The organism is Roseovarius nitratireducens, from assembly GCF_002925845.1.
Taxonomy (GTDB): domain Bacteria; phylum Pseudomonadota; class Alphaproteobacteria; order Rhodobacterales; family Rhodobacteraceae; genus Roseovarius; species Roseovarius nitratireducens.
Window position 1 is genome coordinate 1 of record NZ_PDNI01000015.1, and the last position, 55590, is coordinate 55590.

Sequence of the window (55590 nt, forward strand, 5' to 3'; positions counted from 1 at the left end):
GACGGGCATCGCGCGGCAGGGCCGCCGCGTGACCGGCGTGGACTGGCAAGGCGAGGATGGAAGCAGCGGCCATATCGCCTGCGACATGATAGTCAATTGCGCGGGCATGTGGGGCCGAGAGGTGGGGCGCATGGCCGGAACCAACGTGCCGCTGCATGCTTGCGAGCATTTCTATATCGTATCCGAGCCGATCGCGGGTCTGTCGCAGCTTCCGGTCCTGCGGGTGCCGGATGAATGCGCCTATTACAAGGAGGATGCGGGCAAGATGATGCTCGGGGCGTTTGAGCCCAATGCCAAGCCGTGGGGGATGGCGGGCATTCCCGAGAGTTTCGAGTTCGATCAGTTGCCGGAGGATTTCGACCATTTCGAGCCGATCCTCGAGGCGGCCGTCAACCGGATGCCGGTGCTGGCCGAGGCGGGGATTCACACGTTCTTTAACGGTCCCGAAAGCTTTACCCCCGATGATGCCTATCACCTTGGCCTCTGCCCCGAGATGGACAACGTCTGGGTGGCCGCCGGGTTCAACTCCATCGGCATCCAATCGGCGGGCGGTGCAGGGCATGCGCTGTCGCAATGGATGGAGGATGGCGAGAAGCCATTTGACCTGGGCGACGTGGATATCGCGCGGATGCAGCCGTTTCAGGGCAACCGGCATTATCTGTTCGAGCGCTCCAAGGAGACGCTCGGCCTGCTCTATGCCGATCACTACCCCTACCGGCAGAAGGCCACCGCGCGCGGCGTGCGGCGCACACCGTTTCACACGCAATTGCTGGCGCAGGGCGCGGTGATGGGCGAGGCGGCGGGATGGGAGCGCGCCAACTGGTTCGCCCGCGAGGGGCAGGAGCGTGCCTATGCCTATTCCTGGGGCCGCCAGAACTGGTTCGACAATGCCGCCGCCGAGCATCGGGCCATCCGGCAGGCCGTGGGCCTCTACGACATGTCGAGCTTTGGCAAGCTGCGGGTGGAAGGGCCGGAGGCGGAGGCGTTTCTCAACCATGTCTGCGGGGCGGATATGTCGGTGCCGGTGGGGCGTATCGTCTATACGCAATTCCTCAACCCGCGGGGCGGGATCGAGGCCGATGTGACCGTCACGCGGCTATCGGAGACCGCCTATCTGGTGGTCACGCCTGCCGCCACGCGGCTGGCGGACGAGACCTGGCTGCGGCGGCATCTGGGGGGCCGGATGGTCGTGATAACGGACGTCACCGCCGCCGAGGGCGTGCTGGCGGTGATGGGGCCAAAGGCGCGCGACCTGATGCGCGCGGTGTCACCCGATGACATGTCGAACGAGGCGCATCCCTTTGGATGGGCGCGGCAGATCGAGATCGGCATGGGGCAGGCGCGCGCGCATCGTGTTTCTTACGTGGGCGAGCTCGGCTGGGAAATCTACGTGAGTGCCGACATGGCCGGGCATGTCTTCGAGGTGCTGACAGAGGCGGGCGCGGATCACGGGCTGCGGCTGTGTGGTCTGCACGCGATGGATTCTTGCCGGATCGAGAAGGCGTTTCGCCATTTCGGGCATGACGTCACCTGCGAGGATCACGTGCTGGAGGCGGGCTTGGGATTCGCGGTGAAGACCGCCAAGCCCGACTTCATCGGGCGCGAGGCCGTGCTGCGAAAGCGCGAGGCGGGGCTGGAGCGGCGGATGGTGCAATTCCGGCTGACCGATCCGGCGCCGATGCTCTATCACAACGAGCCGCTGCTGCGGGATGGCGAGATCGTGGGCTACCTGAGTTCCGGTGCCTATGGCCACCACCTCGGCGGGGCCATCGGCATGGGATATGTGCCTTGCGCGGGCGAGAGCGCGGAGCAGGTGCTGGCCTCGGCCTACGAGGTCGACGTGGCGGGCACGCGCGTGCGCGCCGAGGCGAGCCTGCGGCCCATGTATGACCCGAAATCCGAGCGGATGCGCGGCTGAGGTCGCGCACGCGCCGCGGTCGGTCGCATTGATCCTGTCGCCATCTGCCCCTATAGGCGAGGACAACGCGAGAACTGACCCTGGGGAAACGCAGATGTCCAACGACGCACTTGAAACCGCCATCGAAGCCGCCTGGGAGGCGCGCGACACGATCACGCCCGCCACCGGCGGCGAGACCCGCGAGGCCATCGAGGCCACGCTCGACGCACTCGATTCGGGCCGCCTGCGGGTGGCCGAACGTCACGAGGACGGTACCTGGCACGTCAACCAATGGGCCAAGAAGGCGGTGCTTCTGGGCTTTCGCATCAAGGACATGGAAATCCATCCGGGTGGCGCGCAGGGCGGCGGCTGGTGGGACAAGGTCGACAACAAGTTCAAGGGCTGGGGCGAGGCCGAATGGTGCGCCGCCGGTTTCCGCGCGGTGCCCAACTGCGTGGTGCGCAAATCCGCCTATATCGCGCCCGGCGTGGTGCTGATGCCGTCCTTCGTCAATCTCGGTGCCTATGTGGACGAGGGTACGATGGTGGACACCTGGGCGACGGTGGGCAGCTGCGCGCAGATCGGCAAAGGCGTGCACCTGTCGGGTGGCGTGGGCATCGGCGGCGTGCTGGAACCGATGCAGGCGGGGCCGACGATCATCGAGGACAACTGTTTCATCGGTGCGCGGTCCGAGGTCGTCGAGGGCTGTATCGTGCGCGAGGGTTCGGTGCTGGGCATGGGCGTGTTCATCGGCAAGTCCACCAAGATCGTGGACCGCGAGACCGGCGAGGTGTTCATCGGCGAGGTGCCGCCCTACTCGGTCGTGGTCTCGGGGTCGATTCCGTCCAAGGGCGGGGTCAACCTCTATTGCGCAGTGATCGTGAAGCGGGTGGATGCGCAGACGCGTTCCAAGACCGCGATCAACGAGCTGCTGCGCGACTGAGTTGACACCCCGGCCCCTCGGCACAAGTCTGAGGCCATGAGCGCGGATCGCGATCCTTCCCCGCGCGCCGGGGCACGCAGATGATCCCGGCGCTGTCCTTCCCGCTACTGATGGCGCTGTTTGCCGGGGCCGCCGGGGTGGTCATCGTCTGCTCGTTGCGGGCGACCGGGCTGGCCGACGTGATCGCCGACCGGACCCGGCTGGGCGAGGCGATCATCGGCGCCACGCTGCTCGGCGCGGCCACGTCGCTGTCGGGCACGGTGGTGTCGGTCACCGCGGCAAGCGCGGGGGATGCGAGCTTTGCCATCTCCAACGCCATCGGCGGCATCGCGGCACAGACCCTGTTTCTTGCCATCGCCGATGTGCTCTACCGGCGCAGCAACCTCGAACACGCGGTGGCCGAACCGGCCAACCTGTTCCAGTGCGTGGTGCTGATCGGGATGCTGAGCCTGCCGCTGGCGGCGATGACCGCGCCGGAGGTGGCGGTTGCGGGGCTGCATCCCGTCTCGGTCGTGCTGTTTTTGGTCTACGTGACGTCGGTGCGCGTGGCGGCGCGCATCCGTGAGACGCCGATGTGGCGACCGACGCAGACCAGCCAGACGCGCCACGACGTGCCCGAGGACGAGGCCGAACGCCACCGCCCGGTGACGGGCCCGCTGCTGGTCTTCGGCGGGCTGGTCTGTCTGATGGGGGCCGGGGGATGGGTGATCAGCCAGGTGGGCGCAGAGCTTATCGCGCGCTACCAACTCGGCTCCAGCCTCGTGGGGGCGCTGATCACGGCGGTCGTCACCTCGATGCCCGAGCTTGTCACGACGCTGGCGGCAATCCGGCGCGGCGCGCTGCAACTGGCCGTGGGCGGAATCATCGGCGGCAACACCTTCGACGTGCTGTTCCTGGTACTGTCGGACATCGCCTATCGCGAAGGCTCGATCTATCACGCGATGCAGGCGGCGGACGTGTTCTGGATCGCGGTCGGCCTGCTGATGACCTCGGTCCTGCTGGCGGGCCTGATCCTGCGGCAGAAACACGGGCCAGCGCGGATCGGGTTCGAGAGCGTCCTGCTCTTCGCGATCTATATCGGGGCGGTCACGGTGCAGGTGATTGCCCAGGGCTGAGACCGGGCGGTAAGGGGCCGGGCGCGGCTTGACATGCGGCGGGCGTCGGCGCATGTCGCGCGGATGAGCAGGGACACGACACAACAGGTCTATACCCTCGTCGTCGAGGTCGGGCGCAAGGCGGGCGACGGGCTGCCGGACGCGGCCACAGGCGCGGCGCTGATGGTTTATGCCTCGGGCGTGGACGAGGCCGAGGCGGTGCGCGAGACGGTGGCGATCCTCAAACAGGCGGGGATGGCCCCGCTGGACGTGACCGGCCACGGCACCTTGGCCGAGCGCGAGGCCGAGGGCCACGAGATCGACACGGAGGAGCGCGCGCTCATGGCCCGCGCCCGCGACGAGAACGCGGTGATCGTGGCGCAGGTGACGCCGTTTCACGACTGAGGCCGATGCCGGGCTTGTCTTGACGGTCTGTTAAGGGCTATGTTCTAGTCTTGTTCACCATGACAGTACGGGGGGAGTCCATCAAGATGTCGGCTATGGAGCATCCCGCCACACAAGACCTGCGCCGTTTTTTGGGGCAAGACCGCTTCGGCTGCGTCATGGCCGACCCGCCGTGGCGATTCACCAACCGCACCGGAAAGGTCGCGCCGGAGCACAAGCGCCTGTCGCGCTATCCCACCATGACGCTGGGCGAGATTTGCGCGCTGCCGGTGGCCGATTACCTGACCGACGCGGCGTGGGCTTCTATTTTCGCGACGTGACGGAAGTTCATGAACGTAACGTTTACTCCAATCTGACACCACTCTGAATTTGGTCTGAATTTGGATCTGTTCATAGATCAAAACTCCCACTACACGAGTCGCAGTCAAATTGCGCGTGTAATGACAGAAGCATGGGCTGCCACCAACTTATATTGTCCGAACTGTGGCCATCAGTCTCTCACACAATATGAAGTCAATCGTCCAGTAGCAGACTTTTTTTGTTCAATTTGCTGCGATGATTTTGAACTGAAAAGTTCATCTCGAGCATTTGGGAAAAAAATGGCCAATGGGGCTTATGAAACAAAGATGCAAAGGCTTGCGTCTGATACCAGTCCCAACCTTGTTCTTCTACGTTACGACCTTGAGAGACGGCAGGTTCGCGACTTGGTCTGCGTGCCCCGACGGTTCTTCGTACATTCGATAATTGAAGCCCGCAAACCGCTAGCTGAAACAGCGCGCCGGCGTGGATGGATTGGATCAAATATTCTTTTACATCTTGTTCCTAAGATCGGGCGCATCGACTTGGTCAGGAACGGTGAAATAATGGATAAACGCGCAGTCCTTGAAAAATGGCGACAAACGGCGTTCCTCGAAAAAAACACCGGCACCGCTCGGGGTTGGCTCGTCGATGTCATGATCTGCATCGAGAGACTCGAAAAAGAGACGTTTTCACTGACCGATATCTACCAATGCGAGGGACGTCTCGAACAACTTTATCCTGAGAATCAACACGTCCGTGCGAAGATACGCCAACAACTTCAGGTGCTTCGAGATAACGGCTATCTGGTGTTCCTCGGTAACGGCGAGTACCGCAAGAATGCTCAGCCGATCGATCGAACCATGAGCTGATCCGGGGTTGGCTCAATCTGAGCGCATCGAGACGCGACTGACGACACGCGCCGCGCCTTGACCGGCGCGCTTCGGGAGGTTGTCAGCCCTCGTTCTGTGCCGGGTCCGAGGCCGCGCGCACGAGGCGCGTGAGCGTGCCGAGACGCTCTTTCTGCTGTCCCGCGACGTCGAAATTCGCGGGGTCGAGCCAGAAGCCGAATGCCTCTTTCAGCGCGGGCCATTCCGCGTCGATCGCTGCAAACCATGCGGTATCACGGTTGCGGCCCTTGACCACGGTGGCCTGCCGAAAGGTGCCCTCATAGCTCAGCCCCAGGCGTTGCGCGGCGCGGCGCGAGGCCATGTTGAGCGCGTCGCATTTCCATTCGAACCGGCGATAGCCTGCGCCGAAGGCCCAATCCATCATCAGGTAGAGTGCCTCGGTCGCGGCGCAGGTGCGCTGCAGTGCCGGGGCGAGGTTGATATGGCCGACCTCGATGCTGCCCGCCTCCGGCTTGATCCGCAGATAGCTGGCGACACCGCCCACCTGCCCGGCATCCAGATCGGTGATCGCGTAGAACAGCGGATCGTTCCCCGCCGCCGCCTCGCGCGCCCACCGGTGGTATTGCGAGGCCGAGGAGAACGGGCCGTAGGGCATGTAATCCCAGAGCGCGGGATCGGCGCTCATCGCGCGGTGCAGATCGACCGCGTGCCGGTCCGCATCGAGCCGGTCGAGCCGCGCGTAGCGCCCGGTCAGCGGCGTGCCATCGGGTGCGGGCGGTGGCCGCCAATCCAACAGTTGAGGACCGAGGGGGCGGCTGTCCGACATGGCTGATGCCTCACTCCTGCGGGATGACCCTGAGCCCGAGTTCCATGAGCTGATCCGGGGTCGGCTCGGAGGGCGCGTTCATCATCAGGTCCTCGGCGCGCTGGGTCATGGGGAACATGATGACCTCGCGGATGTTGGAGGTGCCGGCGAGCAGCATCACCATCCGGTCGATCCCGGCAGCACAGCCACCGTGGGGGGGCGCGCCGTATTGGAACGCGTTGACCATCCCGCCGAAGCGGTTGCGGACCTCCGATTCGTCGTAGCCGGCGAGCGCGAATGCCTTGAACATGGTCTCGGGGCGGTGGTTGCGGATGGCGCCGGAGACGATTTCGTAGCCGTTGCAGGCGAGGTCGTACTGGTAGCCGAGCACCTGAAGCGGGTCGCCGTCGAGGGCGTCGCGCCCGCCCTGGGGCATCGAGAAGGGGTTGTGCGAGAAATCGACCTTGCCGGTTTCTTCATCTGCCTCGTACATCGGGAAATCGACGATCCAGGCGAAGGCGAAGCGGTCCTGCTCGGTCAGGCCAAGCTCTTCGCCGATGACGTCGCGGGCGCGGGCGGCGACCCGCTCGAACGCCTGCGGCTTGCCACCCAAGAAGAAGGCGGCGTCGCCGACGCCAAGGCCAAGCTGCTGGCGGATCGCCTCGGTCCGCTCGGGGCCGATGTTCTTGGCGAGGGGGCCTGCGGCTTCCATGGTGTACGCTTTGGTCAAGAACGCAACCCGTTCCAAATCCCCAGCTTCGCGGGCTTCTTTCAACTTAGCACGATGTTCCCATAGCGTTGGGCCTGAAAAAATTTCGTCGTCAAACTCATTGATGAACGCATCGACGTCATCTGGATTAGAAATAACGCCTTCCGAGTCCCACTTCTTCAGTAGTTCTGCCGCACGCTTGTTGATGTCCGCAGATAGGGATTCCCGCCAGAAGATATACCCCATCCCCGGCAGCCCCTCTTTCTGGGCAAAGGCGTTCATGCGGTCGCAGAACTTGCGGCTGCCGCCGGTGGGCGCGGGGATGGCGCGGATTTGAGTGCCGTCCTGCTCCAGCAATTTCGCGAAGATGGCAAAGCCGGAGCCGCGGAAATGCTCGGAGACCTCCTGCATCTGGATGGGGTTACGCAGGTCGGGCTTGTCGGAGCCGTATTTGAGCATCGCCTCGGCGAAGGGGATTTGCGGCCATGTCTCGGGCGCATCCACGCGCGCGCCCTCGCCGAATTCCTCGAACACGCCGGCGATCACCGGGGCGACGGTGTCGAACACGTCCTGCTGCTCGACAAAGGACATTTCCATGTCGAGCTGGTAGAAATCGGTGGGCGAGCGGTCGGCGCGCGGGTCCTCGTCGCGAAAGCAGGGCGCGATCTGGAAATACTTGTCGAAGCCCGAGACCATGATGAGCTGCTTGAACTGCTGCGGTGCCTGCGGCAGCGCGTAGAAGCGGCCGGGGTGCAGGCGCGAGGGCACGAGGAAGTCGCGCGCGCCCTCGGGGCTGCTCGCGGTGATGATCGGCGTCTGGAACTCGCGGAAGCCGCGATCCCACATGCGCCGCCGGATCGAGGACACCACGTCCGAGCGCAGCACCATGTTGTGCTGCATCGCCTCGCGGCGCAGGTCGAGATAGCGATAGCGCAGGCGCGTCTCCTCGGGGTATTCCTGATCGCCGAAGACCTGCAGCGGCAATTCGTCCGCACTGCCGAGAACCTCGAGGTCGCGGATATAGACCTCGATCTCGCCGGTGGGGATTTTCGCGTTCACGAGGCTCGCGTCGCGGGCCTTCACATTGCCGTCGATGCGGATGCAGTATTCCGCGCGCAAGCCTTCCACCGCGTCGAAAACCGGGCTGTCGGGGTCGCACAACACCTGTGTCACGCCATAGTGATCGCGCAGGTCGATGAACAACACGCCGCCGTGATCGCGGATGCGGTGGACCCAACCGGCAAGGCGGACGGTCTCTCCGACATGGGATTTTCTCAGATCGGCGCAGGTATGGCTGCGATAGCTATGCATTTGGGGTCTCCGGGGCCGCGCGGGCCGCTGATGGCGTTCTGTGTCGGGTCCGCGCCGATACACATGGGCGGGGCGGCAAAGTCAAGGCCGGGGGTGGGCCGAATGCTTTACAGACCGCCTGAATCCAATAGAATACCGGCGCTTGGGGCAGGCATCCGGCAGGGCCGGGCACGGCAGGCCGGATCGAGACGCCGATGCGCGGTGCCGGGGACGGCACGGAACTGGAGGTGTGCGATGTGGAGCAGAACCCTCGATCATCTATTGACTCATCTGTTCCGCCAAGGACGGCTGCGTGTGACGTTTCCTGACGGCACGACACGCAGCTACGGGCCGGGAAACGGACCGGAATGCGCGGTGGCGCTGCATCATCCGGCCTTGCCGCGGCGGATCGTGCTATCACCCGACATGGGCGTGGGCGAGGGCTATATGGACGGCACGTTCACCATCGAGGATGACGATGTCTTTGGCTTCCTGAGCCTCGCAATCCAGAACATCGCGGCGCAGGGGCAGCCGTGGTTCCGCCGCCCGCTGGAGGCGTTGCGCCGGGTCAAGCGGCGGTTTGATCAGTCCAACCCGGTGGCGCGGTCGCGCGCCAACGTGGCGCATCATTACGACCTGTCGGGCGAGCTCTACGATCTCTTTCTCGACGAGGACCGCAATTACTCCTGCGCCTATTTCGCCCACGAGGGCATGACCCTGGAAGAGGCGCAGGAGGCCAAGAAACAGCATATCGCGCGCAAGCTCTTGATCGAGCCGGGGATGCGGGTGCTGGATATCGGCTGTGGCTGGGGTGGCATGGGGATCACGCTGGCGCGCGATTTCGGGGCGGAGGTCGTGGGAGTCACGCTGTCGCGGGAACAGCACGAAATGGCCAATGCCCGCGCCGCCAGGGCGGGGCTGTCGGACAAGGTGCGGTTCGAGTTGATGGATTACCGCGACGTGCAGGGAAAGTTCGACCGGATCGTGTCGATCGGCATGTTCGAGCACGTGGGCGCGCCGCAATACGACGCCTATTTCAGCTCCGTGACCCGGCTATTGAAACCGGAGGGGATCGCGCTGATCCACACGATCGGGCGCGCGGGGCCGCCGGGGACAACGAGCCCGTGGATACTGAAATACATCTTTCCCGGCGGCTATTGCCCGGCCATGTCCGAGGCGATGGCGGCGGTGGAGCGGCAGGGCCTCGTGACCACCGACGTGGAGGTGTGGCGCCTGCATTATGCCGAAACACTGAAGGAATGGCGCAAGCGGTTCGAGGCCAATATCGACCGCGTCCGCGCGCTCTATGACGAGCGGTTCTGCCGCATGTGGCGCTACTATCTGATCGCCAGCGAGCTGACCTTTCGGCTCAACAACCAGGTGGTGTTCCAGTTCCAGATGAGCCCGAAGCAGGACGCGGTGCCGCTGACGCGCGACTATCTCTATCGCGAAGAGGCCGACAGCGAGGGGCGCGGGGCGGCGGCGTGAGGTATCAGACCGGCGCCGGGGCGAGGGCGCGGGCAAAGCGCGCCTTCCATAGCGCCTCTTCGTATTCGCCGTCGGCCGTGCTGTCGTAAACGACGCCGCCGCCAACGCCGAGCCGGGCGTGCCCCCCCTCCACCATCAGCGTGCGGATGGCGACGTTGAACTCGGCCCGACCGTCGGGGGCGGCCCAGCCGATAGTGCCGCAGTAGATGTCGCGCGGGGCCGGTTCCAGATCGGCGAGGATTTCCATTGCGCGGATCTTGGGTGCGCCGGTGATCGAGCCGCAAGGGAACAGCGCGCGCAGGATGTCCGAGAGCGTGGTGCCGGGGGCGAGGTCGGCGGCGACGAGCGAGGTCATCTGGTGCACGGTCTCGTAGGTCTCTATCGAGAAGAGCGCGGGCACGCGCACCGATCCCGGCACGCTCACGCGGGAGATATCGTTGCGCAGCAGGTCCACGATCATCAGGTTCTCGGCACGGTTCTTTTCGTCCGATTGCAGGAAGTAGCGGCGGCGCGCGTCCTCGGCGGGATCATCGCTGCGCGGCTGGGTGCCCTTCATCGGGCGCGTCTCGATGGTGCCCTCGGCATCGGTGCGGAAGAACAGTTCCGGCGAGCGCGACAGGATCGCGGGCAGGCCCTCGGCCTCGATCAGCGCGCCGAAACGCACCGGCTGCACCGCGCGGAGCGCGGCATAAAGCGCCTGTGGCGTGCCCGAAGCCTCGAGGCTTAGCGGGAAGGTAAGATTGGCCTGGTAGATATCGCCCGCGCCGATAAGCCCGTGCACCGCATCAAAAGCGCGGGCGTAGCGGCGCGCATCCCATTCGGGGCGGACCGGGCCGAGCCGCGCCGGGCCGGGATCGAGCGGCCCGGCCCCCTGCGGCGCGGCATAGGCCCCGAATTGCAGGAGCGGCAGGCGGCGGTGGGCGGGCATGAGCGGCGCGAGCCGCGGCTCGAGCGCGTAGCCAAGCTCGTAGCTGGCAAAGCCCGCGAGCCAGTACCCGTCGGTGCGCGCCTCGTCGAGCGCGGCGAGCGCGGCGGGCACCTCGTCTGACGCGTGCGCCACGATCAGCCGGTCGGCCTGCGCAAAGACGCAGGGCCCGTCCGCTGGCCCGTGATCGAAACGAATCTGCACCATGCACCCCTTGCGCTGATGGACCGAAATTAGGGCGTGAGGCGGCGAATGACACCCACAAAAGCGCCGCCTCGCAGTGGTTTTGCGCAAGGCCCCCGCGCGCTTGACAGGCGGGGGCACGGCGGGCGAGCGTCGTGGTGAGGGAATTTACAGAAGGGCATTGGCGATGATCCGGGGCATTGCGGGGGTCGGGACGCTGTGCCTGTGCGCGGCGATGGCGTCGGCCGGGCCGGTGTCGATCGGCTTCGAGGGGGTGCCGGAAGGCGTGGCGCCGCCCGAGATGGCCGAGGACGGATACCGCATCGTTACCCGTGACGCGATGATTTCCGGGCCCGGCAAGTCCGGCGACGGCAGTGACGGGCCGAACGAGATCGAGGGCGCGATGGGCGGACGCGGGGCCATCGCGATCCTGCGCGATGGGCCTTTCACCTTCGTCTCGCTCGACTGGCAGGCCGAGAGCGGCGTGCCGGAGGTGGTGGCCGAGGGGTATCTCGGGCCGCGGCTCGTGGCGCGCGAGCGGTTTGCCGCGCGTGGGGCAAGGTTTGTCACCTTTGCCGCCGGGGCGCTGAAAGGGCGGGTGATCGACCGGCTGATCCTCTATCCGCAACGCGACGGGCGGGGCATGGGTGCGCTTGACCGGGTGATCCTCGACGATGCGCCGGGCCACGCCCCCGCGTCCTGACCGGCGTGCCGGTGATGCCCCTTGCACACGGGCGGGTGATGGATATAACCCCACCAATTTGCGCGCGGGCAGAGACCGCGCGCAGCCACCAAGCTGCCCGGGGACCGACATGCCGAAAAGAACCGATATCTCGTCCATCATGATTATCGGCGCGGGGCCCATCATCATCGGACAGGCCTGCGAATTCGACTATTCCGGGGCGCAGGCCTGCAAGGCGCTGCGCGAAGAGGGTTATCGCGTCATCCTCGTGAATTCCAACCCGGCGACGATCATGACCGATCCCGGCCTCGCCGATGCCACCTATATCGAACCGATCACGCCAGAGGTGGTCGCCCGCATCATCGAGAAGGAGCGGCCCGACGCGCTCTTGCCGACGATGGGGGGGCAGACCGGGCTTAACACAGCATTGGCCGTGGCCGATATGGGCGTGCTGGAGAAGTTCGGCGTGGAACTGATCGGCGCGAACCGGCAGGCCATCGAGATGGCGGAGGATCGCAAGCTCTTTCGCGAGGCGATGGACCGGCTGGGGATCGAGAACCCGAAAGCCACCATCGCCAACAACATGGACGAGTGCATGGCGGCAATAGATTTCGTGGGCCTGCCCGCGATCATCCGCCCCGCCTACACGCTGGGCGGCACCGGCGGCGGCGTGGCCTATAACCGCGACGATTACATCCATTACTGCAAATCCGGCCTCGATGCCTCGCCGGTCAGCCAGATCCTGATCGACGAGAGCCTGCTGGGCTGGAAGGAATACGAGATGGAGGTGGTCCGCGACAAGGCGGACAACGCGATCATCGTCTGTTCCATCGAAAACGTCGATCCGATGGGCGTGCACACGGGCGATTCGATCACCGTGGCGCCGGCGCTGACGCTGACGGACAAGGAATACCAGATCATGCGCAACGGCAGTATTGCCGTGCTGCGCGAGATCGGGGTGGAGACCGGCGGCTCGAACGTGCAGTGGGCGGTCAACCCCGAGGACGGGCGCATGGTGGTGATCGAGATGAACCCGCGCGTGAGCCGCTCCTCGGCGCTGGCCTCCAAGGCCACCGGTTTCCCGATTGCCAAGATCGCGGCCAAGCTGGCGGTGGGCTATACGCTCGATGAGTTGGACAATGACATCACCAAGGTGACGCCTGCCAGTTTCGAGCCGTCCATCGACTATGTCGTGACGAAAATCCCGCGCTTTGCCTTTGAGAAATTCCCTGGCAGCCAGCCCCACCTCACCACCGCGATGAAATCGGTGGGCGAGGCGATGGCGATTGGCCGGACGATCCACGAGAGCCTGCAAAAGGCGCTCGCCTCGATGGAGACGGGGCTGTCGGGCTTTGACGAGGTCGAGATACCGGGTCTGGCCGACCTCGGGCCGGACGGCGCGCCCGACAAGGCGGCAATCACCCGCGCGCTGTCGGTGGCCACGCCCGACCGGATGCGCACCATCGCGCAGGCGATGCGACACGGCCTGACGGATGACGAGATCCACGCCGCTACCGCCTTTGATCCCTGGTTCCTCGCCCGCATCCGCGAAATCGTCGAAGCCGAGGAGCGCGTGCGCCGCGACGGCCTGCCGGTGACCGAGGACGGCCTGCGCCGCCTGAAGATGATGGGCTTTACCGATGCGCGGCTGGCCGCGCTGACGGGCCGCGACGAGGGTCAGGTGCGCCGCGCGCGCGTCAATCTGGGCGTTCACGCGGTGTTCAAGCGGATCGACACCTGCGCCGCCGAGTTCGAGGCGCAGACGCCCTACATGTATTCCACCTACGAGGCCCCGATGATGGGCGAGGTGGAATGCGAGGCGCGCCCCTCGGAGGCGAAAAAGGTCGTCATCCTAGGCGGCGGTCCGAACCGGATCGGCCAGGGGATCGAGTTCGACTATTGCTGCTGTCATGCGTGTTTCGCGCTCTCGGACGCGGGCTATGAGACGATCATGATCAACTGCAACCCCGAGACGGTCAGCACCGATTATGACACCTCTGACCGGCTATATTTCGAGCCGCTGACGTTTGAGCACGTGATGGAAATCCTGCGCGTCGAGCAGGAGAACGGCACGCTGCACGGGGTGATCGTGCAGTTCGGCGGACAGACGCCGCTGAAGCTCTCGCGCGGGCTGGAGGCCGAGGGCATCCCGATCCTCGGCACTACGCCCGACGCGATTGATCTGGCAGAGGATCGCGAGCGGTTCCAGGACCTGGTGATCCGGCTGGGCCTCAAGCAGCCGCAGAACGGCATCGCAAGCACCGACGCGCAGGCGCTGGAGATCGCCGAGAGCATCGGCTTTCCGCTCGTGATCCGGCCCTCCTATGTGCTGGGTGGGCGCGCGATGGAGATCGTCCGCGACATGGCCCATCTGGAACGCTACATCGCCGAGGCGGTGGTCGTCTCGGGCGACAGCCCGGTGCTGCTCGACGGTTATCTGTCGGGGGCGATCGAATGCGACGTGGACGCGCTCTGCGATGGCAAGTCCGTGCATGTCGCGGGCATCATGCAGCATATCGAGGAGGCGGGCGTGCATTCGGGCGATTCAGCCTGCTCGCTGCCGCCCTACTCGCTCGAACCCGAGATCATCGCCGAGATCAAGCGCCAGACCGAGGCGCTGGCGCGCGCGCTGCACGTGGTGGGGCTGATGAACGTGCAATTCGCGGTCAAGGGCAAGGATATCTACCTCATCGAGGTGAACCCGCGCGCAAGCCGCACCGTGCCCTTTGTCGCCAAGGCCACCGACAGCGCCATCGCGGCCATCGCCGCGCGGCTGATGGCGGGCGAGCCGATGGACGCCTTCCCGGTGCGCGGCCCCTACCCCGATGGCGCGACGCCCGGCAGCCTGCCGATGGCCGACCAGATGACGCTGGCGGACCCGGACATGCCTTGGTTCTCGGTCAAGGAAGCGGTGCTTCCCTTCGCGCGCTTTCCGGGGGTCGATACCATCCTCGGGCCGGAAATGCGCTCGACCGGCGAGGTGATGGGTTGGGACGTGTCGTTCCCGCGCGCCTTTCTCAAGGCACAGATGGGGGCGGGCGTGCACCTGCCCGAGAGCGGGCGGGTGTTCGTGTCGATCAAGGACAGCGACAAGACCCCGCAGCTTGTTGAAACGGCGCAGGTCATGACCGATCTGGGATTTACGCTCGTGGCCACGCGCGGCACGGCAGAGTTCCTGACCGGGTCCGGACTCGACTGCGAGGTGGTCAACAAGGTCTACGAGGGCCGGCCCAACATCGTGGACCTGCTCAAGGACGGCGAAATCGCGCTGGTGATGAACACCACCGAGGGCGCGCAGGCGGTCGAGGACAGCCGGGAAATCCGCTCGGTCGCGCTCTATGACAAGATCCCCTATTTTACCACGCTCGCCGGATCACACGCGGCGGCGCAGGCGATTCGCGCGCGGCAGGAGGGAGTGCTGGAGGTGATGGCATTGCAGGGCACGGGCGGGCGCTGAGAGGGCGGGCTCCGACCTCTTCGCCATACGACCGGCCTGTCATCCAAGTCGCTTTCGCGCCACATCCCTTCGATTTCGCTCGGTATGCCGAAAACGCCGGGGGGACATTCCGCGAATGCATGGATTTTCGTCGCAATCGTCATTGCGCCGCCAGGATTTATCCCTATTTGGCGGGTGTAAGCGACGCACCGCTTGCAGGATTCACTCTAACGCCAAGGAGGCAAGACATGACCCGCGACGAGCTGAACCGCGAACTGCGTATGCACTCTGCCTCCTGGCAGGCCGTCCTGATCGTATATGGCGCGATCGTGGGCACCTTTGTGCTCTCGGCCATGGCGGTTCTCTGAACCGCATCAGACGATCGTATCTCGCAGGATTACGCCGCGAACGGGATCGCCCGTTCGCGGCTTTTATCCATGTCAGGCCGACGCGCCCGTGACCTTGGGATCGTTCGGGTCGATCTTGGCGGATGCCGCATCGCCCACGTTGTCCACCCCGCGCTCTTCGAGCAGCGTGGTGAGCCAGTCGGGGTCCATCTCCGGCACCGAACTGAGCAGCAGGTCGGTATAGGGATGGTGCGGGGGCGTGAACATCTCGTCCTTGGGCCCCTGCTCGACCACCTTGCCGTGCTGCATCACCACCACCTCGTCGGCGATCGAGCGCACGGTGGCGAGATCGTGGGTGATGAACATGTAGGCGAGGTTCAGCTCGTTCTGGAGCCGGTCCAGCAGCCGCAGGATGCCCTCGGCCACGAGCTGATCGAGCGCCGATGTCACCTCGTCGCAGACGATGAAGGTTGGCTCGGCCGCGAGCGCGCGGGCAATGCCGATGCGCTGTTTCTGCCCGCCCGACAATTCCGGCGGGTAGCGGTTGTAGTACTGCGCCGGTTCAAGCTCGATCAGGTCGAGGAGTTCATCGACCCGGTTCTTGAGCGCCGCCCCCTTGAGGCCGGAATAGAACGCCGCCGGACGCCCGATGATCTCTGAGATGCGGACCTTGGGATTGAGCGCGGTGTCGGCCATCTGGTAGATCATCTGGCACTGACGCAACTGGTCCTTGGTGCGTTTGCGATAGTCCGGCGGGAATGGCTCGCCCTTGAACAGCACCTCGCCCTTGGAGGGCGGCAGGAGGCCGGTGATCACCCGCGCGGTGGTGGATTTGCCCGAACCGGATTCGCCCACCACGGCCACGGTCATACCCTCGTAGATGTCAAAACTCACATCATCGAGCACTTTCTCGCCGCCGGTATAGGACGCATCCACGTTCCTGACCGAGATGAGCGGCGGCGTGCCGTCGGTGGGCCGGTGGCGCTGCGGACTCTTGAAACCGCGCACCGCCCAGAGCGACTTGGTATAGTCCTCTTGCGGGTTCTCGAGCATCTCGCGGGTGGGGGCCTCTTCGACCTCTTCGCCCTTGAGCAGCACCTTGATCGTGTCGGCCATCTGCGCCACCACCGCGAGATCGTGGGTGATGTAGATCGCCGCGGTGTTGAACTCGTCCACGATGTCGCGAATGGCCGAAAGCACCTCGATCTGCGTGGTCACGTCGAGCGCCGTGGTCGGCTCGTCGAAGATAATGAGATCGGGACGGCAGGACATGGCCATCGCGGTCATCGCCCGCTGCAACTGCCCGCCCGAGACCTGGTGCGGGTAGCGAAAGCCGATCTCCTGCGGATTCGGCAGCCGGAGCTTTTCGTAAAGCTCCATCGCGTCCTCCTGCGCCTCCATCCGCTTTTTCAGACGGTATTGCAGGGGGGCCTCGGTGTGCTGGTCGATCAGCTTGTGCGCCGGGTTGAAAGAGGCTGCCGCCGACTGCGCCACGTAAGCGATTCGCGATCCCCTGAGCGCGCGCTTGTCGGACTCGCTCGCCGTGGTCAGCTCCATCCCGTCGAACTCGATGGTGCTGTCGACGATGCGGGTGCCGTCACGGGCATAACCCATGCAGGCGGCACCAATGGTCGATTTCCCGGCCCCCGACTCGCCGATGAGCCCCATCACCTCGCCGCGGTGGAGCGTGAGGTCCACCCCCTTGATGATATCGACCCAAGTTTCATCCGAGTAGCCCTGAATCTTCAGGTCGCGGATCTTGAGCAGAACGTCTTTCTTCTTGGTCATCGGTTCACACCTTCAGGCCAGAGGAGCGGTAGAGCATCCAGTCCACCACGAAATTTACGGCGACGGTCAGAAGCGCGATCGCCGCAGCCGGAATGAGCGGGGTCAGCTCGCCAAACGAGATCAGCGTCGCGTTCTCGCGCACCATCGAGCCCCAGTCCGCGGTCGGCGGCTGAATGCCGAGGCCGAGGAACGAGAGACCGGCAATGAGCAGGAACACGAAGCAGAACTCCAGCCCGAATTCCGCCACCAGAGGCGCCGTGGAATTGGGCAGGATTTCCCGCCGGATGAGATACCACTTGCGTTCGCCGCGCAGCTTGGCCGCCTCGATATAGTCCATGACGACCACGTTGCCCGCGACCGCCCGGGTAAGGCGGAAGACGCGCGGGCTGTAGATCACCGCGACGACCAGAACGAGGATTACCTCCGAGGGGTTGAAGATGGTCAGCATGAAGCCCGCGAACACCGTGGCAAAGCCCGCCATGACGGCGAGGCCGATGAGCCAGCCGATGATGCTGCTCTCCGAGATCGCCGCGACCATCAGCACCCCGACAACCGCCGCAAAGCCCACGAGAAGCCAGAAGCTCGTCGTGTTGTTGGCCAGGTCGCCGCCGAAGATCGACAGCATCAGCAGCGCGAAGATGAGCGACGGGATCGACATGATGACATCGGACATCCGCCCGAGGAACTGATCGAACAGGCCCCCCGTCGTCGCCGCCAGAAGCCCCGCGAGCGCGCCGAGGAAGAATGCGAGGACCGTGCCCGCAAGCGCCAGCGCCACGGTGTTGCGCGCGCCGTAGATGATGCGGCTGAACATGTCGCGGCCCAACTGATCGGCCCCGAGGAGCATGGTGTCATCCGCGGGCGCAAAGGCCGACGTGATCACCTGCGCCTCGCCGAAGGGTGCGATGATGGGTGCGAAGATGCCCGCCACCGCGTAGGTGAAGATCACGAACATCCCGAAGCCCGCGGTCAACGGCGCGGTGCGCAACTCCTTGGCCATGTTGACCGAGGAGATGGCCACGAGAAACTCGCGGAACCCGTAGGACACCATCGCGGCCATCGCCAGCAGCCCCGCCGAGACCGCCACGAACTTGAGCGCCGGAACACCGCCGACGATGCCCAGCACGAACGAGACGAGCGTGAGCGAGAACAGCAGAAGGAAGGCCGAACGCTTGTTGAAATACGCCGCCAGGCAGGATGCGCCCAGAAGCAGGGTGTAGTAGATTATGACGAAAACACTCATGTCCCTGCCCCCTTATTTCGGATGCCGCAGACGCGGGTTGGTGAGGATCGCGCCCACATCGGCTGCCAGGTTGAGCAGAATGAAGGTCGCGGCGAAGATCAGGCAGCAGGCCTGAACCACCGGGAAATCACGCTTGGAGACCGCGTCCACCAGCGCCTGTCCGATGCCGGGATAGACGAACACCACCTCGACCAGCACCACGCCGGTGATGAGGTAGGCGAGGTTGAGCGCGACGACGTTGATGATCGGTGCCCAGGCGTTAGGCAGGGCGTGCTTGACGATCACCTTCCACGGTGGCGTGCCCTTGAGGCGGGCCATCTCGATATAGGGCGAGGACAGCAGGTTGATGATCGAGGCGCGTGTCATGCGCATCATGTGCGCCGTCACCACCAGCACCAGCGTCAGCGCCGGCAGGAAGGTGCGGTGCAGCAACTCGAAGAAATCCATGCCCTCGCGCAGGCTCGCGATGGCGGGGAACATGCCCGTGTTGACCGCGAGATAGAGGATCAGGATGTAGCCGAGGAAGAACTCGGGGCTCGAGATCGAGGTGAGGGTGGCGACGTTGGCCACGCGGTCAAAGATCGTGTTGCGCAGCAGCGCCACGATGACGCCCAGCACGATCGACACCGGCACCGCGATGGCGGCAGCGTAGGTCGCGAGGAACAGCGTGTTGGCGAAACGCTCGCCGATGGTCTCGGTCACACTCTCACCGGTCACGATGGAATTACCGAAATCGAACATCACCGCGCCCGAAAGCCACTGTAAGTAGCGCACGATGGCCGGTTGATCGAGGCCCATTTCCTTGCGCAGCGCAGCGAGGTTCTCGGGCGTCGCGCCCTGCCCCAGCACCGCAGATGCAATATCGCCGGGCAATAGCTCGACCATGAAGAAGATTATCACGGAAATGATCAGTAGTATGATCAGTCCCAGACCCAGCCGCTTGGCGACAAGCCCAAGGATGTCCCCCATCTTTCCCTCCTGCTGTTGTACGTCCGCGCCTTTGCCGGCTTGTTATCCGGTCAGGCTAGCGGCTTTTTCGTGGGCGGCGAAACATTTTTTTCTCGTTTTCTGCCGCCGAAAGCGAAGCGAGCGGCCCCCGATCGGGGGCCGCCACCATGTCGTAAAGGGCCGATCAGGCGGAGAACCACCAGCGGCTTGCGGCGCGCGCCCCGTCGCAGGACCAGCTTGCCGCGACGTTCTCGCCGCGCTCGACGCCCTTGCCACGGGCGTAGACCCAGTTGTTGAAGAACGGCAGCAGCGTGCCGCCATCGTTGCGCATCAGCAGGCACATCTCGCGGTACATTTCGGCACGGAGAGTGTCGTCGAGTTCGCCCTTGGCCTGAAGCAGCAGTTCGTTGAACCGCTCGTTCTGCCAACGGCTCTCGTTCCACGCAGCGTCGGATTTGTAGGCCAGCGTGAACATCACGTCGGGCGTCGGACGCGCGCCCCAAGAGACGGCCGAGAACGGCTTTTTCAGCCAGACATCGGAGTAGTAGCCGTCGTTGGGCTCGCGCACCACGTTGATATTGATACCCGCGGCCTTGGCCTGCTCGGCATAGAGCACGCACATGTCCACCGCACCGGTATAGACGCTCTCGGCCACCGACATGTTGACCGAAAGTCCCTCCTGTCCCGCCTTCTTGAGCAGCGATTTCGCCTGGTCCGGGTCATACTCGCGCTGCGGGATGTCGTCGGGCCAGTAGGGTTGCACCGGCGACAGGTGGAAGTCGTTGGCCTTGGTTGCCGCGCCGAAGGAGATCTTCTCGATGATCTCGTCGCGGTCGATGGAGAGCTTGAGCGCGTTGCGCACGTTCACGTCATCGAAGGGCGCGGTGTCGCAGTGCATCGGCATGGTGATCGCGCCGCCCGAGGGGATGTTGTCCACCGTGATGTTCGGGTTGCGCTCCAGCAGGGCCAGCGTCTTGAGCTCGATCAGCGACACTGCGTCCACATCGCCCGTCACCAGCGCCGTCTGGCGCGCGTTCGGGTCGTTGAGGACGATCATGGCCACGTTGTCGAAATACGCGCCCTCGCCGTGCCAGCCGTCGTGGCGGCTCAGCTCCCACTGGATGCCGGGCTCGCCCGAGTCGATCTTGTAGGGGCCGGTGCCGTCGCCGGATGCCCAGTCAATGCCGCCGTTACCGTCCGAGGGGCAGATGGCAAAGTGATAGTCCGTCATCAGCCAGGGCAGGTCGGCATTGCCGCGCGACAGCGTGATGACCACCGTGTAATCGCCATCGGCCTTGACGTCGGTCACGTCGGTCAGCAGCGCCTTGGCCGCCGAGGTCGATTCGTCGCCGCGGTGATGGTTGAGGCTGTCCACCACATCCTGCGCGGTGCACTTCTTGCCGCTGTGGAAGGTGGCATTCTCGTTGAGCGTGAAGGTCCACTCTGCCGCGTCGGGGGTGGCCGACCACTCCGTCGCCAGATCGGGGCCGAGCCCGTTCTCGGGGGTGATCATGGTCAGATAGCTGCGGTGCGTGTGCGCCAGAAAGATCATCTGCCGCGTCACATAGGTGCCCGGATCGTGCGTGTCCGAGCTGTTGCCGTCATGCACACCCCAGCGGAACGTGCCGCCGCGCTGCGGTTGGGCGGCGGCGGATTTGGTCCAGAGACCAGTGGCCGCGGTAGCGGTAACACCCGCAACACCCGCATAATGCATAAAGGACCGGCGCGAGATCTTGCCCTCGCGGGCAGCCATCGCCAAGCGATCCATAAGGATTTGGTCAGTTTTCCTCGTCATGAGACTTCCCTGTTTTTTGGTTGATCTGTCGTTGCAAGACACGCTGGCGCGGCCTTGGGATTCAGCTTCCTTGTCAGAGGCCCTGTCAGGATGCTCAAAAACGACATGTCGGTATCAAAACACGAAATAACCCCGGTTTCCAGCGTTGATAACAAGCTTTTGCAAATCAATAAGATAAGGTGAACCGGATCGCCGCGTCGCAGCATCGCGCGCCGCTCAGCCCCGCCGCGCGCGCAGTCGCGCGAAGTAATCCAGCCGCTTTTTCAGCTCGCGCTCGAAACCGCGCTCGGGCGGCATGTAGTAAACCGGGCGTTTCATGCGCTCGGGAAAATAATCCTGTCCCGAGAACCCGTCCTCGGCATCGTGGTCGTATTCGTAGCCCGCGCCGTAACCCTGCTCCTTCATCAGGGAGGTGGGCGCATTCAGGATATGCTTGGGGGGTGGCTCGCTACCGGTCTTCTTCGCATCCCGCAGGGCCGCCTTGTAAGCGGCATAGCCCGCGTTCGATTTCGGCGCGAGCGCGAGGTAGATCACGGCCTGCGCCAGTGCCAGTTCCCCCTCGGGGCTGCCGAGGCGCTCGTATATCTCCCAGGCGTGCAGGCAGACGGTCTGCGCGTGGCTGTCGGCGAGGCCGATATCCTCGATCGCCATCCGTGTGATGCGTCGCGCCAGGTAACGCGGGTCCTCGCCCCCTGCGAGCATCCGCGCAAGCCAGTAGAGCGCGGCATCCGGGTCCGAGCCGCGCACCGATTTGTGCAGTGCCGATATGAGGTTGTAATGTGCATCGCCCGATTTGTCGTATTGCGCCGCGCGCTTCATCAGCCGTCCGGTCAGCGCCGTGGTATCGAGCCTGCCCTCGACGCGCCACGCCGCCACCTGCTCGATCAGGTTGAGAAGCGCGCGACCATCGCCATCGGCCATCTCCAGCAGGTTTTCGCGCGCCGGGCCGTCGAGCGGCAAGGCGCGGCCCATTTCCTGCTCGGCGCGCTGCGCCAGAAGCTCGAGATCGGCGAGGTCGAGCCGCTCGAGCACCAGCACCTGCGCCCGGCTCAGAAGTGCGGCGTTGAGCTCGAAGGACGGATTTTCCGTGGTCGCCCCCACCAGAAGGATCGTGCCATCCTCCATATGCGGCAGGAACGCATCCTGCTGCGCGCGGTTGAAGCGGTGGATCTCGTCCACGAAAAGCAGCGTGCCCTGCCCCTGCGAACGGCGGTGGCGCGCCTCGTCGAACACTCGGCGCAGCTCGGGCACACCGCTGAAAATGGCGCTGATCTGCACGAAATGCAGATCGGTCTCGTCCGCCAGCAGCCGCGCGATGGTGGTCTTGCCCACGCCCGGCGGCCCCCACAGCACGAGCGAGCCGAGGCTGCCCGCCGCCAGCATCGCGCCAAGCGCGCCCTCGGGGCCGAGGATCGCCGCCTGCCCGATCACCTCTGACAGGGCGCGAGGACGCAGCCGGTCGGCCAGCGGGCGCGGCGCAGTGACGGGGGGCTCTTCCCCGGGCGCGGTATCGAACAGGTCCGCCACGCTCAGAGCCGCAGCCGCAGCGACAGGCGGCGCCCGTCGCGCACGATGCCCAGCACCAGAACCCGGTCCACGGCACGCAACGCGGCGGCGGCGGCGGCGCTGTCGGGGATCGGTTGCCCGCCTATCTCGCGCAGGATGTCACCCGCCCGCAGCCCGGCGCGCGCGCCATAGGGGCCCGGCTCTTCGATCAGCACGCCTGTCGCCCCGAGCGGCAGGCGGAATTCCTCGATGACGGCAGGGTTGATGGTCACGAGCGCCACGCCGGGCAGTGCCGCCGCGCGCCCTGTCACGCGCCGGTCGCGCGGCGGGGTCTCGGGCACGGCGGTGAGCGTCACCGCGATCTCCGAGGTTGCGCCCTCTCGCACGCGGGTGACGTTGGCCTCGGCCCCGACGCCTGCGAGCGACAGGCGATAGACCATCTCGGCGGGGCTGTTGACGGGTTCGCCATCGACGGCGACGACCACATCTCCGGGGGCGAGCCGCCCGGCGAATACGCTCTGCGGATGCACCTGCGAGATCACCAGCCCGCGCGGCCGGTCGAGGCCCAGCCCCTCGGCCATGTCGGGGGTCACGATCTGCCCTGAAAGCCCGGCCCAGGGCCTCTCGAAGCTCTCGTTACCCGCCCGTGCCTGCGCCACGAACTGCGCCACGAGGTCGGCGGGGATGGCAAACCCGATGCCGTTCGACCCGCCCGAGCGCGACAGGATCGCGGTGTTGATTCCAATGAGTTGGCCATTCACATCCACCAGCGCGCCGCCGGAATTGCCGGGGTTGATCGGCGCGTCGGTCTGGATGAAATAACCCCGCGACGAGCCCATCGCCGTGCCCGACCGCGCCAGCCCCGACACGATGCCACTACTGACCGTCTGGCCCACGCCGAACGGGTTTCCGATGGCCAACACAAGCTCGCCCACCGCGACGCTGTCGCTGTTGCGCAGGCGCAAGGCGGGCAGCTTTGGCGCATCCTCGATCTGGAGGATTGCGACGTCGGCCTCCTCGTCGCCCAGAAGCACGCGGGCCGCGTATTCGCGCCGGTCGTTGAGGACCACGCGGATATCCGTCGCCTCGCCCACGACGTGGTAATTCGACACCACGATCCCGTCTTCGGACAGGATCACGCCGGAGCCGAGCGAATTCTGCACGCGCGGGCGGGCGGGGCCGAATTCGCGGAAGAACCGCTCGAAGAACGGATCGCCCATGAACGGGCTGCGGCGGCGTTCGACGACGCGGCTGGCGTAGATGTTGACCACCGCCGGGGCGGCCTGTTTCACCACCGGGACAAAGCCCGTGGCGATCTCGGTCGCGCTGCCCGGCACGCGCATATCGGCGACGGCAGGCGCGGCGAGCAGGGTCAGGACAAGACAGAGGCTTCGGAACACGAAGAGCGGCCTTTCTCGTGATTAACCGGACGCCCCGAGATATGCGGGGCGGGGGCTGGCAATGCAAGCCTCGCGCTTTTTCCTGGTCCGAATACCCAAACCACAGACGCAAAACCCCCGCCGGTGAGGGCGGGGGTCAGGGCCTTGCCAACTGGTTGGCCTGGCTTATTCTTCTTCGGCTTCCTCGGCGGCGACGCGGGCACGGTCGGTGGCGCCCTTGGCATCGACGTCGCGCTCGACGAATTCGATGATCGCCATCGGCGCCATGTCGCCATAGCGGAACCCGGCCTTGAGCACGCGCACATAGCCGCCCTGCCGGTCCTTGTAGCGGGGTCCGATCACGTCGAACAGCTTGGCAACGTGGGACTCCTGCTTGAGCTGCGCCGCGGCCTGGCGGCGGGCGTGCAGATCGCCGCGCTTGCCCAGCGTGACGAGCTTTTCCACGATCCGGCGCAGTTCCTTGGCCTTGGGCAGGGTGGTCTTGATCTGCTCATGTTCGATGAGCGAGCCGGCCATGTTCGCCCACAGCGCCTTGCGGTGCTCGTGGGTGCGGTTCAGGCGGCGGTATCCTCTTGCGTGACGCATTTTCCATCTCCTAAGCGTTTTTGCTTTGTCTGGCGGTCTGATGCGTGTCAGCCGCTCTCCTTGGGGCGGGATTGCCCGGGTGTTTGGGAGCACCGATTTCCTGAAAGGAAATCGGAACGGAAACTTTTGAAGTTTCCGTCCCCGTAATTCAGAAGGCGTCCTCGAATTTCTTTGCGAGGTCCTCGATGTCGTCCGGTGGCCAGTCCTCGACATCCATGCCGAGGTGCAGCCCCATGCCCGAGAGCACTTCCTTGATCTCGTTGAGCGACTTGCGGCCGAAGTTCGGCGTGCGCAGCATCTCGGCCTCGGTCTTCTGGATGAGATCGCCGATATAGACGATGTTGTCGTTCTTGAGGCAGTTGGCCGACCGCACGCTGAGTTCGAGTTCGTCCACCTTCTTGAGCAGGAGCGGATTGAATTCCAGCCCGTCGTCGTCGTCCTGGCGGCCTGCCGATTCCGGCTCGTCGAAGTTGACGAAGATCGACAGCTGATCCTGGATGATGCGCGCGGCATAGGCGACGGCATCCTCGGGGGTGATGGCGCCGTCGGTCTCGATCTTCATGGTCAGCTTGTCGTAATCGAGCACCTGCCCCTCGCGGGTGGGCTGCACCTCGTAGCTGACCTTGGTGATCGGCGAATAGATCGCGTCGATCGGGATCAGGCCGATGGGCGCGTCCTCGGGCTTGTTCTTGTCGGCGGCGACATAGCCCTTGCCGGTATTCACCGTCAGTTCCATGTAGAATTCCGCCCCCTCGTCGAGGTGGCAGATGACATGTTCCCGGTTGAGGATCTCGATGCCGGCGCTGTCGGAGATGTCACCGGCGGTGACGATGCCCGGCCCCTTGGCGTTGACGGTCAGCCGCTTGGGTCCTTCGACCTCCATGCGGATGGCCACGCCCTTGAGGTTGAGCACGATGTCAGTGACATCCTCGCGCACACCCGGGACGCTGGAGAACTCGTGCAGCACGTTGTCCATCTGCACCGCGGTGATGGCCGCGCCCTGGAGCGACGAGAGCAGCACGCGCCGCAGCGCATTGCCGAGCGTGAGGCCGAAGCCGCGCTCGAGAGGCTCGGCCACGACAACCGCCTGGCGCAGCGGATCGTTGCCCGGCTTGATCTCGAGCTGTGTCGGCTTGACCAGCTCGGCCCAATTCTTGTGGATCATGCATCCCTCCATTCCTGTCGCCGCCCCATGTCCGGTGGGCCGCGACGCCCGAGGTTTTAAAATGACGTGGCGGGCCGCGCGGATGGCGCGGCCCGCTTGGTAAACGATCCGATCAGACGCGGCGACGCTTCGGCGGGCGGCAGCCGTTATGCGCGATCGGCGTCACATCGCGGATCGAGGTAATGTTGAACCCCACTGCCGCGAGCGCGCGCAGCGCCGATTCGCGGCCCGAGCCGGGGCCCTGAACCTCGACCTCGAGCGTGCGCATCCCGTGTTCCTGCGCCTTCTTGCCCGCGTCTTCGGCGGCAAGCTGCGCGGCGTAGGGGGTCGACTTGCGCGAGCCCTTGAAACCCATGGTGCCGGCCGACGACCATGCGATGGCGTTGCCCTGCACGTCGGAGATCAGGATCTTGGTGTTGTTGAAGGACGAGTTCACATGCGCCACGCCTGTGGCGATGTTCTTGGAGGCCTTCTTCTTCGTGCGTTTGGTATCGCGTGCCATATCTGCTGCCCTCCCTTATTTCTTCTTGCCGGCGATGGGTTTCGCCGGGCCCTTGCGGGTGCGGGCGTTGGTATGGGTGCGCTGGCCACGGACCGGCAGGTTGCGGCGGTGGCGCAGGCCGCGATAGCAGCCGAGGTCCATCAGGCGCTTGATGTTCATCTGCGTTTCGCGGCGCAGGTCGCCCTCGACGGTGAAGTTGGCGTCGATATGCTCGCGCAGGGCCAATGCCTCGGCGTCCGAGAGCTCGTTGACGCGGCGGGCCTGGTCGATGCCGGTGGCCTCGCAGATTGCCCGTGCCGAGGAGGGGCCGATTCCGGTGATGTAGGTGAGGGCGACGGGCACCCGTTTCGATGTCGGGATGTTAACGCCGGCGATACGTGCCAAGTGTCTCTTCCTTTTCGTTGCGGTTCCGTAGCTCCAGAACCTTTTTTCACAACGCAGGCCCGAGGCGTTTACCGCTCCGGGCCGCAGCTGAATTCGGGATGTCGATACCACCGGGCCGCCCCCGGCGGGAATCGCTCTCGCGTGCGAGATAGGGTTGGTTATGGGGAAATGAAGGGGGCGTCAAGCCCCCGTCCTGTCATTTGTCAAGCGTCGCCGCGATGGCCGCCTTGACCTCGTCCATGCTGCCCATGCCATCGACCGGCGCAAGCTTGCCCTTGGCGTGGTAATAGCCGATGAGCGGCGCGGTTTTCTTGTAATACTCCATCAACCGGCGGCGGACGCTCTCCTCGTTGTCGTCGGCGCGCACGGGTTGCCCGGCCGCCGCCGCCTCGGCGGCGCGACCGACGATGCGCTTGACCAGCGTATCGTCATCGACCTGCATCTCTACCACGGCGTCGAGCGTCTCGCCCTGCTCGTCGAGCAGGTCGGCCAGCGCGTCTGCCTGCGCCAGCGTGCGCGGAAAGCCGTCGAAGATGAACCCGCCGCGCTTTTCGCCCTGCAGTTTCTCGCGGATGAGACCGATCACGATCTCGTCGGTCACAAGGTCGCCGCGCGCCATCACGTCGGCCACGATCCGGCCCATCTCGGAGCCGCTGTCCTTGGCCTCGCGCAGCATGTCGCCGGTGGAGAGCTGGATCATGTCGCGGCTCTCGACAAGCATCTGCGCCTGCGTGCCCTTGCCCGCGCCCGGTGGTCCCAGAAGAATGATGTTCATCGGCGGGTCCCTCCCTTGCGGCGTCCCTTCTTGCGGCCCTTGCCGCTCAGTTGCGATTTCTCGATCAGCCCCTCGTATTGATGGGCCAGGAGATGCGATTGCACCTGCTGGATCGTGTCCATCGTGACCGAGACCACGATCAGCACCGACGTGCCGCCGAAATAGAACGGGATCGCGAACTGGCTGCGCAGGATTTCCGGCAGGAGCATGACCGCCACGAGATAGGCCGACCCCAGCACGAGGATGCGGTTGAGGACGTATTCGATGAATTGCTCGGTGCGCTTGCCCGGGCGGATGCCGGGCACAAACCCGTTCTGGTTCTTGAGGTTCTCTGCCACGTCATCGGGCTTGAACGCCACGTTGAACGTGTAGAAATACGTGAAGAACACGATCATCGCGGTGAAGAACAACAGGTAAAGCGGCTGTCCCGGGCCGAAATAGGCGAGGATCGTGGACATCACCGGGCCGGTGGCATTACCCGAGAACGTCCCCACCGTGGCGGGCAGAAGCAACAGCGAGGAGGCAAAGATCGCCGGGATCACGCCCGCCGGGTTGACCTTGACCGGCAGGTGCGACGAGCCGCCGTCATAGACCTTCATCCCCACTTGCCGACGCGGGTACTGGATGTGGATCTTGCGCAAGCTGCGCTCCATGAACACCACGAAGGCAATGACCGCCACCACCATCACCATCACGCCGATGATGACCGCCGGGCTGATCGCGCCCGAGCGACCGGAGGCGAAGAACTGTGCCAGGGCCGCGGGAACCTCGGCGATGATGCCGACGAAGATGATCAGCGAGATGCCGTTGCCCACACCGCGCGCGGTGATCTGTTCGCCCAGCCACATCAGGAACATGGTGCCGCCGACCAGCGTGATCATGCACGACGCGATGAAGAACAGACCCGGATCGGTGACCATGTCGCCCGATTGCAGGCTGACCGCGAGGCCGTAGCTTTGCAGCGTCGCAAGCCCCACCGTGCCGTAACGCGTGTACTGGTTGAGTTTCTTGCGGCCCTGCTCGCCCTCTTTCTTCAACTGCTGAAGCGTGGGCACCATCGCCGAGAGAAGCTGCACGATGATCGAGGCCGAGATATAGGGCATGATGCCGAGCGCGAAGATGCCCATCCGCCCCAGCGCACCGCCGGTGAACATCGACAGCATCCCGCCGATGGTGGCCTGCGCGCCCTCCATGAACTCGCGCAGCGCGGCGCCGTCGATGCCGGGGACGGGAATGAAGGTGCCGAGGCGATAGACGATCAGCAGCCCGAGCGTGAACAGGATGCGGTTGCGGAGATCGGTGGCCTTGCCAAGTGCGGACCAGCTTGTGTTGGCGGCCATTTGCTCTGCTGCAGATACCATGCGCGGGTCTCTCTCATGTGCGAACGCCGCCAAAGCCGGTTTTCAGCTCAGGCGGCGTCATCGGAAAACCTGAGGCGTATGTAAGCGGGCCGGGGCCCGCTCACAACCTCTTATTCGGCGGCCTGCGCCGTCGTGACGGTAAGGTTGCCCCCGGCCTGCTCGACCGCCGCGACAGCGGATTTCGACGCGCCGGACACCTGCAGGTCGAGCTTGGCGCTCACCTCGCCCTTGGCCAGCACACGGATGCCGTCGCGCTTGCGCCGCACGAGGCCCGAGGCCACGAGCACGTCCTCGGTGATCGGCTGGGCGGCGTCGATCTTGCCGGCCTCGACGAATTTCTGGATGAGGCCGAGGTTGACCACGGCGTAGGATTTGCGGTTCGGCTTGGTGAAGCCGCGCTTGGGCAGGCGCTGATAGAGCGGCATCTGGCCGCCCTCGTAGCCCTTGATCGCCACGCCAGAGCGGGATTTCTGGCCCTTGATGCCGCGTCCGCCCATCTTGCCCATGCCAGAGCCGGGGCCGCGGCCGATGCGTTTCTTGCGCTTGGTCGCGCCGTCGTTGTCACGAAGTTCGTGCAGTTTCATTGTCGCTTCTCCTTGCCGGATGCGGCCCCCAGCGACGGGAGCGGCCGAACACGGCTTTGCTGGTTGATGAGGGCCCTCGGGCCACCGGGGGCGTATAGACGGAGGTCGCGCGGGGATCAAGGGCCGAGTTGCCCGCCCATCTGTCAGCCCACGGGCGGGTTGCGCCATGTGCCGGGGGCAAAGGTCCGGGTGAGCGCGCGTTCCACCAATGCAAGCCGGTCCTGCCCGTAGAACGGATCGCCACCGACAACATAGGTGGGCGAGCCGAAGACATGGCGCGCGATCGCCTCTTCGGTGTTGGTGCGGTGCAGCGCCTGCACCGGCGCGGCGCGCGCGGCGGCGAGTATGGCGTCGGGATCAAGCCCGCATCCCGCGATCAACGGCGCGAGCGTGGCCGGGTCCGAGATATCGGCATCGTCGCGCCAATGCGCGCCGAGAATCGCGTGGGCCAGCGCATCGGCCCCCTGCCCCGCATCCTGCGCCGCGATGATCGCACCGTTGGGCAGGGCGAGCGGTGCGTCGTGATGGGTGGGGCGGCGGTGGATCACGGCGACGCCGCGATACTCGGCCCAATGCTCGATATCGCGGCCGAAGAAGTAATCCACATGCGCCTGTGTGCGCCCGGCGAAGGGCTGGCCGCCCGCCGCCTCCACCACCGGGGACAACTCGATGGGCTTGTGCAAGAGCCGCGCGCCGCGGCGGGCACAGATTTCCGACAGGCGCGCCGAGCCGAGCCAGGCAAAGGCGGAATGGGCCGAATAGAAATATTCGATGGTCTGCATGGGGCGAGCCTAGCCGCTTGGCCCGCGCGGTACCATCAAAACCCTTTTTATGGACACCGGGCGCGGGCGCGTTACGCTGCGAAGAGTCTGTCACGGAACCTGCCGATGCGCGCCCTGCCCCTTTGCCTTGCCCTGAGCCTGACCGCGCTGCCAGGCCCCGCGCCGCAGGCGGCGGCGGGGTGTGCGCGCGACGCGATGCTGGTCTTCGACGGGTCGGGCTCGATGGGTGAGGTGGGCCATGACCCGACCGCGCCCACGAGAATCGAGGACGCGCGCCGCGCGGTGCGCGCGGCGATGCCGGATATCGCGCCCTACCGGCGGGTGGGGCTGCTGACCTACGGGCCAGGCGGCGCGCATGCCTGCGCGGGGATCGACCTGCGCTTTGGTCCCCGGGCCGATGCAGGCCCGGCGGTGGTAGCGGGGATAGAGGGGCTCGCCCCCGGTGGCCTCACGCCGCTCGCGGCCTCGGTCGCGGCGGCGGCGGACGTGCTGGGCGATGAGGGGATCGTGGTGCTGGTGACCGACGGCAACGAGACCTGCGGCGGCACACCCTGCGCATTGGGCGCGCAGCTTGCCGGGACCGCGCCGGGGCTGACCGTACACGTCATCGGCTTTCGCGTGGTCTATGACCCGTTCTCGTGGAACAGCCCCGAGGCAAAAGCGCTGGATGGGCAGACGGTGGCGAAATGCCTGCCCGATGCCACCGGCGGGCTGTTCGTGTCCACCGAGACGGTGGACGAACTGGCCGACGCGCTGCGGGTGACGCTGGGGTGCGTGGTGGTGGGGCGGGTGCCTTCGGACGAGGCCGCGTCCTAGGGCGGAGCGGCGGGGGTGCGGCTGGCCTGGAGCGGTCGTTCAGGCCTTGGTGCCAATGCGCGGAATCAAGGCGTGGAACGCGCCGCCGCGCAGCCCCGACCGCCCCCTCGGGCGGGCGCTGCGCGGCTTCTCAAGCGTTGTGCCCAACGTCCCCTTCAGGCCAAATCTGCCCATCAGACCATGTTGACCGCTTCTCCAGGCGTCGAGACGGATGGGGGCCGCAATCGCACGCGCGGAGCCGATCTGAACGAAAAACGCCCCGGCCATGCCTGACCGGAGCGCTTATTTGTGACCACCGGAAACTTCAAAAGTTTCCGGACCGTTTTCTTTTCAGGAAAACGGCGCTTAGCCCTTTTCCTCGATGATCTGCACCATGTGCGGGATCTTGGCGATCATGCCGCGCACCGCGGGCGTGTCTTCAAGCTCGCGGGTCTTGTGCATCTTGTTCAGGCCCAGACCGATCAGGGTCTGGCGCTGCTTCTCGGGGCGGCGGATCGGGCTGCCGATCTGCTTGACGGTGATGGTCTTTGCCATGCTCAGGTCTCCTTACGCTTCTGCCGGCTCGGCGGCCGGTGCCTCGTCACCCCGTTTCAGGATGTCGGCGACCTTCTTGCCACGGCGCTGGGCGACCATGCGCGGGCTGGTCTGCTTGCGCAGGCCATCAAGCGTGGCGCGGATCATGTTGTAGGGGTTCTGCGAGCCGTTCGACTTGGCGACCACGTCCTGAACGCCCAGCATCTCGAACACGGCGCGCATCGGGCCGCCGGCGATGATGCCGGTGCCGTGCGGGGCGGTGCGCATCACCACCTTGCCCGCGCCGTGACGTCCCTCGATATCGTGGTGCAGGGTGCGGCCCTCGCGCAGCGGAACGCGCATCATGCCACGCTTGGCGGCCTCGGTGGCCTTGCGGATCGCCTCCGGGACCTCCTTGGCCTTGCCCTTGCCAAAGCCGACGCGCCCCTTCTGGTCACCGACGACGACGAGCGCCGCGAACCCGAAGCGCTTGCCGCCCTTCACCGTCTTGCTGACGCGGTTGATCGCGACGAGACGGTCGGCGAATTCCGGAGCTTCGTCGCGGTCGCGACGGTCTCGGCGGTTGTCATCTCTTGCCATATCTCTCGTCTCCTCAGATCTTCAGCCCGGCGCCGCGCGCGGCATCGGCCAGCGCCTTGACGCGGCCATGATAGATGAAGCCGCCGCGATCGAAATACGCCTCGGTCACCCCGGCCTTCTTTGCCCGCTCGGCAACCGCCTCGCCGACCTTGGCCGCCGCCTCGACAGTGCATTTGCCGACGAAACCCAGGTCCTTTTCAAGGGTCGAGGCCGCCGCCAGCGTCACGCCCTGCACATCGTCGATGAGCTGCACGCTGATATTCTTGTTCGACCGGTGCACCGAGAGGCGCACGCGCCCCGCATTCACCTTGCGAAGTTTGCTCCGAACGCGCAGGCGGCGTTTCTGGAACAGTTTTCTCTTGCTGTTTGCCATCTGTCGCGTTCCTTACTTCTTCTTGCCTTCCTTCTGGAAGATATACTCGCCCTTGTAGCGGATGCCCTTGCCCTTGTAGGGCTCGGGGCGCCGCCAGTCGCGGATATTGGCCGCGACTTGTCCGACGAGCTGCTTGTCGGTGCCTTCGACCACCAGTTCGGTCTGCTTGGGCGCCGTAACGGTCACGCCGTCGGGGATCGGGAAATCCACGTCATGGCTGTAGCCGAGGTTGAGCCTGAGCACGTTGCCCTGCACCGCTGCGCGGTAACCGACGCCGCGGATTTCCAGCTCCTGGCGGAAATTCTCCTTGGCTCCGTGCACCATGTTGGCGATGACCGTGCGGGTCATGCCCCATTGCTGACGCGCGCGCTTGGACTTGCCGCGCGGCGTGACCGTGATGGTGCCATCTTCGATGGTGATGGTCACATCGTCGGTCGCGGTGAAGGTCTTGGCGTCCTTGGGACCCTTGATTTCGATGGTCTGGCCCGAGAGCGTGGCGGTGACGCCATCGGGCAGGGCCACGGGTTGCTTGCCGATACGAGACATGTCCGGGCCTCCCTCAAAATACCGTGCAGAGCACTTCGCCGCCAACATTGGCTGCGCGCGCGGCTGCATCCGACATCACACCCTTGGGGGTGGAGACAATCGACACGCCGAGACCCTGACGGACCTGCGGGATGTCCTTGACGCCCATATAGACGCGGCGGCCGGGCTTGGAGACCCGCTTCATCTCGTGGATGACCGGGATGCCCTCGTAATACTTGAGGCTGATTTCCAGCTCCGGGTGGCCCTTGGCGCCGGTCGCAGCATCGTAGCCGCGAATATAGCCCTCGGAGGCCAGCACGTCGAGCACGCGAACGCGCATCTTCGAGGCGGGCGTGCGCACGGTGGATTTGCCGCGCATCTGCGCGTTGCGGATACGGGTGAGCATATCGCCGATAGGATCGTTCATCACACGGGTCTCCTTACCAGCTCGATTTCACCACGCCGGGCAGTTGCCCGGCGGAGCCCAGGTCGCGCAGCGCGATCCGGCTGATTTTCAGCTTGCGGTAATAGGCGTGCGGACGCCCCGTAAGCTGACAGCGGTTGTGCAGGCGCGTGGCCGAGCTGTTGCGCGGCAGTTGCGCGAGCTTGAGGGAGGCGCGGAAACGCTCTTCCATCGGCTTGTCCTGATCGTTGATGATCTCCTTGAGCGCGGCACGCTTCTTGGCGTAACGATCCACCAGCTTCTGGCGCTTCTTCTCGCGCTCGATCATTGCTTTCTTGGCCATGTCTTGATCCTCCCCCGGCTCAGCTGTTGAAGGGCATGTTGAAAAGCTTCAACAGCGCCTTGGCTTCAGCGTCGGTCTTCGCCGTGGTTGTGATGATGATATCCATCCCCCAGACTTCGTCGACCTTGTCGAAGTTGATTTCGGGAAAGACGATGTGTTCCTTGATGCCCATCGCATAATTGCCGTGACCGTCGAAGGACTTGCCCGAGACGCCGCGGAAGTCGCGGATGCGGGGCATGGCCACGGTGATGAGACGATCGAGGAAGTCATACATCCGGTCGCCGCGCAGCGTGACCTTGGCACCGATCGGCATCCCCTCGCGCAGACGGAAGCCGGCGATGGAATTGCGTGCCGTGGTGGTGACCGCCTTCTGACCTGCGATGGCGGACAGGTCTTCCTGCGCCGACTTGGCCTTCTTGGAGTCCCTCACCGCCTCGGCGCCGCAGCCGATATTGAGCACGATCTTGTCAAGACGCGGGATCATCAAGTCGTTGGTATAGCCGAACTCTTCCTTCAGAGCGGGCTTGATCGTGTCGCGGAACTGCGTGCGCAGGCGCGGGGTATAGGTTGCGGTATCAAGCATCGATCGCGTCCCCCGTGGTCTTGGCGTAGCGCACCTTCTTGTCGCCCTCGGTCCGGAAACCGACGCGGGTGGCCTTGCCGTTCTTGTCGAGCATGGCGAGGTTGCTGAGATCGATCGGCATCGCCTTGGGGATGCGTCCGCCCTGCGTCTGCTGGCTCTGGCGGGTGTGGCGGATCGCCATGTTCACGCCCTCGACCACGGCCTTGCCGGCCTTGGGATCGACGCTGAGGATGGTGCCGGTCTGGCCCTTGTCCTTGCCGGCGAGCACGACGACATTGTCGCCCTTCTTCAGTTTCGCAGCCATCTTACAGCACCTCCGGGGCGAGCGAGATGATCTTCATGAAGTTCTTGGACCGCAGCTCGCGCACAACCGGCCCGAAGATACGGGTGCCGACGGGCTCGCCTGCGTTGTTGAGGATCACCGCGGCGTTGCGGTCAAAGCGGATGGCGGTGCCGTCCTCGCGACGGACCTCCTTGGCGGTGCGCACGACGACGGCCTTGCGCACGTCGCCCTTTTTCACGCGGCCGCGGGGGATGGCTTCCTTTACCGAGACGACGATGATGTCGCCCACGGACGCATACTTGCGCTTGGACCCACCCAGGACCTTGATGCACTGCACCCGGCGTGCGCCGGAGTTGTCAGCGACATCCAGATTGGTCTGCATCTGGATCATGTGGTTTCTCCCGACCTGTGGGGGCTGTTCTGGCTCTTTCCCCCAGGGTTTCGATCAAACCGGATGGTGCGAAGGTTCAGGCCTCCAGCACCTCCCAGCGTTTCGACTTGGATTTCGGCGCGCACTCGATGATGCGCACCGCGTCACCTTTCTTGAAGGTGTTGTTTTCGTCATGCGCCCGGTACTTCTTGGACTTTCGGATGGTCTTTTGCAGGACCGGGTGCTTGAAACGGCGCTCGACCGAAACGGTGACGGTCTGGGCGTTGGCGTCCGAAGTGACGGTGCCTTGCAGGATTCGTTTGGGCATGGTCTCAGGCTCCCTGCTCGACGGCCGCACCGCGGGCCTTCTCGTTGAGGATCGTCTTTACGCGCGCGGCGTCGCGGCGGGCGCGGCGCATCTGCGCGGCGTTCTCAAGCTGGCCGGTGGCCGCCTGGAACCGCAGGTTGAACTGTTCTTTCTTGAGCCGGACAAGCTCGTCCCGGAGCTGGTCCGGGGTCTTGTCACGCAGATCGCTGGCATTCATCGCCATAACTTCCTTCTCAAAACACCGGCGAGCCCCTGACAAGCGTCTCAGGGTCACCCGAAACCCGGTGGATGGATTTCATCACGCACGAATCCCCAGCCTGGGCCGGGGCGCGGATTGCGGCTCTATAAGGGAGGCGGTCACGGAGGGCAAGGGAAGAATTGCCAACCCGGACCAAAGGGGGCCGCCCGGAACACCGGGCGGCCCGGCAGCGGTCAGCCGTTGACGCTGTCCTTGAGCGCCTTGGCAAAGGTCATCTTGACCTGGCGGTCGGCAGGCTTGCGCATCTGCTCGCCGGTGGCGGGGTTGCGCACCATGCGTTCGGGGCGCTCGCGGCAGTAGATCTTGCCCACGCCCGGCAGCGGCACGGCGCCACCATTCGACACTTCGCGGGTGACGACGGCCACCACCGCGTCGAGCGCGGCACCGGCGGATTTCTTGTCGCTGCCCATCTCCTCGGCCAGTGCGGCAACGAGCTGGGTCTTGGTCATCGGCTTCGCCATTGTTCGGTCTCCTTCGTATCACTGCCCGTCTCTGGGGCCTCGGTGGCGCGATTAAACGCCATGATGTGGTCAAACACAACGACTAGGGGCCAAAAGCAAGGGTTTTTCCCGCATTTTGTGCCGATTTTCGCTCAGTCAGAGGAACGCTGTCTCCTCGAATGAGCGCAATTTGCGGCTGTGGATGCGTTCGAGCGGCATTCGCCGCAGCGATTCCATCGCGCGAATCCCGATCATCAGGTGGCGCGAGACCTGTGACCGGTAGAAATCCGAGGCCATACCGGGCAGTTTCAGCTCGCCTTGAAGCGGCTTGTCGGAGACGCACAGAAGCGTGCCATAAGGCACACGGAAGCGAAAGCCGTTGGCGGCGACCGTCGCGCTCTCCATGTCGAGTGCGATGGCGCGCGACTGCGAGAGCCGCTGCACCGGGCCCGCATGCTCGCGCAATTCCCAGTTGCGGTTGTCAACGCTGGCCACGGTGCCGGTGCGCATCACCCGCTTGAGATCGAACCCGTCGAGTTGGGTTTCGGCGGCCACCGCCTCCTGCAAGGCGATCTGGATCTCGGCCAGCGCCGGTATCGGCACCCAGGCGGGCAGGTCGGCGTCGAGCACGCGATCCTCGCGCAGGTAGGCGTGGGCCAGCACGAAATCGCCCAGCGACTGCGAATTCCTCAGCCCCGCGCAATGGCCCACCATCACCCAGGCATGGGGGCGCAGCACGGCGATGTGGTCGGTCGCCGTCTTGGCGTTGGACGGCCCCACACCGATATTGACGAGCGTGATCCCCGCGCCATCGGCGCGCTTGAGGTGATAGGCGGGCATCTGAGGCAGCCGGTCGGGCGCGGGCAGGTCGGCATCGGGGCCGGTGATCGTGGCGTTGCCGGGCACCACGAAGGCGGTATAGCCGCTCTCGGGCGTGCCAAGCGCCTGCCGCGCGAAGGTCTCGAACTCGGCCACGTAGAACTGATAGTTGGTGAACAGCACGTAGTTCTGGAAATGCCCCGGATCGGTGGCGGTGTAATGCGCCAGCCGCGCCAGCGAGTAATCCACCCGCTGCGCGGTGAAGGGCGCGAGCGGGCGGGTGCCATCGGGGACCGGCTGCCAGGTGCCGTTTACGATGTCGTCGTTGGTGGTCGCGAGGTCGGGCACGTCGAACACGTCGCGCAAGGTGAACGCCGCCGCCCCCACCTGCGGCACGTCGAGCGCCGCCTCGCCCGCCACCGCGAAATGCACGGGCATCGGTGTCTCCGATAGCCCGATGGTGACCGGCACGCCGTGATTGTCCAGAAGCAGGCCGATCTGCTGCTCAAGATAGGCGCGAAAGAGGTCGGGCCGGGTAATGGTGGTGGCATAGGTGCCGGGATAGGAGACGTGGCCAAAGCTCAGCCGGCTGTCGATGGTGGCGAAGGTGGTCGTGGTCAGCCGGATTTCGGGGTAAAGCGCGCGGACACGCCGCGGCGGGATCTTGCCGGTGATCGCGCCCGCGAATGCATCGCACAGGAACCGCGTTCCACGCTCGTAGAGCAGGCACAGCCGGTCGACCGCGGCGCGCGCGCAAGTAAAGGCCTCTGGCCCGGGCAAATCGGGTGGCAGGAGCGGAATATCCGGGTCGGCGGGGGGCATGGCTGCGTCCTGTCGCGGGGATGTGCGCGCCACGTTGACACGGGCGGGGGCCGCGATCAAGCTGCGCCCCAAAAGGAGCATGCGCATGAATCTCGAGACCGTCAGCCCGGCACAGTTCGGGGCAAGCCTGCGGGGCTTTGGCCTCAACCTGCTGGTGCGCGATGTGTCCGCAGAGGCAGCCTTTCTCGCGGAGGTGTTCGGCATGGTGCCGCACCGGCTGAGCGAGGATTTTGCGATCATGGACTACCACGGCCATCTGATCCAGTTGCACGCCGATCACACCTACGGGGCACACCCCCTGCTCGGCCTCGTGCCCGAGAGCCCGCCGCGCGGTGCGGGGGCGTCGCTGCACCTGTTCGACAGCGACCCCGACCACGCCGCCGCGCGGGCGGAGGGCGCGGGCGGGCACGTCCTGCAGGCCCCCGCCAACAAGCCGCACGGACTGCGCGAGACCTGCATCCTGTGCGAGAACGGCTATGCCTGGGCGGCCTCGCGCCCCCTGACCGATGACGAAAGGAAAGACGTATGAGCGTGACCGAACTCAAGCCCAACATGGAGCACTGGCAGGCGCGCGTGGACCTCGCCGCTGCCTTTCGCTGGACCGCGCGGCTGGGGATGCACGAGGCGGTGGCCAACCATTTCAGCCTCGCCATCAACGAGGACGGCACGCGGTTCCTGATGAACCCCAACCAGATGCATTTCGCCCGCATCCGCGCCAGCGACCTGATCGAGGTGGACGCCACCGACCCCGACACCATGGACAAGCCGGGCGCGCCCGACCCGACGGCCTGGGGGCTGCATGGCGGGCTGCATCGGCATTGCGGCCACGCGCGCTGCGCCATGCACGTGCATTCGATCCACGCCACCGTGCTCGCCTGCCTCGAGGACAGCCGCCTGCAGCCCATCGACCAGAACTGCGCCACCTTCTACAATCGCCATGTGGTGGACGAGGCCTATGGCGGGCTGGCGTTCGAGGACGAGGGCGCGCGCTGCGCGCGGCTTTTGCGCGATCCGCAGCACAAGGTGCTGGTGATGGGCAATCACGGCGTCATGGTGATCGGCGACACGGTGGCCGAGACGTTCAACCGCCTCTATTATTTCGAGCGCGCCGCCGAGACCTACATCCGCGCGCTCCAGACCGGGCGGTCGCTTCGGGTGCTCTCGGACGCCGTGGCGGAAAAGACCGCGCGCGAGCTCGAGGAGTATCCCGAACAGGCCGAGCGTCACCTCGACGAGTTGAAGGCCATCCTCGACGCGGAAGGATCGGATTACGCGGCCTGAGCGGGCGGGCGCCGGAGAGGCCGGCGCCACGCCTGCGGGACGCGGCCACCTGCGTCAGGCGCGCACCAGCGCCTCGTAGGCTTCCGCGATGTCGCGGGTCATTGCGCCCACCTCGAAGCTGTAATCGCCGATCTGCCCCACCGGCGTGACCTCGGCGGCCGACCCGGTGAGCCAGCACTGTTCGAACCCTTCCAGTTCCTCTGGCATGATGTGGCGCTCGTGCACCTTGATCTGCCGGTCCTTCAAGAGGCCGATCACCGTCTGCCGCGTCAGCCCGTTCAGAATCGCGTCGGGCAGTGGCGTGTGCACCTCGCCATCCTTGACGAAGAAGATGTTGGCCCCCGTCGCCTCGGCCACGTATCCGCGATAATCAAGGAACATAGCGTCTGAGCACCCCTTGGCCTCGGCGGCGTGTTTGGACATGGTGCAGATCATGTAGAGGCCGGCCGCCTTGGCCGCGACGGGGATGGTCTCGGGGCTTGGGCGCTTCCACTTGGCGATATCGAGCTTGGCGCCCCTGGTCTTGGCGTCGCCGTAATAGCTGCCCCATTCCCAGGCGGTCACCGCCATGCGGATCGGGTTGCGCGCGGCCGCTACGCCCATGTCCTCGCCCGCGCCGCGAAACGCCAGCACCCGCACATAGGCATCGCTCAGCCCGTTGGCGTCGAGCACCGCGCGCTTGGCGGCCTCGATCTCGTCCACGCTGTAGGGGATCGGCATGTCCATCAGCTCGCCCGATTTCAGCAGCCGCTCGGAGTGCGCCCGGCTCTTGAATACCTTGCCACTGTAACAACGCTCGCCTTCGAAAACCGAGCTTGCATAATGCAGCGCGTGGCTGAGGATGTGCACATTGGCGTCGCGCCAATCGATGAGCTTGCCATCCATCCAGATCTTGCCGTCGCGATCATCATAGCTTGCCATGAGCCAGTCCTTCACAGTATTTCCATTTATTGCGCCAATTACGACCACATCGGACATAAAATTACGCGGTTTCCACGATTCGCTACCAATTCGATCTTGGAATGTCAATAAAGCTGACGTAATGTCATCTCAAGGACGATGATTTGTGAACGGGGTGCCGGTATGGGAGAGATGCAGGGTGGCGAGAACCTCTTGTTTCTCACCGACGAACAGTTGCGGCAGGGAATCGAGGCGATGTTCTTCGCCTATCGCGGCTTCACCGCCGATCCCGACCGCATCCTCGCGACCATGGCCTATGGCCGCGCCCATCACCGCGCGCTGCACTTCATCGCGCGCATCCCCGGCACCACCGTCAACAACCTCCTCGCCATCCTCGGCGTGACGAAGCAATCGCTCAACCGGGTATTGCGCACGCTGATAGAGGACGGGCTGGTGGAAAGCCGCGTGGGCACCAGCGACCGGCGCGAGAGGAACCTGCGCCTCACCGAAGCCGGGGCGGCGCTGGAACGCAAGCTTTCGGACGCGCAGCGCGCGCGCATGCGCGCCGCCTACCGCGCCGCCGGCCCGCAAGCGGTGGCCGGATTCCGGCAGGTGCTTGAGGCGATGATGGAGCCCGAGTTGCGCAGCCTCTACCACGCGATCAGGGAGTCCGACACATGACCGAGCCAGCCCCGCACCTGCTTATTGTGGACGATGACGAGCGTATCCGCGACCTGCTGCGCAAGTTCCTTATACGCCAGGGCTTTCTCGTGTCGGTCGCGCGCGATGCGGGCCATGCGCGGCGGGTGCTGGCGGGGCTCGACTTCGACCTGATCGTGATGGACGTGATGATGCCCGGCGAAAGCGGGCTGGATCTCACCCGCGTCCTGCGCGAAACGAGTTCCACGCCGATCCTGCTTTTGACCGCCAAGGGCGAAACCACCGACCGCATCGAGGGACTGGAGGCGGGTGCCGACGACTACCTGCCCAAGCCGTTCGAGCCGCGCGAGCTGCTACTGCGGATCAACGCCATCCTGCGCCGGATGCCCGAGCCGGAGCCGGAGGAAAAACAACCCAAAATCGTGCAAATGGGACCTACGCGATATGATATCGAGCGCGGTGAACTGAGCCGAGGCGGAATGCCGGTCAAGCTCACGGCGACCGAGGTGCAGCTCATGCGTATCTTCGCCGAAAACCTGCGACAGGCGATCAGCCGCACGCGGCTCGTGGAGGAGCTGGGGCGCGACGACGGGCAGGCACAGGAGCGCGCGGTCGATGTGCAGATCACCCGCCTGCGCCGCAAGATCGAAAGCGATCCAAAACAGCCGCGCTACTTGCAGACGGTGCGCGGCGAGGGCTACATGCTCAGCCCCGACTGACGGTCACGGGCAATACATTCACACACGCAAATGTGACGAGCCGATCCGCTGTTTGCGGTTGAGATTCGGCGCGCAAGCCCGCCTTCTGGGAACGGCCCCGGCGGGGTCGCGCTATTTTCAACAGGAGTGATCCGACATGCGATTGACCAGAATTTTCACCGCCACGGCGACCAGCCTCGCGCTTCTGGCCGGCACCGCACTGGCCGCGCCGGTCTCGGTGACGACCGTTCTAGATCCGCAAGAGCAGATGCGCTTCGAGATGGGCGACGGCAGCAAGCATTTCGTGCTCGCCGTGCGCCGCGAGGGCGTATCGGAAGGTGAGGGCGTGCTCGCCGGAGCCGATGTAACGGAGTTCGGCTGGCACGACATCAACCCGCCCAACGCAGGCGACCCCCAGGGTTACCTGCGCTTCACAGCGACGAACGGTGACGTGGCGATCGTCAAGTTCACCGTGCGCGCGGTGTTCATGAAAGGCGTGGAGAAACCAGTGTTGCACGATAACGGATTTTGGGAATTGGTGAGCGGCACCGGGCAGTTCGCGGGCAAGCGCGGCGTCGGTGCGCTCAAGATCGAGCCAGCGGGCGGACCGAAGCGGCTCTTCACCCTCACCGGCGAGATCGCCGACGCCCCCTGAACGCCGCTATGGAAAGAGGGGGCGCCGCCCACGTCGCGCTCCGCGCCACTCTCGGCTCAACTCCGAGAGCAAAGCTTGCGATCGCGGTATCGCAGCTCTGACGGCGTGCGTGGTCGTGGCGCTCCCGTGACGAACTTGTCCCATCATGCTTCCTTCCATGCCTGCGAAAGGATCGCACCATCAAACCGTGGGATGGAACACTTAACTATCGCCTAGGTTGCTGAGAATACTTTCAGCATTAATAATTGATTGTGCTATTTCGGTTGTTGTAGTCCGCTTAGTCATTGCCTGCTTGCGAATGATATCATAAGCCTCGCGCTCGGCAATCCCGCGATGTCTCATCAGAATGAACTTTGCGTCATTTACCTTTTGCACATTATCCAGTTTTTCCCGGAGCTTCGCCATGTCCTTGGAGAAACGTTCCTGTTCGGACTGATAACGCCGAGCCATGAGCATACTACTGAGAACACCCGCTGCGCGGACCGGTTTCATGAGGACGGCATGCGCGCCGATCTCGAGAATGACATTCAAAACCGAGGGGTTTTCATACCCGATAATCGCAATGATCGTCACGGGTTTTTCGCGCTTTTCCAGAAAGCCCTTCAGCTTGGTCGCCGATTGATCGGTCACGTCAACGAGGACCATGTCAAATTTATCTGGCAGGTCTCTTGGCACAGGCCACATGTGATCAAACCCGCACCCGATCCGGTTCACCTGTTGCAGAAGCTCATCCGCACTCCGGTCTCGTGGGTGGATCAGCAGGACATTCTGATCTCGCAGGTCGCGGATCAGGTCATGCATGACGTCCGCCACCTCGCCCGCCGCCTGCGGACACCTTCTGGGTGTGGAAGCTCCAGTCATGTATTGCCGGGAAGACAAGATAAGGGTCGGGCTTTATTGCGCGCCGAACCTTGAGATCAATCACGAATTCACCATCCTCATTGACCGTTGCGATACGCGACTGGAGGTATGTGTGGTTGTTGTCCGGGTCAATCTTGATTTGGCCCTGCGGCGCGTCGAAGGAGGCACCGAGCAACGCCTCGCGCAGACAGTCTGTATCCATTTCTCCTGTCTCCTCCAAGGCCGTCGCAAAAAGATGGACCTGACTGTAAGCCGCTTCGCAGCAACTCGTAACATCAATAGTCGAACCAAACTTCTGCTCATAGGCTTTCAGGAAACGGCGGTTCGCAACAGAACTAATCGACCGAAAGTAAGGAGCAGCGGTGATATGACCCACCGATGCGCGTGCGCCGATCGCGTTGATCTCACCTTCGTTCGTCGTGAGGCTGGCGATGGGACAGATACGACCATCACCGCCAGCTGCGTGGTAGGAGCGGTAGAACTCGATGCACGATTGTCCGACGATGGTGGAAAAGATCGCATCTGGGCGGACATCCATTATGTCCTTGATCACGTCATCGAAGCCATCGGAACAGGTCTCCAGGTCAAAATAGCGTTCGCCAACCACCTCGCCGCCTCCTTGCCGCAGCACATTGCGCATGACGCGATTGGATTCATACGGGTAGATATAGTCAGAGCCCACGAAGAATATGCGCTTGCCGAAGGCGCTCATCAGGTAGTTTGCGAGCGGCACGCTGTTCTGGTTGGGACATGCACCGCCGTAGATCACGTTCGGGGAATATTCGAACCCCTCGTACAGGGTCGGATAAAAGAAGAGCGCATTACGCCTCTCGACCACGGGTAGAACCTCTTTGCGCGAAGAGGACATGTAACAGCCAAAGATGACGTTTACCTTGTCTTCGATGATCAGACGCTCGGCCAACTCACCATAACGCGGCACGATCGAACCCGGATCATAGCTCACCGGCTCGAGAGGCGACCCTTTAATACCACCCATTGCATTTATTTCGTCAATCGCAAGCAATGCCCCATTGAGCTGCGACTGCTCTATTATCGAGGTCACACCCGATGTTGAAAAGAGCAGTCCAATCTTCCAGCTTCCATTCCTTGTCACGAAGTGGCACCTCTGTTCAGGAGTATTCAAATTGCACCGTCCCATCTTTTCGGTCGGCGAGGATATGTGTTGTCATTTGTTTCGATCCACCGATAGACGGAACAGGCCTGTCCAGAAGAAAGCCGGCCAGTGGGAACTCCAGATGCCGACGCATCGCCCGCCGCAAGCCGCGCGCGCCAAACCGTTTATCATAGCCTTCGACAGAAAGAAAATCCCTCAACGTTGTGCTGATGCCAAGAGAAAGATCATGTTTGCGAAGGCGGCGGTTGAGTCTTGCCAACTCGACATCGACAAGCGCCGGAACCTTGTCGCGGGAAATCCAGTTGAAGGTATCGACATGATCGATCCGGTTGACCAGTTCCGGTGGAAATCTCTCAAGGAGACATTTCATGACGATGTCATGTGCCTGCGCGCGTCGGCTTTTCCCGAATGAACGCAACCTTCTCAGTATCCCTCCGCCGCGTTCGTCCAAAGCCATCAATTCGCGTGCCCCGAGATTGGAGGACATGAAGACCAGGGCATTCCTGAAGGAATATGTTTTTTCACCCGACGCCACGGTCAGCAGACCGTTGTCAAAAACGTTCATGAGCGCCAGAACGACCTCGTTGCTGGCCTTTTCCAATTCATCGAACAGCACAAGCCCCGGAAGATTGCGGGTGCCTTCGATCATTTCCTGATCGAGAATGGTAGTACCCTCCTTGGACCCGACATAGCCTGGAGGCGCGCCCGTAAGGGCCGCCGCGTAATGCTCCTGGGCGAGCGTGTTCATATCGATGCGACAGAACGCATCGGCATCACCGTAGAGTGCGCGCGCGAGCGTTCGCACGGTTTCCGTCTTGCCCACGCCGGTCGGACCGCAGAACAGGACGGTCGCCAGAGGCTTACGGGGATCGCCGATATCGGCCCGGACCACCTTGAGGATATCGAGCAGCTCTTTGATGCTTTCGTCCTGACCGATGATGGCGGCCCGCAATTCCGCCTCGACCAGGCCGAGGTCGAATGTGAAACGGGAAATCAAACCGGTCTCGGGCTTCCTGACGCCTTCGGCCACGGTCATCCGCGCATTCTCGTCCGCCAAGGCAGCACCGAGCTTCTGCTGGCGTGCGGTATCATGCAGTCGGTCGGTCAGAAACGGCATCGTCGCTCCATCGGCTCAAGGGGAGAGGAACGGCGCAACGTGGCGCCGTTCCCAAAGGTCGGACCGCGCAGGGTCAATCCGCTTCTTTCTCTTTCGCGCCGGTGGGCAGGCTGCCAACCGGGCAGCAGGCCACGCCAATGGTCGAGCGGGTCAGGGACTCGACATGCTCGCGGGTTTTTTCCGCATCGTTCACCCAGTTGCGGTAGAACTCGAACGGGCATTCTGCCACGCCCTTGTCGCCGTCGCCCGAAGCATGGACGCCGGTGTATCCGCGGTGAAGCAGCTTGAAGAGGTGGTTCTGCGACTGATCGTTGGCACGAGCGTCGCGGATCTCGGGAATCGACAGCTGCGCGTATTGAATTCCCATATCTTCTTCACCGCATTCGCCCAGCGTGCGACCATCGAAGCCAATGATTGCCGAATGTCCGAAGTAGGAATAGACACCATCGAATCCGGCGGCATTCGAAACAGCCACGTAGCTGTTGTTCGCCCAGGCCATCGCCTTGGCCATGATCACCTGCTGCTCTTTCGCGGGATACATGTAGCCTTGGCACCGAACGATCAGCTCGGCCCCTTTCATGGCACAGTCCCGCCAGATCTCGGGATAGTTTCCATCATCACAGATGATCAAGCTGACCTTGATGCCCTTGGGTCCTTCGCAGACAAAGGTTTCACTGCCCGGATACCAGCCCTCGATCGGGTTCCATGGCAGAACCTTGCGATATTTCTGCACAATCTCACCCTTGTTGTTCATGAGGATGAGAGTGTTGTAGGGCGTCTTCTTGGGGTGCTCTTCGTGGCGTTCGCCGGTGATTGAAAAGACGCCCCATGTGTTGGCCTTGCGGCAGGCGGCAGCAAAGATTTCGGTTTCCTCACCAGGAATCGTGGCCGCCGTCTCCATCATCTCGTCAGGATCATACATGATCCCTTGAGTGCTGTATTCGGGGAAGATCACCAGATCCATCCCGGGAAGCCCCTGCTTCATACCGACGACCATGTCAGCGATGTTCTGTGCGTTTTCCAGAACTTCGGCCTTGGTATGCATCCGGGGCATCTTGTAGTTGACGACCGCAACGCCAACCGTGTTGTCGCTGCTGGAGATGTCACCGTGTCTCATGTCTTGTCCTTTCCTTCAGGTGCTTCGTTGCTGCTTGCCCGACCCTCAGAAGGTCAGGTGCTTCTCCACGACGGAGTCGGTGAGATCCGTGCTGTGCCCGCTCAGGACCACGCGGCCCTTGTCGAGCACCAGAAAGCGGTCGGAGGCGCGGCGCGCGAACGGCACGTTTTGCTCCACGAGGATGATGCCGAGACCGCGGTCCTTGTTCAGTCGAATGATGGCTTCTTCGATCTGTTTGACGATGTTGGGCTGGATGCCTTCGGTCGGCTCGTCGAGAATGAGGATCTTGGGATCCATAGCGAGCGCCCGCGCGATTGCCAGTTGCTGCTGCTGTCCGCCGGACAGGTCTCCGCCTTTGCGACCGATGAACTCGTCGAGGATCGGGAACATTTCAAAGAGATAATCGGGAATGTCGCGCCTGCCGTCGGGGCGAGCGAACGTGCCCATCAGGATATTCTCCCGCACCGTGAAGCTCGGGATGATCTCACGACCCTGCGGAATGTAGGCAATACCTAATTGCGCCCGTTGCGACGTGCTGAGGCCGAGCAAGTCGTTCTCTCCGAACACAAGCCCGCCATCGCAGCGATGGGTGAGACCCATGATCGATTTGAGCAATGTGGTCTTGCCGACACCGTTACGGCCCAGAATTGCGAGAAACTCGCCTGAGTTCAGATCGAAGGAGACACCCTGGATAACCGGGCTCTTGCCATAGAAGGAGTAAAGGTCCTTTGCTCGCATGGTTTCCATGATCAATGCCCCAGATACGCTGTTTTGACGTCTTCGTTGGTCTCGATCTCTTCAATCGTGCCCTCGGCCAACATCGATCCGCGGTTCATGACGACGATGCGATCCGCGACGGTGCGGACAAACGACATGTCATGCTCGACAACGATAAGCGTGTGCGACTCACTGAGAGATCGGAATATCTCGGCTGTGCGCCCGGTTTCCTCGATGGTCATTCCGGCGGTGGGTTCATCCATCAGGATCAGGCGGCTGTCCTGCGCGATGAGCATGGCGATTTCGAGCCATTGTGTTTCACCATGCGACAGGTTGCCGGCCAACTCATTGGCCTTGGCCTCGAGCCCGATGCGCTCGAGGATCGGTGCCGCGGCGTGCCCGTCCGACAGGGCAAAGCGCGTGAGCGCGTGCAATATGCCGGGGCGGCGCGAGCGGGCCACCGACAGGTTTTCGGCCACCGTCAATTCCTTGTAGACGGACGGCACCTGAAACTTGCGTCCGATACCCAAACGCGCGCGCCGGAATTCCAGCAATTGCGAGATTTCGGTTCCCTCGAAGCGGATCGAGCCGCCGGTTGGTTGAGTCTTCCCGCAGATGAGGTCGAGTGTGGTCGACTTGCCCGCGCCATTCGGACCGAGAAGACAGAGGATTTCGCCTTCGGCCACGCTGAAGCTGAGACCATCAACTGCCCTTAGCCCGCCGAAATCGACATGCAAATCGTTTACCTGCAGTTGAGACATGATCAGTTCTCCTGTCCGGACTTGACCGGTTCGGGCTGCAAATGCGGCCTCGTCGAAATGGTTCGTTCTTTCTGGAGTCGACCGCCGATGAACCGCCATGCATCCCCAACCAACCCGTTCAGGCCGCGCGGCATGAACATCACCACGAAAACGAAGATAACGCCGAGCATCAGGTTCCATCCTTCGACAAAGATGTCCGACAGACGCCCTTCGAGGAGATTCACCAAGATTGCACCGATCGCAGCAGCGAGAACGGAGTCCCGTCCGCCGACGGCACACCAGATCACGATGGCCAAGCTGAACGAGACGCTCATGTAAGTCGGGGACGCGAATTCCAGCACCAGCGTGTAAAGCATGCCCGCCCAGCCCGCGAGCGCCGCCGAGATACAGAAGATGACTGTCTGGTAATTGGCCACGTTGTAGCCCAGGAACCGGGTTCGGTCAGCATCCTCGCGTATCGCACGCAGGATCAGCCCGAACTTGCTGTGCGTGAGGTAGAGCCCGATTGTGATCGCTGTGACCAGACAGCCTGCGACCAGATAGTAGAAGCCGACGCCATAGGTATCGACGCTCCAGCCCAGCACATTGAGCGGGGCCAGTCCCGTCAGGCCATTTTGACCGCCAGTGATGCCCTGTTCCTCGATCACAACCAATTGGAAGGCCACGAGAAAAGCCAAGGTGATGATCGCGACAAAGACGCCGGCAATTCGCGCGCGGAACATGAACATTGCGATCAGTCCGCCTACGAATGCCGGCACCAGGAGCCCGGCCAACAGGGTAAAGCCGAGTGAGTGAAAGGGGACCCAGATCAGCGGAAGCTCTGGGACATTGTTCCAACCCATGAAGTCGGGAAGCCCGTCGCCACTCGCCTTGAGTTTGAGATGCATGGCCATGGCATAAGAGCCCATGCCGAACGTCGCCGCCTGGCCAAGATTGAGCAGTCCGGCGCCACCCCACGATAGCGCCAGCGCAAGAGACGCGATTCCAAGCGCGAGATACCGGGCAAACGTGTTGAGCTCGAACCCGTCGAAACCCATCAGTGCGGGCACTCCCAGCACGATCACCAGTGCAAATATCACCAACGCCACAAGGTCGTAGAATAATCTCGTCGTCATGTTGTTCTCCTCAGCGGCGCGTGTTTGAAGGGAAGAGACCGCGCGGACGGAACCTGATCAGAACGATGATTCCGGCCAGCACTGCGATACGACCAAGGGTGTCATTGAACAGCATCGAAAAGAGCGCCGTCGCCTCACCGATCAGCACCGCCGCGCTGGCGGCACCCAGCAAGCTGCCAAGCCCACCAACGATCACGACGAGGAACGCATCGACGACAAGGCCCGTTCCCATGGTGGGAATGGTGCTGAAGAGAGGCGTGATTAGTGCACCGGCTATTCCGGCAAGGCCCGCACCATAGGCAAACGTGACCGAATAGATATGCTTTGCTTCTATGCCATAGCATTCGGATATCTGCCGGTTCTGAATGACGGCACGAAGTTTCATGCCAAATTCGGTGCGCGTCATGAGTGCCCATGACGCGGCCAGAACGGCCAGAGAAAACACGATCACGAATATGCGGTAGTTCGACATCACGAGCCCGCCGATCTCAATGTTGCCACTGAGAAGTTCCGGGCCTTTCACGAAGCGCGATTCCGCGCCAACGGACAATCGCACCACCTGTTGCAGGATGATCCCAATGCCCCACGTCGCAAGGATCGTATCCAACGGGCGGTGGTAGAGCCGCTGAACGATAACCCGCTCGATGATCCAGCCGACCGCGCCCACCGCCACGAAGACGAATGGCAGGGCCACGATGATGCTGAACCCTGCATAGGTCTGTAGTGCCCACGCGGCATAGGCGCCGAGCATGACAAACTCACCATGAGCAAGATTGATGACGCCCATCGCGCCATAAATGATAGCCAGCCCCAAGGCGATCATCAGCAGGATCGAGGCCATGCTGAGACCGGCGAACATCTGGTTCAATATGACGTCCATCGATACACCCTTCCAGTTGACCCGGCTCCTGTGTCGGAGCCGGGCAGTCCGGTTTTTGTCGGATTTTTGTGCTTGGGCGTCAGGCCCGCACCAGGCCCTCGCCGGTGCATGTCTGCCCCTCGTAGGCAGCATATGGCAGGGGCGCGACGCGCTCTTGCGATTGAAGCAGAACTTCGGCCTGACCATTCGACTGCCACTGACCGATCTTGGGCCAGAGATGCGTGTGGAGGTTCTCGTCGATCAGCACCTCGCCCTGCGGCGCGGTGAGTGTCAGGCCTACGGCGGCATCACGGATCGTCTCCGGGGTGATGTTCGCCGGGTCCAGCTTCTCCAGTGCAGCTTTGAACTGATACACTTGGAAGTAAGCCGCTTCGCTGACGAAGTGCGTGACCTGGTCCGCGCCATAGCGTGACTTGTAGGATTCGACGAACCGCTCGTTTTCCGGTGTTTGGGTGCCCATGAAGTAGGGAGCGGACGAAAAGTGGCCGGCCGCGGCCTCGCCACCGATAGCCTTCACCTCGACCTCGGAACGCGTGAGGCTCACGACCGGCATTCTGGCCGGATCAAGCTCTGCCGCATGGTATTGCCGGGCAAAAGCAACGTCGGAGTCTCCGACGACGGTCGCAAAGATCACATCCGGCTCTTCTGCGCGTATGCGGTTGATCACCGAGCTGAAGTCCGAGTGCCCCAGTGGCACGTATTCCTCGTGCACCACTTCACCACCGTGCTTGGCCAGCAGGGTCTTGCAATAGTTGTTTTCCTCTTTCGGATAGACGTAGTTGTTGCCGATCATGTAGAAGCGCGGCCCGAAGTTCTCGATCGCCCACGGGATCAATTCGTCCTGCTGCTGGTTCGGCACGGCACCACCATACATCACGTTGCGCGAGCATTCGCGGCCTTCATAGAGCGTCGGATACCAGTAGAGATTGCTGCGCTGCTCTGTAACCGGGAGCACCGCCTGGCGGCTTGCCGACGTGTAGGAGCCGAAGACGCTCACGCATTTGTCGCGGATCATCAGACGACGCGCCCGGTCAGCGTAGGTGGCCGGATCAGACGCCGGATCCTCGATGATGGGCCGCAGTTGGCGACCATGCACACCACCTGCCGCATTGATCTCCTCGATCGCCATCAAGGCGGCATCGTGAAGGGTGCTTTCGACCACGGCCACGGCACCAGTCAGTGAGAACAGCAAGCCCACTGGAATATCGTTGCCCTGTGCAGTTGCGCGGCCAATCGTCGTAAGCAAGGCCGGAGCCGACAGCGCGCCGGCTGTCCCCACAGCTCCCACACTGCTCAGAAAATCGCGACGTTTCATACTGACTTCTCCTCTGTTGGATCCGAGCGGCCGGTTCATTCGGCAACAAAAAAAAGGCCCCTCAACGCGGTTCACGACCGCAGTTGAAGAGCCTCTTTGCTCATTTGATTTTCAGACTCGCATTTGAGCCTGAAACGATCGTTATGCAGAAACGAATTTTTTGCAACAATATTTTACTAAGGAGTTTTAGATGCTTAGAAGGTTACTGAAGAAGTCGGACTTGAAAGACGCCACTTCTGCCGTCGAGGTTTGAAAGCGGGTCACCCGCGGATGCGACCCTCAGATCCAGTGACCTGCCACTGGTCTTTCATCCAGCCGCGACCGGAGTCCGGTTGGTATTTACGCCGATCGGCGCGGGTTGAGCAATCGCCCGACGCGCGGAGCTTTCATCTCGCGCAGCGGGGCGGGCGATTGCGTTGGTTAGCGTCCGCGCATAGTCAGCCGGGGTCTGGTAGTCCAAAGCCGAGTGCGGGCGTTCGGTGTTGTAGTCGGCTGCCCAGGCTGCGATCAGGACACGCGCATACACACACCAAAACACCGCAGACGAGGATAGCGCGATAGATGACCACGGCTCCTTCGCAACTTTCGCTTTTTCCGGCTGATCCGTCGCCCGAGCTTCCGGACGGCCTGACCTACCGCGAAGACTACATCACGGGGAGCGATGCCGATGGGCTGCTCGCCGCTGTCGATGCGTCTGCGTGGCTTGCCGATCTGAAACGGCGCGTTCAGCACTACGGCTACAGGTATGACTACAAGGCGAGGCAGGCGCGGAGTGAAGACCGCATCGGCACCTTGCCTGCCTTTTTGGAAAGGTTAGCAAAACGGTTGGCCCGCGAAGGCGTATTCTCGAAACTGCCGGATCAAGTCATCGTCAACGAGTATCTGCCCGGACAAGGCATCTCAGCACATATCGACTGCCGCCCTTGCTTTGGCGAAACAATCGCAATCCTGAGCCTCGGGTCGGCCTGCGTGATGCGTTTTGAGCATCATCCAAGTTCCCGAACGGTTGATCTGGCTCTCCAGCCACTCAGCCTTCTGACCATCTCGGGAGAAGCGCGACATGAATGGACCCACGCCATACCCGCGCGAAAAAGCGATCTGATCGACGGCGAAAAACACCTGCGGTCGCGTCGTGTGTCGCTGACGTTTCGAACGATGCAATTTGATTGACTGAAAGCGCGGGGCACTGATCCGACTGCGCCACCTCGCTTGACTACAAATCGTTCTTTCGCCATGACTAACGTACGTGGCCAGATTGTGCCTCCACGGAACATATCGTTCCTATGGAGATATTGTCACAGAGGTTGCGGGAAAGAGCGAAGCAACTCGGCATTTCAAATGACCTGCTCCCCTGAAAAGTCCTCGATTTGAGGTTAGCCTGCTCTCCAACTGAGGAGACAGACGATGAAGAGAAGCCGTTTCAGCCATGACAGCGATCATGCCGAAGCTTCTGAGCCGGTAGCCGAAAGGGTCAGATTCGACCCGAAATGACCCGGATTTGCCCCCACCGTGCTTACTATGTGCTTACCGTAGCAGTAAGCACATTTGCGGAGGCCATCTAAGTCATTGAAACAATTGGTCGGAGTGAGAGGATTCGAACCTCCGGCCCCTGCCTCCCGAAGACAGTGCTCTACCAGGCTGAGCTACACTCCGACCGTGGCGGGCGGGATAGACGAGGGCCGGGGCTTTGGCAAGGCCGAAATGCGCCCCCGCGCCCACGTCAGAGGCTTTCGTCGAGCGCCGCGAGCACGGCGTCGCCCATACCCGAGGTGCTGACCGGCGTGCCGCCCTCGGGGCCCATCAGGTCGGCGGTACGCAGACCGTCGGCAAGCACCTTTTCCACAGCCCGCTCGACGCGCGCCGCCTCGTCGCCCATGTCGAAGGAATAGCGCAGCGCCATGGCGAAGCTCAGGATACAGGCGATCGGGTTGGCCTTGCCCTGCCCCGCGATATCCGGCGCGCTGCCATGCACCGGTTCGTAGAGCGCCTTGGGCCGGCCGTTCTCCATCGGCAGGCCGAGCGAGGCCGAGGGCAGCATGCCCAAAGAGCCGGTGAGCATCGCGGCGAGGTCCGACAGCAGGTCGCCGAAGAGGTTGTCGGTCACGATCACGTCGAACTGCTTGGGCCAGCGGGTGAGCTGCATCGCGCCCGCGTCGGCATACATGTGGCTGAGTTCCACATCCGGGTATTCGGCGTCGTGCACCTCCTGCACCACCTCGCGCCAGAGCACGCCCGATTCCATCACGTTCGCCTTTTCCATCGAGCAGACCCTGTTGTCGCGCTTGCGGGCAAGCTCGAACGCCGAGCGGGCCACGCGGGCGATCTCGGACTCGGTGTAGCGCTGCGTATTGATGCCAACGCGCTCGTTGCCCTCCTTGTGGATGCCGCGCGGTTCACCGAAATAGACGCCAGAGGTCAGCTCTCGCACGATCATGATGTCGAGGCCGGCAACGACATCCTTCTTCAGCGACGAGAAGTCCGCCAGCGCGTCAAAGCATTGCGCGGGCCGCAGGTTGGCGAAGAGGTCCATTTCCTTGCGCAGCCGCAGAAGGCCACGCTCGGGCTTCACGCTGAAATCGAGGCTGTCGTATTTCGGCCCGCCCACGGCCCCCAGCAGCACCGCATCGACCGCCTGCGCCTTTTCCATCGTCGCATCCGCCAGCGGCACCCCGTGCACGTCATAGGCGCAGCCGCCCACCAGGTCTTCGCTCACGTCGAAGGCGATGCCGCGCCTCGTCCCGAACCAGTCGATGATGCGGCGCACTTCGGCCATCACCTCGGGGCCGATGCCGTCGCCGGGCAGGATGAGAAGCGAAGGGGTGCTCATGGCGGTCTGTCCTTTGAAATGTCTCGTTGCGTGGATGGCCTATAGGCAGGGGTGGACGGGGTCAAGAAAGCCCACTCAGTCGAGCGTGAGATCGACCCATATGAGCCGGTGCGGCCCCGCTGCCTCTGCCTCTGCCCGGTCCGGCGCATCCTCGGGCGGCCAGTGGATGCCCGCATCCGCCACCGCCAGATCGGCGGAGGGCAGGATATAGCTCACCCGTAGCGGGCCGGTCTCATCCCACGCCACGGTGGCGCGCCCCGGCAGCGGATCGCGCAGGCGCGGATCGGCGAGCAGCGCGCGGATCGCTCCGCGCCGCCCCTCGCCCGCGTTCGGATCGAGGTTGGCGTCGCCGATCAGGACGAAGCGACGCGCCGGCGGATCGCCGAACGCGCCGTCCAGATAGCGTTGCCAGAAACGGATTTCGTCGTGGTTGCGTCGCCCGTTGCGATCCTCCTCGCCGTCGAAGACCGGCGTGGTGGCGTGATACGTCATGAGCGAGACAGACCCCGAGGGCAGCCGCAGCGGCACCACCCAGTGCCCCACCGACGACAGCCGCTGCACGGCCTGCGCCTCCTGCGACGGAAACGGCCGCCCGTCGGGCCAGCGAGGTAGCAGCGCGCCCGGCAGATCCCGCCACAGCATCGCCGAAAAGTCGCGCGCACCCTCGCGGTCCAGCGGATAGCGCGACAGGATCGCCATGCCGCCCTGTCCCGAAAACGTGCCATATCCTTGCGCATCCCGCGGCCCCCCGCGCCGCCCATCGCCATCCATATCGAGCCCCGTGGGCCAGCCGGTATTGGGCCTGAGCGCGAAGAGGTGGGGATAGTAGGGGCCATCCTCGGCGATCCGGTCGCGCAGCGCCGAAAGCGCGCGCAGGCCGTGGTCATAGTCGACCCCCTGCACGACCAGAACGTCCGGCGCCACCGCCGAGATCAGCCCGGCGATGGCCTTGATGCGCGGATCGCCGCCGCGCCGCAGGTCGCGCAGCAACAGCCCCGGCCCATCGCGGTCAAGCTCGAGGTGCCAGGTCGCGAGCCGCAATGTCCCGGCCCCGGCCCCGGCAGTGAGGGCGGCCACGAAAAGCGCCACCAGCAGCACAAGGCGCGCGTTCACACGCCCTGAAGCACGCGGCCCTCGTCGACGGGCGATTGCGCGGCGGCGTAGGAGCGGCGGCGCTTGTCCTCGATCATTGCCGCGATCCGCTGCATGGCGATGCCCCGCATCAACAGGCTTGCCGGCAGAAAGGCCCATGCGCTCACCGTCCAGATCAGTGTTTGCGGATCGGCCAGCGAGACCGGGCCGATCACCGCCGCAGCAATCCTGACGATGGCAGGAATGGCAAAGGGCAGCAAGAGCCCCAGCACGAGGTTGAGCACCGCGTCACGGCGCAGCCGGTAGAGGACATCGCCGCCGCCCGTCGGATCAAACAGCGGCAGGTTGATCCACACGTTGAACGGCCCGCTGCGCGTGGGCCAGCCAAGAAACCGCACGAAGACGACAAAGACCAGCACCATGCCGATCGACAGCGCATAGGCCAGCGCCGAGGCCCGGCGCAGCATTCCAGACAGCCCCGCATCGGCCTCCCCCGGCAAGAGCACCACCACCAGCCGGACGGGCGAGAACGGAAAATCGAGGATATCCGCCAGACGCGCCGCCGCGCCGTTCAGGCTGCCCGAAACGGCGGAGGGCACCACCTGGCCGCGCAACATGATCGACAGCGCGACCAGGATCGCGCCAAGCGTGAAGAAGCGCAGCCGGTTATAGGGCGGGGCAAAGCGGAATTCGAGCATGCCGGGATAGCGCGAATTGTATTCCATCGCCGTAAAGACCGCGGCGAGGAGCGCCAGCACGAGCACAATCTGCGCGGTCCCCCGATGCGTGAACGGAATCAACAACGCCGGCGT

58 protein-coding genes, 1 tRNA gene and 3 pseudogenes (1 of these 62 only partly in view) are annotated in these 55590 nt (G+C 63.9%); 16 read left to right on the forward strand and 46 right to left on the reverse strand.

Features of this window, described 5'->3' with window-relative positions:
- The 6 genes and pseudogenes from CRJ03_RS01605 to CRJ03_RS01630 form a co-directional block, all read left to right on the forward strand.
- Positions 1-1918: GcvT family protein (locus CRJ03_RS01605; protein WP_104017176.1), on the forward strand; the 1918-nt coding region annotated here is incomplete at its 5' end.
- Positions 1919-2012: 94 nt separating this feature from the next.
- A complete protein-coding gene (gene dapD, locus CRJ03_RS01610) occupies positions 2013-2840 on the forward strand; it encodes a 2,3,4,5-tetrahydropyridine-2,6-dicarboxylate N-succinyltransferase (RefSeq protein WP_104017177.1) in 828 nt (275 codons plus the stop codon).
- An 80-nt stretch (positions 2841-2920) separates the two neighbouring features.
- A complete protein-coding gene (locus CRJ03_RS01615; protein WP_104017178.1) occupies positions 2921-3955 on the forward strand; it encodes a sodium:calcium antiporter in 1035 nt (344 codons plus the stop codon).
- A 63-nt stretch (positions 3956-4018) separates the two neighbouring features.
- On the forward strand, positions 4019-4339 hold the full coding sequence (locus CRJ03_RS01620) for a DUF8846 family protein (RefSeq protein ID WP_104017241.1): 321 nt from the start codon (positions 4019-4021) through the stop codon (positions 4337-4339).
- Between the two features lie 95 nt (positions 4340-4434).
- Positions 4435-4635 (forward strand): annotated as a pseudogene (locus CRJ03_RS01625) (MT-A70 family methyltransferase); the annotation flags it as partial.
- Between the two features lie 84 nt (positions 4636-4719).
- On the forward strand, positions 4720-5508 hold the full coding sequence (locus CRJ03_RS01630; protein WP_104017179.1) for a DpnI domain-containing protein: 789 nt from the start codon (positions 4720-4722) through the stop codon (positions 5506-5508).
- 82 nt (positions 5509-5590) lie between these two features.
- Here CRJ03_RS01630 and CRJ03_RS01635 read toward each other — a convergent pair whose 3' ends face one another.
- Both CRJ03_RS01635 and aspS read right to left on the reverse strand, forming a co-directional pair.
- The gene (locus CRJ03_RS01635; protein WP_104017180.1) at positions 5591-6313 is read right to left on the reverse strand and encodes a GNAT family N-acetyltransferase; all 723 of its coding nucleotides are present in this window, start codon (positions 6311-6313) and stop codon (positions 5591-5593) included.
- Between the two features lie 10 nt (positions 6314-6323).
- A complete protein-coding gene (gene aspS / locus CRJ03_RS01640; protein WP_104017181.1) occupies positions 6324-8312 on the reverse strand; it encodes an aspartate--tRNA ligase in 1989 nt (662 codons plus the stop codon).
- A 234-nt stretch (positions 8313-8546) separates the two neighbouring features.
- Between aspS and CRJ03_RS01645 the strand changes: the two genes are divergently transcribed.
- Positions 8547-9779 carry an SAM-dependent methyltransferase gene (locus CRJ03_RS01645; protein ID WP_104017182.1) on the forward strand — a complete coding sequence of 411 codons (1233 nt, stop codon included), beginning with the start codon at positions 8547-8549 and terminating at the stop codon, positions 9777-9779.
- Positions 9780-9783: 4 nt separating this feature from the next.
- Here CRJ03_RS01645 and CRJ03_RS01650 read toward each other — a convergent pair whose 3' ends face one another.
- Positions 9784-10908: an aminodeoxychorismate synthase component I gene (locus tag CRJ03_RS01650; protein ID WP_439126612.1), complete on the reverse strand. Its 1125-nt coding sequence runs from the start codon at positions 10906-10908 to the stop codon at positions 9784-9786.
- A 166-nt stretch (positions 10909-11074) separates the two neighbouring features.
- On the opposite strand from CRJ03_RS01650, the gene CRJ03_RS01655 reads away from it, so the two are divergent.
- Entirely contained in the window at positions 11075-11590 is a 516-nt protein-coding gene (locus tag CRJ03_RS01655; protein ID WP_104017184.1) for a hypothetical protein, read from the forward strand.
- Positions 11591-11699: 109 nt separating this feature from the next.
- Positions 11700-15026: a carbamoyl-phosphate synthase large subunit gene (carB, locus tag CRJ03_RS01660; RefSeq protein WP_104017185.1), complete on the forward strand. Its 3327-nt coding sequence runs from the start codon at positions 11700-11702 to the stop codon at positions 15024-15026.
- Positions 15027-15445: 419 nt separating this feature from the next.
- On the opposite strand, the gene CRJ03_RS01665 is transcribed toward carB, so the two are convergent.
- The 14 genes from CRJ03_RS01665 to CRJ03_RS01730 form a co-directional block, all read right to left on the reverse strand.
- The gene (locus tag CRJ03_RS01665; RefSeq protein ID WP_104017186.1) at positions 15446-17140 is read right to left on the reverse strand and encodes an ABC transporter ATP-binding protein; all 1695 of its coding nucleotides are present in this window, start codon (positions 17138-17140) and stop codon (positions 15446-15448) included.
- Between the two features lie 4 nt (positions 17141-17144).
- Positions 17145-18383, reverse strand: a complete 1239-nt coding sequence (locus CRJ03_RS01670; protein ID WP_104017187.1) for an ABC transporter permease — start codon at positions 18381-18383, stop codon at positions 17145-17147.
- Positions 18384-18395: 12 nt separating this feature from the next.
- Positions 18396-19352 carry an ABC transporter permease gene (locus CRJ03_RS01675; RefSeq protein ID WP_104017188.1) on the reverse strand — a complete coding sequence of 319 codons (957 nt, stop codon included), beginning with the start codon at positions 19350-19352 and terminating at the stop codon, positions 18396-18398.
- Between the two features lie 163 nt (positions 19353-19515).
- On the reverse strand, positions 19516-21126 hold the full coding sequence (locus CRJ03_RS01680; RefSeq protein WP_104017189.1) for an ABC transporter substrate-binding protein: 1611 nt from the start codon (positions 21124-21126) through the stop codon (positions 19516-19518).
- Positions 21127-21342: 216 nt separating this feature from the next.
- Positions 21343-22653, reverse strand: coding sequence for a replication-associated recombination protein A (locus CRJ03_RS01685; protein ID WP_104017190.1), 1311 nt, complete (start codon positions 22651-22653; stop codon positions 21343-21345).
- 2 nt (positions 22654-22655) lie between these two features.
- Positions 22656-24032, reverse strand: coding sequence for a trypsin-like peptidase domain-containing protein (locus CRJ03_RS01690; protein WP_104017191.1), 1377 nt, complete (start codon positions 24030-24032; stop codon positions 22656-22658).
- A gap of 165 nt (positions 24033-24197) precedes the next feature.
- Entirely contained in the window at positions 24198-24617 is a 420-nt protein-coding gene (rplQ, locus tag CRJ03_RS01695) for a 50S ribosomal protein L17 (RefSeq protein ID WP_104017192.1), read from the reverse strand.
- A 148-nt stretch (positions 24618-24765) separates the two neighbouring features.
- Complete coding sequence (locus CRJ03_RS01700) at positions 24766-25782, reverse strand: DNA-directed RNA polymerase subunit alpha (RefSeq protein WP_104017193.1); 1017 nt, start codon at positions 25780-25782, stop codon at positions 24766-24768.
- Between the two features lie 112 nt (positions 25783-25894).
- The gene (rpsK, locus tag CRJ03_RS01705) at positions 25895-26284 is read right to left on the reverse strand and encodes a 30S ribosomal protein S11 (protein ID WP_104017194.1); all 390 of its coding nucleotides are present in this window, start codon (positions 26282-26284) and stop codon (positions 25895-25897) included.
- A 15-nt stretch (positions 26285-26299) separates the two neighbouring features.
- A complete protein-coding gene (gene rpsM, locus CRJ03_RS01710; protein WP_104017195.1) occupies positions 26300-26668 on the reverse strand; it encodes a 30S ribosomal protein S13 in 369 nt (122 codons plus the stop codon).
- Between the two features lie 196 nt (positions 26669-26864).
- Positions 26865-27443 carry an adenylate kinase gene (locus CRJ03_RS01715; RefSeq protein WP_104017196.1) on the reverse strand — a complete coding sequence of 193 codons (579 nt, stop codon included), beginning with the start codon at positions 27441-27443 and terminating at the stop codon, positions 26865-26867.
- Complete coding sequence (secY, locus tag CRJ03_RS01720; protein WP_104017197.1) at positions 27440-28804, reverse strand: preprotein translocase subunit SecY; 1365 nt, start codon at positions 28802-28804, stop codon at positions 27440-27442. The genes CRJ03_RS01715 and secY overlap by 4 nt, the downstream gene beginning before the upstream one ends.
- A gap of 110 nt (positions 28805-28914) precedes the next feature.
- Positions 28915-29388, reverse strand: coding sequence for a 50S ribosomal protein L15 (gene rplO / locus CRJ03_RS01725; RefSeq protein WP_104017198.1), 474 nt, complete (start codon positions 29386-29388; stop codon positions 28915-28917).
- A 143-nt stretch (positions 29389-29531) separates the two neighbouring features.
- Complete coding sequence (locus CRJ03_RS01730; protein WP_104017199.1) at positions 29532-30170, reverse strand: 2-hydroxychromene-2-carboxylate isomerase; 639 nt, start codon at positions 30168-30170, stop codon at positions 29532-29534.
- Positions 30171-30275: 105 nt separating this feature from the next.
- On the opposite strand from CRJ03_RS01730, the gene CRJ03_RS01735 reads away from it, so the two are divergent.
- Positions 30276-30986: a vWA domain-containing protein gene (locus CRJ03_RS01735; RefSeq protein WP_104017200.1), complete on the forward strand. Its 711-nt coding sequence runs from the start codon at positions 30276-30278 to the stop codon at positions 30984-30986.
- A gap of 345 nt (positions 30987-31331) precedes the next feature.
- Here CRJ03_RS01735 and rpmD read toward each other — a convergent pair whose 3' ends face one another.
- From rpmD to CRJ03_RS01805, 13 genes are all read right to left on the reverse strand, one after another.
- Positions 31332-31520: a 50S ribosomal protein L30 gene (gene rpmD, locus CRJ03_RS01745; RefSeq protein WP_104017202.1), complete on the reverse strand. Its 189-nt coding sequence runs from the start codon at positions 31518-31520 to the stop codon at positions 31332-31334.
- A gap of 12 nt (positions 31521-31532) precedes the next feature.
- A complete protein-coding gene (gene rpsE, locus CRJ03_RS01750) occupies positions 31533-32099 on the reverse strand; it encodes a 30S ribosomal protein S5 (protein WP_104017203.1) in 567 nt (188 codons plus the stop codon).
- A 13-nt stretch (positions 32100-32112) separates the two neighbouring features.
- A complete protein-coding gene (gene rplR, locus CRJ03_RS01755; protein WP_104017204.1) occupies positions 32113-32472 on the reverse strand; it encodes a 50S ribosomal protein L18 in 360 nt (119 codons plus the stop codon).
- 12 nt (positions 32473-32484) lie between these two features.
- Positions 32485-33018, reverse strand: a complete 534-nt coding sequence (gene rplF, locus CRJ03_RS01760) for a 50S ribosomal protein L6 (RefSeq protein WP_104017205.1) — start codon at positions 33016-33018, stop codon at positions 32485-32487.
- 13 nt (positions 33019-33031) lie between these two features.
- Positions 33032-33424, reverse strand: coding sequence for a 30S ribosomal protein S8 (gene rpsH / locus CRJ03_RS01765; RefSeq protein ID WP_104017206.1), 393 nt, complete (start codon positions 33422-33424; stop codon positions 33032-33034).
- 13 nt (positions 33425-33437) lie between these two features.
- On the reverse strand, positions 33438-33743 hold the full coding sequence (rpsN, locus tag CRJ03_RS01770) for a 30S ribosomal protein S14 (RefSeq protein WP_104017207.1): 306 nt from the start codon (positions 33741-33743) through the stop codon (positions 33438-33440).
- Between the two features lie 19 nt (positions 33744-33762).
- Positions 33763-34326, reverse strand: coding sequence for a 50S ribosomal protein L5 (rplE, locus tag CRJ03_RS01775; protein ID WP_104017208.1), 564 nt, complete (start codon positions 34324-34326; stop codon positions 33763-33765).
- Positions 34319-34630: a 50S ribosomal protein L24 gene (gene rplX / locus CRJ03_RS01780; RefSeq protein WP_104017209.1), complete on the reverse strand. Its 312-nt coding sequence runs from the start codon at positions 34628-34630 to the stop codon at positions 34319-34321. The genes rplE and rplX overlap by 8 nt, the downstream gene beginning before the upstream one ends.
- A gap of 1 nt (position 34631) precedes the next feature.
- On the reverse strand, positions 34632-35000 hold the full coding sequence (rplN, locus tag CRJ03_RS01785; RefSeq protein WP_104017210.1) for a 50S ribosomal protein L14: 369 nt from the start codon (positions 34998-35000) through the stop codon (positions 34632-34634).
- A gap of 76 nt (positions 35001-35076) precedes the next feature.
- Positions 35077-35307: a 30S ribosomal protein S17 gene (gene rpsQ / locus CRJ03_RS01790; RefSeq protein ID WP_104017211.1), complete on the reverse strand. Its 231-nt coding sequence runs from the start codon at positions 35305-35307 to the stop codon at positions 35077-35079.
- Between the two features lie 4 nt (positions 35308-35311).
- Positions 35312-35524, reverse strand: coding sequence for a 50S ribosomal protein L29 (gene rpmC / locus CRJ03_RS01795; protein ID WP_104017242.1), 213 nt, complete (start codon positions 35522-35524; stop codon positions 35312-35314).
- Positions 35525-35739: 215 nt separating this feature from the next.
- On the reverse strand, positions 35740-36027 hold the full coding sequence (locus tag CRJ03_RS01800) for an HU family DNA-binding protein (RefSeq protein WP_104017212.1): 288 nt from the start codon (positions 36025-36027) through the stop codon (positions 35740-35742).
- A 135-nt stretch (positions 36028-36162) separates the two neighbouring features.
- A complete protein-coding gene (locus CRJ03_RS01805) occupies positions 36163-37647 on the reverse strand; it encodes an AMP nucleosidase (protein WP_104017213.1) in 1485 nt (494 codons plus the stop codon).
- An 85-nt stretch (positions 37648-37732) separates the two neighbouring features.
- Here CRJ03_RS01805 and CRJ03_RS01810 point away from each other — a divergent pair, with 85 nt between their 5' ends.
- A complete protein-coding gene (locus CRJ03_RS01810; protein ID WP_104017214.1) occupies positions 37733-38176 on the forward strand; it encodes a VOC family protein in 444 nt (147 codons plus the stop codon).
- Positions 38173-38928: a class II aldolase and adducin N-terminal domain-containing protein gene (locus CRJ03_RS01815; RefSeq protein ID WP_104017215.1), complete on the forward strand. Its 756-nt coding sequence runs from the start codon at positions 38173-38175 to the stop codon at positions 38926-38928. The genes CRJ03_RS01810 and CRJ03_RS01815 overlap by 4 nt, the downstream gene beginning before the upstream one ends.
- Before the next feature lie 54 nt (positions 38929-38982).
- On the opposite strand, the gene CRJ03_RS01820 is transcribed toward CRJ03_RS01815, so the two are convergent.
- A complete protein-coding gene (locus tag CRJ03_RS01820) occupies positions 38983-39849 on the reverse strand; it encodes a branched-chain amino acid aminotransferase (protein WP_104017216.1) in 867 nt (288 codons plus the stop codon).
- 162 nt (positions 39850-40011) lie between these two features.
- Here CRJ03_RS01820 and CRJ03_RS01825 point away from each other — a divergent pair, with 162 nt between their 5' ends.
- The 3 genes from CRJ03_RS01825 to CRJ03_RS01835 all read left to right on the forward strand — a co-directional run bounded on the left by CRJ03_RS01825 (position 40012) and on the right by CRJ03_RS01835 (position 41841).
- Complete coding sequence (locus CRJ03_RS01825) at positions 40012-40509, forward strand: MarR family winged helix-turn-helix transcriptional regulator (protein ID WP_104017217.1); 498 nt, start codon at positions 40012-40014, stop codon at positions 40507-40509.
- On the forward strand, positions 40506-41207 hold the full coding sequence (locus CRJ03_RS01830; RefSeq protein ID WP_104017218.1) for a response regulator: 702 nt from the start codon (positions 40506-40508) through the stop codon (positions 41205-41207). The genes CRJ03_RS01825 and CRJ03_RS01830 overlap by 4 nt, the downstream gene beginning before the upstream one ends.
- Before the next feature lie 136 nt (positions 41208-41343).
- Positions 41344-41841 carry a hypothetical protein gene (locus CRJ03_RS01835; RefSeq protein WP_206018276.1) on the forward strand — a complete coding sequence of 166 codons (498 nt, stop codon included), beginning with the start codon at positions 41344-41346 and terminating at the stop codon, positions 41839-41841.
- A 48-nt stretch (positions 41842-41889) separates the two neighbouring features.
- On the opposite strand, the pseudogene CRJ03_RS20640 reads toward CRJ03_RS01835, so the two are convergent.
- The 11 genes and pseudogenes from CRJ03_RS20640 to CRJ03_RS01890 all read right to left on the reverse strand — a co-directional run.
- Positions 41890-41985: pseudogene (locus tag CRJ03_RS20640) on the reverse strand (IS481 family transposase); the annotation flags it as partial.
- 57 nt (positions 41986-42042) lie between these two features.
- Complete coding sequence (locus CRJ03_RS01845; protein ID WP_240611525.1) at positions 42043-42642, reverse strand: ANTAR domain-containing response regulator; 600 nt, start codon at positions 42640-42642, stop codon at positions 42043-42045.
- Positions 42635-43816, reverse strand: a complete 1182-nt coding sequence (locus CRJ03_RS01850) for a transporter substrate-binding domain-containing protein (protein ID WP_104017219.1) — start codon at positions 43814-43816, stop codon at positions 42635-42637. Before CRJ03_RS01850 ends, CRJ03_RS01845 begins: the two co-directional genes overlap by 8 nt.
- Before the next feature lie 16 nt (positions 43817-43832).
- Positions 43833-44954 carry an AAA family ATPase gene (locus CRJ03_RS01855; protein WP_104017220.1) on the reverse strand — a complete coding sequence of 374 codons (1122 nt, stop codon included), beginning with the start codon at positions 44952-44954 and terminating at the stop codon, positions 43833-43835.
- A 73-nt stretch (positions 44955-45027) separates the two neighbouring features.
- Entirely contained in the window at positions 45028-46071 is a 1044-nt protein-coding gene (locus CRJ03_RS01860) for an aliphatic amidase (protein ID WP_104017221.1), read from the reverse strand.
- A gap of 45 nt (positions 46072-46116) precedes the next feature.
- Positions 46117-46818 (reverse strand): urea ABC transporter ATP-binding subunit UrtE, encoded by a 702-nt coding sequence (gene urtE, locus CRJ03_RS01865; protein WP_104017222.1) that lies wholly within the window; start codon positions 46816-46818, stop codon positions 46117-46119.
- 2 nt (positions 46819-46820) lie between these two features.
- Positions 46821-47648 (reverse strand): ABC transporter ATP-binding protein, encoded by an 828-nt coding sequence (locus tag CRJ03_RS01870; RefSeq protein ID WP_240611526.1) that lies wholly within the window; start codon positions 47646-47648, stop codon positions 46821-46823.
- Positions 47552-48664, reverse strand: coding sequence for an urea ABC transporter permease subunit UrtC (urtC, locus tag CRJ03_RS01875; protein WP_104017224.1), 1113 nt, complete (start codon positions 48662-48664; stop codon positions 47552-47554). Before urtC ends, CRJ03_RS01870 begins: the two co-directional genes overlap by 97 nt.
- A 10-nt stretch (positions 48665-48674) precedes the next feature.
- Positions 48675-49544, reverse strand: coding sequence for an urea ABC transporter permease subunit UrtB (gene urtB, locus CRJ03_RS01880; RefSeq protein WP_104017225.1), 870 nt, complete (start codon positions 49542-49544; stop codon positions 48675-48677).
- A 79-nt stretch (positions 49545-49623) separates the two neighbouring features.
- Positions 49624-50859: a transporter substrate-binding domain-containing protein gene (locus CRJ03_RS01885; RefSeq protein ID WP_104017226.1), complete on the reverse strand. Its 1236-nt coding sequence runs from the start codon at positions 50857-50859 to the stop codon at positions 49624-49626.
- A 307-nt stretch (positions 50860-51166) separates the two neighbouring features.
- Positions 51167-51382 (reverse strand): annotated as a pseudogene (locus CRJ03_RS01890) (integrase core domain-containing protein); the annotation flags it as partial.
- Positions 51383-51420: 38 nt separating this feature from the next.
- On the opposite strand from CRJ03_RS01890, the gene CRJ03_RS01895 reads away from it, so the two are divergent.
- Positions 51421-52029, forward strand: coding sequence for an alpha-ketoglutarate-dependent dioxygenase AlkB (locus CRJ03_RS01895; RefSeq protein WP_104017227.1), 609 nt, complete (start codon positions 51421-51423; stop codon positions 52027-52029).
- A gap of 406 nt (positions 52030-52435) precedes the next feature.
- On the opposite strand, the gene CRJ03_RS01900 is transcribed toward CRJ03_RS01895, so the two are convergent.
- The 4 genes from CRJ03_RS01900 to CRJ03_RS01915 form a co-directional block, all read right to left on the reverse strand.
- Positions 52436-52512, reverse strand: a tRNA-Pro gene (locus tag CRJ03_RS01900).
- A gap of 67 nt (positions 52513-52579) precedes the next feature.
- The gene (gene leuB / locus CRJ03_RS01905) at positions 52580-53686 is read right to left on the reverse strand and encodes a 3-isopropylmalate dehydrogenase (protein WP_104017228.1); all 1107 of its coding nucleotides are present in this window, start codon (positions 53684-53686) and stop codon (positions 52580-52582) included.
- 75 nt (positions 53687-53761) lie between these two features.
- Positions 53762-54799 carry an endonuclease/exonuclease/phosphatase family protein gene (locus CRJ03_RS01910; RefSeq protein ID WP_240611527.1) on the reverse strand — a complete coding sequence of 346 codons (1038 nt, stop codon included), beginning with the start codon at positions 54797-54799 and terminating at the stop codon, positions 53762-53764.
- Positions 54796-55590: the 3' portion of a hypothetical protein gene (locus CRJ03_RS01915; protein WP_240611528.1), read on the reverse strand. 60 nt of this gene lie beyond the right edge of the window; the window shows 795 of its 855 coding nt (coding positions 61-855); its start codon lies off the right edge, out of view; it ends in the stop codon at positions 54796-54798. The genes CRJ03_RS01910 and CRJ03_RS01915 overlap by 4 nt, the downstream gene beginning before the upstream one ends.

Excerpts from the sequence above, each read along its gene's own strand:
- CRJ03_RS01680 (WP_104017189.1), bottom strand. The coding sequence starts at position 21,126 with ATGACGAGGAAAACTGACCAAATCCTTATGGATCGCTTGGCGATGGCT.
- leuB (WP_104017228.1), bottom strand. The coding sequence starts at position 53,686 with ATGAGCACCCCTTCGCTTCTCATCCTGCCCGGCGACGGCATCGGCCCC.
- CRJ03_RS01675 (WP_104017188.1), bottom strand. The coding sequence starts at position 19,352 with ATGGGGGACATCCTTGGGCTTGTCGCCAAGCGGCTGGGTCTGGGACTG.
- urtB (WP_104017225.1), bottom strand. The coding sequence starts at position 49,544 with ATGGACGTCATATTGAACCAGATGTTCGCCGGTCTCAGCATGGCCTCG.
- CRJ03_RS01845 (WP_240611525.1), bottom strand. The coding sequence starts at position 42,642 with ATGCATGACCTGATCCGCGACCTGCGAGATCAGAATGTCCTGCTGATC.
- rpsE (WP_104017203.1), bottom strand. The coding sequence starts at position 32,099 with ATGGCAAGAGATGACAACCGCCGAGACCGTCGCGACCGCGACGAAGCT.
- rplN (WP_104017210.1), bottom strand. The coding sequence starts at position 35,000 with ATGATCCAGATGCAGACCAATCTGGATGTCGCTGACAACTCCGGCGCA.
- rplX (WP_104017209.1), bottom strand. The coding sequence starts at position 34,630 with ATGGCTGCGAAACTGAAGAAGGGCGACAATGTCGTCGTGCTCGCCGGC.
- CRJ03_RS01715 (WP_104017196.1), bottom strand. The coding sequence starts at position 27,443 with ATGAACATCATTCTTCTGGGACCACCGGGCGCGGGCAAGGGCACGCAG.
- rplF (WP_104017205.1), bottom strand. The coding sequence starts at position 33,018 with ATGTCTCGTATCGGCAAGCAACCCGTGGCCCTGCCCGATGGCGTCACC.
- CRJ03_RS01895 (WP_104017227.1), top strand. The coding sequence starts at position 51,421 with ATGACCACGGCTCCTTCGCAACTTTCGCTTTTTCCGGCTGATCCGTCG.
- CRJ03_RS01825 (WP_104017217.1), top strand. The coding sequence starts at position 40,012 with ATGGGAGAGATGCAGGGTGGCGAGAACCTCTTGTTTCTCACCGACGAA.
- CRJ03_RS01870 (WP_240611526.1), bottom strand. The coding sequence starts at position 47,648 with ATGGCGGTTCATCGGCGGTCGACTCCAGAAAGAACGAACCATTTCGAC.
- dapD (WP_104017177.1), top strand. The coding sequence starts at position 2,013 with ATGTCCAACGACGCACTTGAAACCGCCATCGAAGCCGCCTGGGAGGCG.
- CRJ03_RS01885 (WP_104017226.1), bottom strand. The coding sequence starts at position 50,859 with ATGAAACGTCGCGATTTTCTGAGCAGTGTGGGAGCTGTGGGGACAGCC.
- CRJ03_RS01635 (WP_104017180.1), bottom strand. The coding sequence starts at position 6,313 with ATGTCGGACAGCCGCCCCCTCGGTCCTCAACTGTTGGATTGGCGGCCA.
- CRJ03_RS01655 (WP_104017184.1), top strand. The coding sequence starts at position 11,075 with ATGATCCGGGGCATTGCGGGGGTCGGGACGCTGTGCCTGTGCGCGGCG.
- rpsK (WP_104017194.1), bottom strand. The coding sequence starts at position 26,284 with ATGGCACGCGATACCAAACGCACGAAGAAGAAGGCCTCCAAGAACATC.
- CRJ03_RS01835 (WP_206018276.1), top strand. The coding sequence starts at position 41,344 with ATGCGATTGACCAGAATTTTCACCGCCACGGCGACCAGCCTCGCGCTT.
- urtC (WP_104017224.1), bottom strand. The coding sequence starts at position 48,664 with ATGACGACGAGATTATTCTACGACCTTGTGGCGTTGGTGATATTTGCA.
- CRJ03_RS01645 (WP_104017182.1), top strand. The coding sequence starts at position 8,547 with ATGTGGAGCAGAACCCTCGATCATCTATTGACTCATCTGTTCCGCCAA.
- urtE (WP_104017222.1), bottom strand. The coding sequence starts at position 46,818 with ATGGAAACCATGCGAGCAAAGGACCTTTACTCCTTCTATGGCAAGAGC.
- rpsN (WP_104017207.1), bottom strand. The coding sequence starts at position 33,743 with ATGGCCAAGAAAGCAATGATCGAGCGCGAGAAGAAGCGCCAGAAGCTG.
- CRJ03_RS01810 (WP_104017214.1), top strand. The coding sequence starts at position 37,733 with ATGAATCTCGAGACCGTCAGCCCGGCACAGTTCGGGGCAAGCCTGCGG.
- CRJ03_RS01800 (WP_104017212.1), bottom strand. The coding sequence starts at position 36,027 with ATGGCGAAGCCGATGACCAAGACCCAGCTCGTTGCCGCACTGGCCGAG.
- CRJ03_RS01730 (WP_104017199.1), bottom strand. The coding sequence starts at position 30,170 with ATGCAGACCATCGAATATTTCTATTCGGCCCATTCCGCCTTTGCCTGG.
- rplE (WP_104017208.1), bottom strand. The coding sequence starts at position 34,326 with ATGCTTGATACCGCAACCTATACCCCGCGCCTGCGCACGCAGTTCCGC.
- CRJ03_RS01700 (WP_104017193.1), bottom strand. The coding sequence starts at position 25,782 with ATGATCCACAAGAATTGGGCCGAGCTGGTCAAGCCGACACAGCTCGAG.
- aspS (WP_104017181.1), bottom strand. The coding sequence starts at position 8,312 with ATGCATAGCTATCGCAGCCATACCTGCGCCGATCTGAGAAAATCCCAT.
- CRJ03_RS01855 (WP_104017220.1), bottom strand. The coding sequence starts at position 44,954 with ATGCCGTTTCTGACCGACCGACTGCATGATACCGCACGCCAGCAGAAG.
- CRJ03_RS01615 (WP_104017178.1), top strand. The coding sequence starts at position 2,921 with ATGATCCCGGCGCTGTCCTTCCCGCTACTGATGGCGCTGTTTGCCGGG.
- secY (WP_104017197.1), bottom strand. The coding sequence starts at position 28,804 with ATGGTATCTGCAGCAGAGCAAATGGCCGCCAACACAAGCTGGTCCGCA.
- CRJ03_RS01665 (WP_104017186.1), bottom strand. The coding sequence starts at position 17,140 with ATGACCAAGAAGAAAGACGTTCTGCTCAAGATCCGCGACCTGAAGATT.
- rpmD (WP_104017202.1), bottom strand. The coding sequence starts at position 31,520 with ATGGCAAAGACCATCACCGTCAAGCAGATCGGCAGCCCGATCCGCCGC.
- CRJ03_RS01820 (WP_104017216.1), bottom strand. The coding sequence starts at position 39,849 with ATGGCAAGCTATGATGATCGCGACGGCAAGATCTGGATGGATGGCAAG.
- CRJ03_RS01830 (WP_104017218.1), top strand. The coding sequence starts at position 40,506 with ATGACCGAGCCAGCCCCGCACCTGCTTATTGTGGACGATGACGAGCGT.
- rpsH (WP_104017206.1), bottom strand. The coding sequence starts at position 33,424 with ATGAACGATCCTATCGGCGATATGCTCACCCGTATCCGCAACGCGCAG.
- CRJ03_RS01735 (WP_104017200.1), top strand. The coding sequence starts at position 30,276 with ATGCGCGCCCTGCCCCTTTGCCTTGCCCTGAGCCTGACCGCGCTGCCA.
- CRJ03_RS01805 (WP_104017213.1), bottom strand. The coding sequence starts at position 37,647 with ATGCCCCCCGCCGACCCGGATATTCCGCTCCTGCCACCCGATTTGCCC.
- rplR (WP_104017204.1), bottom strand. The coding sequence starts at position 32,472 with ATGGCAAACAGCAAGAGAAAACTGTTCCAGAAACGCCGCCTGCGCGTT.
- CRJ03_RS01670 (WP_104017187.1), bottom strand. The coding sequence starts at position 18,383 with ATGAGTGTTTTCGTCATAATCTACTACACCCTGCTTCTGGGCGCATCC.
- rplO (WP_104017198.1), bottom strand. The coding sequence starts at position 29,388 with ATGAAACTGCACGAACTTCGTGACAACGACGGCGCGACCAAGCGCAAG.
- CRJ03_RS01860 (WP_104017221.1), bottom strand. The coding sequence starts at position 46,071 with ATGAGACACGGTGACATCTCCAGCAGCGACAACACGGTTGGCGTTGCG.
- CRJ03_RS01815 (WP_104017215.1), top strand. The coding sequence starts at position 38,173 with ATGAGCGTGACCGAACTCAAGCCCAACATGGAGCACTGGCAGGCGCGC.
- carB (WP_104017185.1), top strand. The coding sequence starts at position 11,700 with ATGCCGAAAAGAACCGATATCTCGTCCATCATGATTATCGGCGCGGGG.
- CRJ03_RS01620 (WP_104017241.1), top strand. The coding sequence starts at position 4,019 with ATGAGCAGGGACACGACACAACAGGTCTATACCCTCGTCGTCGAGGTC.
- rplQ (WP_104017192.1), bottom strand. The coding sequence starts at position 24,617 with ATGCGTCACGCAAGAGGATACCGCCGCCTGAACCGCACCCACGAGCAC.
- rpsQ (WP_104017211.1), bottom strand. The coding sequence starts at position 35,307 with ATGCCCAAACGAATCCTGCAAGGCACCGTCACTTCGGACGCCAACGCC.
- rpmC (WP_104017242.1), bottom strand. The coding sequence starts at position 35,524 with ATGAATGCCAGCGATCTGCGTGACAAGACCCCGGACCAGCTCCGGGAC.